Consider the following 55,345-nt stretch of genomic DNA (forward strand, 5'->3'; position numbering starts at 1 on the left):
TGCGGGAGCGTTTTTCCTGAATCTGGAGCGGGAAACGAGACTCGAACTCGCGACCTCAACCTTGGCAAGGTTGCGCTCTACCAACTGAGCTATTCCCGCAGATTTCGTTCGACCTGCGTCGAAGGAGCGCTATTGTGTCGATATTGCTGCACGGCGTCAACAGGAATTTTCACGTGGCGTAAGCGGCCTGGCTTGGGCGCCCCGGCCTGCTCCCTTCACGTGCGAAGACCGCGACGGTGGAAGTAGATCTGCTCGGCGAGGCGCCGCGTGGCTGCCGTATGCAGCAGTACGTTGAGGGGCCAATCGGCCTGCAGATGATCCATCGCCCAGCGCAGCAGGCGCTTGCCATGGAACGCCGGCGCCACCTGCCGCGCCACATGCTCCGGCTGTGGGCCGGTGCCGCGCAGATGCCGGCCAATGGCATCGCCCACGGCCCAGCCATGCCGCCACGAGGAGTGGATACCGCCGGCCGAGAGCGGCGAGACGATGCCCGCGGCGTCGCCGGTCAGGATCACGCCAGGGCCGGTGATCGGGCCTTCCGGCCGGCCGCACGGCACCAACCCGGCGCGGGTGGCCGAAGGCCGCGCGGCGGGCGGAATGCCGACCACATCGCGCACGTGCCCAAGGAAGCCATCGATATCCGGCGGCCGCACCTGTGCCGGGTCATGGCGCAGTGCCAGGCCCACCTGCAGGCCCGTCGGATTCTGTGCGACCCAGCCGATATAGCCCGGTGCGAAGCGCTTGCTGACGAAGCAATGCAATGCATCGCCCTGCGGCAATTGCAGGCCAGCGAACTCGCGTTCGACGCCGTAAAGGTTGTCACGCACCCGACCGAGGCCGGTGCGCTGGGCCACGCGCGAACGCGCGCCATCGGCACCGACCAGATAGGCGCAGCGCCCCACTCCTTCCACATCCCAACCTTCGCCACTGCGGCGGGCACCGGCGAAGGACTGTTGCAGGTGCAGGTCCACGCCGTTTGCACGCAGTTCGCTGGCCAGCCAGCGCATCAGGTTCGGCGTATCGGTGGTGAGGAAGTAGTAGCCGGGTGCAGTCAGCAGCACGTTGCGCAGGTTGGGCGCGTACAGGCGCACATCCGCGACGCGTTGCAGCAGGTGCTCCGGCATACGCCCCAGCCACGTCTGTTCCATCGCTTCCTTCACCACGATGCCGGTGGTGTGCAGGCGCTCGCCGGGATCGGCCTTGCGTTCCAGCACGCGCACGCGCAGGCCGTACTGGGCAGCAGCCAGCGCACAGGCGGCACCGGCGAAACCGGCGCCGACGATGACCACGTCCTGGTCGTAAGCGGAGGGAATGTGGGGCATTGCTGCAAGGCCTGCTGGAAATCAGGGATGCAGCTTCAAGCCAGCGCATGGCGGGGCGATGGGGTGACGGTGAAGTGGGGATGAAGCGGTGCTTTGCACGTGCTGCGCCATGAGGAGCACCACGCCCTTCAGGGAGCGGTGCTTGCAGAACGTCCTGGCGCTGTCAGGCAACCACGATGCGAAGCGGGTCGGCCAACGCCAGGATCTCCGCACGCTCACCACTGGGCGGATAGATCCATTCGGTGTTGATGCGGGTCTTCAGCGCCTTGGCCTCCGCACCGAAAAGCACCACCTGGCGGTCCCAGCCCTCGGTGTAGACGGCGCCCCACGGCCCCAGGTCCAGGCAGGTCACGTACTTGGGCTGCGCGTAGGGAATCATCGCCTCCCCGATCAGGTCGGCGGCCGCATTATGGCCGGCCGAGCGTCCCAGGTTCATCGCGTGCTGGCAGGACATCATCGCTACGTTGCCATCGTCGTCCGTGGCGGCGTGCGCGCAGTCGCCAGTGGCGAATACCGCGTCGACACCCGTCGCCTTGAGGGTGCGATCGACGTGCAGGCGACCCACGGCGTCGTGCTGGCCGGGGATCTGTGCGGCCAAGGTGCTGGCACGTGCACCGGCCGTCCAGATGACGGTCGCGGCGTCGATGCGTTCACCGTTCTCGAGGGTCACGCCTTCGGCATCCACGTGGGCCACGCCCGAACCCAGCCGCCACGACACGCCCAGCTCGGTCAGGGCCTGGGTGATGACCGGCCGTGGGCCTTCGCCGAGGTCCGGACCCAAGGCCTCGGCACGCTCGACCATGATGACGTTCACTGCGGCATCGGCACCGAGCACGTCGCGCAGGCGGTCCGGCATCTCGGCTGCGGTTTCGATACCGGTGAAGCCGGCACCCGCGATCACCACCGTGTTGCGTCCTGCGTTTTCGGGGCGATCGGCAAGATGCTCCAGGTGCACCTGCAATCGCGCCGCGTCGGCGATCTGATCGACATTGAAGGCGTGCTGCTGCAGGCCCGGAATCGGCGGGCAGTTCAGGCGGCTGCCGGCGGCCAGCACCAGGCGATCGTAGTGCAGCGTCTGCGATGCGGCATCCGCACCATGGCCCACCACCTGCACCTGCTGGTTGGCAACATCGATGTGCTCGACGCGGCCGGCAAGGTAGTGCACGCCGACGGCATCGAAGATCGGCTGCAGCGGGGCCTTCATGCGCTCCGGCCCCTTTTCGTACAGGCGTGGGCGCACATGCAGCTCAGGGGACGGCGCTACCAGCACGATCTGCACATCATGGCGCGCGGCCTGATCGAGAAGACGGGCGGCGGCCAGCGCGCTCCACATGCCGGCAAAGCCGGCGCCGATGACAACAATGCGTTTGGACACGGAGGTAAGTCCTTCTGGGAAATGAGATTCAGGCACCCATGCGCGTGGATGGCAGGGGCGTGAGTGATGTGGTGCGCCGGCACGCCACATAACGCGGATCATATGAGTCCGCGTTATGTGACGCAAGCAGTCGATGGCGGACCGTTCAGGCCAGCACGCCCCTGCCGTGCGCGTTCCCCCAGCCACAACGCCAATGAAATCAATGCCCTGCATGGGGCACTACTCGCTTGCGGCCAGTAACTCAGGCCCCTATAGTCCGCGTTACATTTTTCTGGACCGGTCCCATGGCCCACATCGGAACGGGCGTCGAGTACGCCCTGCACTGCCTGCTCTGGCTGGTCCCGCCGCTGGAACAGCGGCCCAGCAGCCGCGACCTGGCCGAACTGCAGGGCGTGCCGGCAGCCTTCATGGCGAAGATCTTTCCGAAGCTGGAGAAAGCCGGCATCGTCGAGTCCACCGGCGGCATCCGCGGCGGCTACCAGTTGGCGCGTGCGCCCGAGGACATCAGCGTGCTGGATGTGGTCGACGCCGTTGAGGGACAGAAGGCGCTGTTCGACTGCCAGGAGATCCGCGGGCGCTGCGCGCTGTTCGATGGCAACCCACCGCGCTGGGCCAACCGCGGCGTGTGCGGCATCCACGCGGTGATGATCAATGCGCAGAAGGCCATGCGCGAAGAACTGGCGCGTTCCAGCCTGGCGTCGATTGCCGAGGGCGTGCAGGGCAAGGGACGCCCGCCGAGCTTTGCAGGCGATGTGCAGGACTGGTTTGCCGACCGCCAGATTGCACGCGAAGAAGCGCGCATCACCGGCATGCGCGCACGCACGTCGGCACAGGACGATGATTGATCGCAGTGGCGCGCACGCAAACGAAAAACGCCCCCTTGCGGGAGCGTTCTTCTTGAATCTGGAGCGGGAAACGAGACTCGAACTCGCGACCTCAACCTTGGCAAGGTTGCGCTCTACCAACTGAGCTATTCCCGCTTGGGAGGCGAAATTCTACCTGTTCCAGGAATGGCGTCAAGCGGTTTTTTTGGCGTATGCGAGGCACCTGGCAGTGCGTATCCACGCCTGGCATGGATGCAGCATTTCCAGTAGATCCACGCCATGCGTGGATGTCGCGCCCGATCAACCGTTGCCCAGCTTCTTCTGGCGCGAACGTTCGCGTGCGGCGCGTTCGTCTTCGCGCAGGCTTGGCCAGGCGGCGTGCAGGTACTGCAGGCCCGACCACAGCGTCAGCACCGCCGCAATCGCCAGGGTCCAGTCGCCGATGTGGAACACCGGCCAGCCCATCCAGATGTCTTCCACTGGCACGTTCGGTGCCACCGAATAGAGCAGGCACAGCAGCGCGACCATCTGCGCGGTGGTCTTGACCTTGCCGATCATCGCCACGCGCACCTTGGCACGCTGGCCCAGCTCCGCCATCCACTCGCGCAGCGCCGACACCGCGATCTCACGGCCGACGATCACCGCCGCCCAGAACGCCATCCACGGCGTCGGGTGGCCCTGCACGATCAGGAACAGCGCCACCGCCACCATCAGCTTGTCCGCGACCGGGTCGAGGAAGGCGCCGAACGCCGATTCCAGCTGGTAACGGCGGGCAATCCAGCCATCGAGCCAGTCGGTGATCGCGGCCAGGCCGAAGATCGCCGCCGAAGCGAAGTTGGTCCAGGTGTAGGGCAGGTAGAACACCAGCACCAGCACCGGGATCATCACGATCCGCAACAACGTCAGCCAGGTGGGGAGGGTCAACTTCATGGCGTGCGTGCTTCTCTCTCTACTCGGCCGCATCGGGCGTGGCCAACCCGTGCAGGTTAGCGTAGATACGCGCCGCGAGGGCGTCATTGATGCCTTCCACCTTGGCGATTTCCGCTTCGCCGGCGGCTTTCAGGCCCACAAGGCCACCGAAATGCTTGAGCAGGCTGGCACGGCGACGCGGCCCGATGCCGGGGATGTCCTCCAGCTTGCTGGTCATCCGCGCCTTCTGCCGGCGACCGCGATGGCCGGTGATGGCGAAGCGGTGCGCCTCGTCGCGCACCTGCTGGATGAACTGCAGCGCCGGATTGGCCGCACCCGGCCGCAGTTCGCGCCCATCTGGCATCACCAGCGCTTCGTGGCCGGCGCGGCGTTCCACGCCCTTGGCCACACCTACCAGCAGCACCCCTTCCACGCCGAGGTCGGCCAGCGCGGCCTGGGCCTGCGCCAACTGGCCGGCGCCACCGTCGATCAGCAGTACGTCCGGCAGCACGCCCTGCTCTTCCACGGCACGGCGGAAGCGGCGGTCGATGGCCTGGCGCATGGCGGCGTAGTCATCGCCCGGCTCGATACCGCTGATGTTGAAGCGGCGATACTGCGCGCGCACCGGCCCAGCAGCATCGAACACCACGCAGGAGGCCACGGTGGCTTCGCCGAGGGTATGACTGATGTCGAAGCACTCGACCCGCTTGACCGGCTCGGCCAGGCCCAGCATGTCGCGCAACGCGTCGCTGCGCGCGTGCTGCGCGTTGCGGCTGTTGAGTTCGGTGGCCAGGGTCAGCTGCGCGTTGCGGCTGGCCAGTTCCACGTAGCCGGCACGCTCGCCACGCACGTTCCACTTCAGCTGCACCTTGCGTTCGGCCGAGGCCGACAGCGCGGCGACCAGCAGGTCGGCATCGGGAATCTCGCGATCCAGCAGGATCTCGCGCGGCGGCTCGAATTCGATGTAGTACTGCGAGACGAACGCGGCCAGCACTTCCTCGGGGCTTTCCTCGCCATTGGTGCGCGGGAAGAACGGACGGGTGCCCAGGTTGCGCCCATCACGGAACGCCAGCAGCAGCACACAGGCCTGCGAGCCCTGCATGGCCACCGCCAGCACGTCCAGGTCGGCGGCGCGGCCATCCACGTACTGACGGGTCTGCATGCTGCGCAGTGAGGAAATCAGGTCGCGCAGGCGTGCGGCCTGTTCGAATTCCAACGCCTCGCTGGCCACCTGCATCTGCTCGCCCAGCTCGCGGGTCAACTCATCGCTCTTGCCTTCCAGGAACAGCGCGGCACGACGCACCGACTCGGCATATTCGATGGGCGCCACCAGCTCCACGCAGGGCGCGCTGCAGCGACCGATCTGGTACTGCAGGCACGGTCGCGAACGATTGCGGAACACGCTGTCTTCGCAGCTGCGCAGCTTGAACAGCTTGTGCATCAGGTTGAGCGTCTCGCGTACCGCAGTGACACCCGGGTACGGCCCGAAATAGCGGCCGGGAATGGCACGCGGGCCGCGATGCAGCGCGATGCGCGGCCAGTCCTCGCGGGTCAGCAGCACATGCGGGTAGGTCTTGTCGTCGCGCAAGGAAACGTTGTAGCGCGGCGACAACGACTTGATCAGCTGGTTTTCCAGCAGGAGCGCCTCGGCTTCCGAGCGCGTGACAGTGACGTCCATGCGCGCGATCTGCGAGATCATCGACATGATCCGCGCGTTCTTCGGGCTGCCATTGAAATAGCTGCCGACGCGGTTGCGCAGTGCACGCGCCTTGCCCACGTACAGCAAGGTGTCGTCGGCCGCGTACATGCGGTACACGCCGGGTGCGGTGCTGAGATGGGCCGCGAAGGCCTTGCCATCAAAGGCCGGGGCGGGAACGTCGGTCATTCGCTGATCGGTACTTCGCTGAGCACGCCACTTTCAGGGTCCAGGCGCAGCACGGCGTGGGCATCGGTCTCGGCGATCCAGACCGCGCCGGCGCCCACCGCCAGCCCGGCCGGGCCCTGCAGGCGACGCGGCAGCGGCTGGGTGGTGAGTTCGCCGCCGCCCAGGCGAAGCGTGCGCAGGCGGCCATTGCCGGAGTCGGCGATCCACAGCAGCGGAGCGTCCGGACTCAAGGCAATCGCCTGCGGGAACTGCAGGCGGGCCTGCGCGCGCGGGCCATCCTCATTGCCGAAGCGCCAGGGCCCCTGCCCGACCAGCGTCTGCACCAGGTCGCCGCGCAACTGCAGCGCACGGATCGAGGACCCCAGCGCGTCGGCCACGTACAGCACCTGCTGCACCACCGCCAGCGCGCTGGGCTGGGCGAAGGCGGCCAGGTGGCCACTGCCGTCGCGCTCGTCGATGGCACCACTGCCGGCGCGCCACTGCAGGCTGCGCTGGCCCAGGTGATAGCTCCAGATGCGGTTGTCGCCGGCCATGGCGATATGCAGCTGGTTGTCGGCGATGGCCAGGCCGATCGGATGGTCCAGCGATACCTGCCGCGCCTGCGCAACCGGGCCCTCCACCGGCGCGCCGGGGCGGCCGTTGCCGCACAGCGTGTCGACGATGCCGGTGAGCAGGTTGATGCGTCGCACCGCATGGTTGCCGGTATCAGCCACGTACAGCGCGTCGCGTTCCAGGACCAGCGCCTGCGGTCGATGGAACGCCGCCTCGGCAAGGTTGCCATCCATGAAATCGGCGGTACCCAGCCCGAACTGGCGCAGGATGCGGCCACCATGGCTGCATTCGAGGATGCGGTGATGGCCGCTGTCGGCGATGTACAGGCGCTCGGTGCTGACGGCCAGCCCCAACGGAAAACGCAAGGCCTGGCGCGGCTCCGGATGCAGTTCGCTGCCTCCCCGCGGCGGCGCCGAAGGGGCGCCCTGGCACAGCGCGTTCAAGGCACGCTCAAGCTCACCGGGCGCGCCCTGCCCGACCAGCCGTTGCTGCTCGCGGCCCTGCGCGTCCAGCAGCACCATCGTTGGCCAGGCGTTGATGCCAAAGCGACGCCAGCCATCCCAGTCGGTATCCAGCAGCACCGGCATCGTCAGGCCCTGCCGGCGCAGCAGCTTCAATGCAGCCCCCGGGTCGCGCTCGAAATCAAAGCGCGGCACCTGCAGCACCAGCGGCTGCAGCTTGCCCGGGTGGCGTGACAGCCACTGGCCGAATTCGGCCAGCCGCTGCGCGCTCCAGGCGGAGGCGGCGTTGACGAACAACAGCGCCACCGGCCGACCGCGCAGCTCGGTCAGGGTGCAGGGGGTGGCATTGAGCCAGGTGGCGAACTCGGGCAGGTCCGGGACGGGCTGGACGTTCATGGCCCGATTATGCCGGAGTCGGCGTCATGCAACAGTCGTGCCACGGCACGTTCTGCCGCATTGTCGACCAGCGTCCAGACCTGTTCGAAGTGATCGTTGCCACCGGTGTAAGGGTCGGGGATCGCGACCCGACCCTGCCCGCCCGACCACGGCAGGTACAGCGCCAGCTGCTCGCGCTGGGCGGGTGCAGCCAGGCGACCGGCATCGCGCAGATTGGCTTCGTCGGCGCACAGGATCCAGTCGAAACGGTCGAAATCCACGGCCTGCAGCTGGCGTGCACGCAGGCCGCCAATGTCCACACCGTGCCCGGCCGCGCAGGCGATCGCGCGCCGGTCCGGTGGCTCACCGACGTGCCAGTCACCGGTACCGGCCGAATCGACCTGCACCCGCCCGGCCAGCGGCGAGGCGTCCAGGCGTGCGCGCAGCGCACCTTCGGCCATCGGCGAACGGCAGATGTTGCCGAGGCAGACGACCAGCAGTTTCATCACGCGCCCATCGCCTGCAGCAGCGCTTCGGCGCGCTCGAGGTCCTCGGGAGTATCGATGCCCGGCGGGAACGGTTCCGGCGAGATCGCCACGCTGATCGCATAGCCGGCCTCCAGCACCCGCAGCTGTTCCAGCGATTCGACCTGCTCCAGCTGGCCCGGCGGCATCGCCGCGAACTGCTGCAGGAAGCCGGCGCGATAGCCATAGATGCCGATATGGCGCAGCCAGGCATGGCCTTCCGGCAGGGTGTCGCGGCTGCGGGCGAAGCCATCGCGGTGCCAGGCGATCGGCGCACGGCTGAAGTACATCGCCTCGTTGCGCACGTTGCGCACCAGCTTGACCACGTTCGGGTCGAACAGGGTGTGCGCGTCCTCGACGGTGGTGGCCAGGGTCGACATCGGCGCATTGCCGCCGACCAGCGCGTCGGCCACTGCGCGGATACCGGCCGCAGGCGCGAACGGTTCATCGCCCTGCAGGTTCACCACCACGGTGTCATCGGCCCAGCCGGCAATGCGCGCGCACTCGGCCAGACGGTCGGTGCCGGACGCGTGCGACGTTGCGGTCATCGCCACCTTCACTTCAGCCAGCCCGGACAGCGTGTCGGCGATGCGCTGGTCGTCGGTGGCGACCCAGACCTCGCCAGCGCCCGCCTGCAGCGCGCGGCGCGCCACGTGCAGGACCAGCGGCTCACCGCCCAGCAGGCGCAGCGGCTTGCCCGGCAGCCGCGATGCGGCATAGCGGGCCGGGATGGCGACGACGAATTCGGTCATGCGGGCGGTACTCGGCAGGCTCGTTGCAACAGGAATGCGGCCGGCGGCAGCTGAATGCAAGCGCCGCCGCGCCACTCAGTTCGGTCTCAGCTTGTCCAGGCGATCGGTCAGCGCCACCCAGAACGCAGCTGGCAGCTCGGCGCGCAGCGGGACGGCATAATGCCAGTCGTTGCCGAACTGACGGCACTTCACCGCGTCCTTCTCGGTCATCAGCACCGGCAGCTGGCTGCCGAAGGACAGGTCCTGCGGCTGATACGCCTGATGGTCGGCAAAGGCATGCGGCACCACGCCGATGCCACGCGCCCGCAGCATGTCGAAGAAGCGCTGCGGATGGGCGATGCCGGCCACCGCGTGCACACGCTGGCCCTTGAAATACGACAGCGGGCGCGCACGGCCACCGGCCAGCGGCTGCGCACTGTCGATGTGCAGGGCCATCGGCCACTGGCCGAATCCACAGGCCTGGGCTGCGGCATCCTCATCGGCCTGGCCGAGGTTGACCACCCGGAAGTCGCACTCGGTAGCGCGGCTGACCGGCTCACGCAGCGGTCCGGCCGGAATCATCCGGCCATTGCCGTAGCGGCGCTGGGCATCGACCACTTCAATTTCGATGTCGCGTGCCAACCGGTAGTGCTGCAGGCCATCGTCGCAGACGATCACATCGCAGCCGGCCTCGATCAGCGCCTTGCCAGCGGCAACGCGGTCACGATCCACGCGCACCGGCACGCCGGTCTTCCACGCGATCAGCACCGGCTCGTCGCCGCCCTTGGCGGTCGGTGTGTCGGCCTGTACCCACAGCGGCTTGTCCGCATCCTCGCGGCCATAGCCACGACTGGCCACACCCGGCTTCCAGCCGGCGGCACGCAGGCGCTCGACCAGGGCGATGGTCAACGGCGTCTTGCCGGTGCCGCCTGCGGTGATGTTGCCGACCACGATGACCGGCACCGGCAACGTGTAGTGCTTGCGCCAGCCGCGCCGATAGGCACGCCGGCGCAGCGCGGTGACACCGGCGTACAGCGGCGCCAGCAGGCGCATCGCCCAGGGAACCGGGCTGCCGTCATACCAGTACGGCGGGGTCTGGGTACCCTTGCCAGTCATCAGTCCTGCCTTTCGCGGAACTGCATGCTGTGCAGATGCTGGTACAGGCCACCCATGCTCAGCAGCTCCTTGTGGGTGCCGCGTTCAACGATGCGACCGTGGTCCATCACCAGCACCTGGTCGGCATGCTCGATGGTTGACAGGCGGTGTGCGATGACCAGCGTAGTGCGCTCGGGCATCAGGCGCTGCAGTGCATCCTGTACCAGCCGCTCGGATTCGTTGTCGAGCGCGGCGGTGGCTTCATCGAGGATCAGGATCGGGGCATCACGCAGGATCGCGCGCGCGATCGCCAGGCGCTGGCGCTGGCCGCCGGACAGCAGCGCGCCGTTCTCGCCGACCGGGGTCTGCAGCTGCTGCGGCATGCGTGCGATGAATTCCCACGCATTGGCCGCTTCGGCGGCCGCGCGGATCTGATCATCGGTCGCGTCCATGCCATAGGCGATGTTGGCACCGATGGTGTCGTCGAACAGCATGACCTTCTGCCCGACCATCGCCACCTGGCGGCGCAGATCGGCCAGCGGATAGTCGTCCAGGGCCACGCCGTCGAGGGTGATGCGCCCACCACTGGGTTCGTAGAAGCGCGGTACCAGCCGGATCAGGCTGGTCTTGCCGCTGCCGGATCGGCCAACGATGGCGGTCACCGTGCCCGGCTTGGCAACGAAGCTGATGTCATCCAGCGCGATGCCACTGTCGGCGCGGTAGCGCAGCATGACGTGCTCGAAGGCCAGTTCACCCTGCACGCGCTGCACCGTGTTGCGGCCTTCGTCGCGCTCGACCGGCATGTCGAGGATGCCGAAAAGGCGTTCGGCAGCGGACACGCCACGCGAGATCGAGGACTGCACGCTGGTCAGGCGGCGCAGCGAGGGAATGATCGCGGTCATCGAGATCATCAGGCCCATGAACTGGCCGGCGTTCAGACGGCCGGCGAGCGCTTCGCGGGTCGACACCCAGACGATCACCGCCAGCGCCAGCGCGGCCAGGAACTGGACCACGCTGGACGCGCCGGCACGGGTGATTTCCACCTTCATGTTCAGTGCCAGCATGCGGTTGGCCAGGCGCGAGTAACGCGACATCTCATGCTGCTGGGTGCCGTGCACCTTCACTTCCTGCTGCGCGGCCAGCGACTGCTCGGCGGTCTGCGCCATCGTGCCCATGCCGTCCTGGATGCCGCGGCTGATACGCCGGTAGCGCTTGCCGACGTAGGACACGATCACGCCGATCATCGGCACCACCACCAGCATCGCCACGGTGACCTTGACGCTCATCTGCAGCATCACCGCCAGCATCGCGATGATGGTCAGGGTATCGGCGACCACGGTCTTGAGCGCATCGGCGCTGGCCTGGGTGACCTGCTCGGTGTCGAAATTCAGGCGGCTGACCATCACCGGGGTCGATTCGGTATCGAAGTGCGAGGACGGCAGGTGCAGGTACTTGGCCAGTACCTGCTCACGCAGGTCGCGCACCACGCTGCGGCCGGTCTTGGCCAGTGCGTAGTCGCTGACCCAGGTGGCGGCACTGCGCATCAGGAACAGGCCGAGGATGGTCAACGGCAGGATCACCGCCATCCTTGGCTCGGGATTGACGAAGCCGCGGTTGACCAGCGGCTCCATCAGCTTGGTGAAGAAGTACCCGGCCACCGACTCCACCGCCATGGCGATGACAGCGGCGACCATCAGGACCCAGTAGGCACGGGTATATCCCAGCAGACGCTTGTAGATCGGCCACACCGGCGCGTGTTTGGAACTCATGGACGCACCTCGGGTGCTGTTGCAATGGCAATACGGCGGAAGCCGAGCTGGCCCAGCGCATCCTGCGCGGTCACCACGGCCTGGTAGGGAGTGCGTGCATCGGCGCGCAGCAGCACGGTCTGCTCGCGATCACTGCCCGCCACGGCGGCAATGGTCTGCTTGACCGACTCGACGTCGCTGCGCAGCACTTCCTGGTCATTGATGAAATAGCGGCCCTCGGCGTTGATCAGCACGCTGAGCGAGCGCGGCGGCTCGTTGGTCTGCTGCTGGCTGGCGGTCGGCAGCTGCACCTGCAGCGTCGAACGCGCATCGAACGTGGTGGTGACCACAAAGAAGATGATCAGCACCAGGATGACGTCGATCAGTGGCACCAGGTCGATATGCGGCTCATCCTGGGACCGGTCGTTGCCGATACGCATCGATCAGGCCTTCGCCGTGGCAGCGTTGGACGAACGCACCGCCGCGGCCGGGTTCATCACTCCGGGGCGACCGTCGAGCGTATCCAGCAATGCGCTGGCTTCCTGCTCCATCTCCACCACGTAGCCGTGGATGCGGCCCTTGAAGTAGCGATGGAACATCAGCGCCGGGATCGCCACGATCATGCCGGTGGCGGTGCAGACCAGGGCCTTGCCGATGCCACCGGCCAGCTGGTTCACGTCACCCACGCCGTGGTCGAGGATGCCCAGGAACATCTGGATCATGCCGATCACCGTGCCGAGCAGGCCCAGCAACGGGCCCGCCGAGGCGATGGTGCCCAGTGCGTTGAGGAAACGTTCCATGCGGTGCACCAGGTGGCGGCCGGTGTCCTCGATGCGCTCGCGGATCTGGTCACGCGGGCGATTGCGCGCTTCCAGCGCGGCGGCCAGCAGCGCGCCCAGCGGCGAGTTGGCACGCAGGGTCTGCAGATGGGCCGGATCAAGCTTGCCGCGCGCGGCCCAGTTGCGCACTTCCTGGCCGAGGCCGGGCGGCAGCACTTCCGTCCGCCGCAGGGACCAGAAACGCTCCAGGATGATCGCCAAAGCCAGTACGCCCAACAGCAGCAGCGGCACCATCGGCCAGCCACCGGCCTTGACCAGTTCCCACACGTTTCAACCCTCCGGCCCAACGGCCGCTTGTTCAATCGACGATAGGATAGCAGCCGACCGCGCCCGCCCAGCGGCATCCCACCAACGGGATGCGTGGACACGCTGTTCACGCAGCTGCAGCCCTTGTGCGCCAAGCCATACGCGGATCGCCCCGGCGTCGGCGGTCGCCAGCACTTCGGCCCCCCGCGCCTGCCAGCGCTGGACCACCTCCTGGCGCGGGTGTCCGAAGCGGTTCTGGTGCCCGGCCGAAACCAGCGCCAGCCGCGGTGCCACCGCCGCCACCCATCCCGCGCTGGAGCTGCCGCCGCTGCCATGGTGCGGCACCAGCACCACGTCGGCCTTCAACGCGGTCGGCCATGCCTGCAGCAGCGCCCGCTCCGCCGAACGGCCGATGTCACCGGGCAGCAGAACAACGCCGTGGCGGCTGGCGATGCGCAGCACGCAGCTGTCTTCGTTGCCGCCCTGCCGGCTGCCCGGCGCCGGGTGCAATACCTGGAAGTCGACACCGTCCCACTGCCAGCGCATTCCCTGCCGGCAGGGCCTGGCCCCGGCAATCGCGCTGCCGGGCGGTGCCAGCGCATGCAGCCCGGGCAGCTGACGCCGCAGGCTGGGCAGGCTGCCGATGTGGTCCAGATGGTCATGGCTGAGCATCACCTGCTCGGGCGGCCCCTGGCCCAGCGCGCGCAGGGCCGGGATCAGGATCCGTTCATTGCCGTCGGCGCCGGTCGGCGGCCCGACGTCATACCAGAGCGCGTGCCGCGCCGTGCGCACCAGCACCGCCGTGCCCTGGCCGACATCGTGCACCAGCAGTTCCAGCTCACCCTGCGCGGGTGCCCCGCGCGCCGGCCACAGCAGTGGCAGGCAGAGCAACAGCCCCGCCAGGCCACCGCCGGCCCCGCGCGGCAGCAGCCACCAGAACACCCCCAGCAACGCCGCCGGCACCGCCCAGCCCGGCGCCTCGGCCAGCCACCACATCGCCCGCGGGTGCAGCGCCAGCGGCTGCAGGGCCTGCCAGCTGACCTCGAACAACCCGGCGGCGGCACGCCATGCCCATCCTCCGGCGCCGTCGTGCAGGACGTGAAGAGCGGTCCCCAACAGCGACATCGGCACCACCAGCAACGTCCACCACGGGATGATCGGCAGATTGACCAGCGGCCCCAACCGCGCGGTGCCACCGAACAAGGCCACGCACAGGGGCAGCAGGCCCACGCTCGCCACTCCCTGCGCCGCCAGGAAACCGCGCAGGCCACTGCCAACGCCCTCCGGCGCGGTGCGCGGCAGGCACCACAACAGCCACAGCACCCCGCCAAAGCTCAACCAGAACCCTGCTGACAGGACCGACATCGGCGCCGGCAGCACCATCACCATCGCAGCCAGCGCCAGCCCCTGCCCTGCGGCAACCGGGCGGCGTCCGGCCCGGGCCAGCGCAACCAGGCCGATCATCAGCGCCGCGCGCACGGTCGGCAGCGCGCCACCGGCCGCAACGGCATAGGCGGCCGCAGCCAGTGCGGCGCCCCACGCGGCGGCCTGCGGCCGTGGCCGGACCCGCCCCAGCGCTGGCCACAACCACCACGACACGCGGCACAACAGCGCACCGAATCCAGCCACCACGCCCACGTGGAATCCGGAAATGGCGACCAGATGGGTCAGGCCCAGCGCGCGCAGGTGCTCCCAGTCGGCGTCGGACACCGCACGGGTGTCACCCAGTGCCAGCGCCTGCACGAACCGTGCAGCCGGATGCGCCACCTGCGTGGCAATCGCGGCGCTGCTGCGTTCACGCCAGGCCTGCAGGCCCCCTGCGGGCAGCCGCTCACGTGCGCTTGCCGGATCACGGACCGTGCCATTGCCGGAAATGCCCCGCTGCAAGGCATGCCGCTCGGCATCGAAGCCGCCCGGATTGATCCGTGAACGCGGCGCCCTCAGGCGCAGTGACAGGTCCCAGTGCGCCCCGGCGCGAACCGCATGGCGCCCGCCCCCGCTGCCAGCGCTTGCAGGCCCGCGCCACGGATCGCTCCAGGTCACCTGCAGGCGCGTACCACGCAGCGACGGCAGCGCCCCGGCCTCGTCCACACGCAGTACGAAACGCGTGTAACCGGGCCCGCTGTGTGGAAGCTCGACCACGCGTCCCTGCACCCGCACATCCTGCGCCGGCGCAGCGGGAGGCATCTGCCGGTGCAGCGCCCAATGCCCGTGCAGCGTCGCCCATGCCAGCCCGAACACGGCCATCGCCCAGCCCCGGCCACGCCAGCGCGCCAGCCAGCAGGCGCCAGCGGCGACCGCCAACGGCGCGCACAGCCACAGCGGCAGCAGCACCGGCAGCTGCATGCAGGCCAGCGCGCCCAGCACCAGCCCTGTGGCACTGCCCCCACCGAACAGGGGTGGAGCGGATCGTTCGGAAACCATCCGTGCAGCCTGCAATCGGTCACGACGGCTTGCCTATCGGGCAACGCCCCGCGCGGCTGTCAGCGCCGAACGGTGCCGCGATGGAAATTGACCCGGAAGCTGGCGCCGCCGCCGGTCGCTTCGCCGACACTGACCGAGCCGCCGTGGTGCTGCACGATCTCCTTCACCAGATGCAGGCCCAGCCCACTGCCACTGCCAGCCGCGCGCAGCCGGTGGAACGGCTCGAAGATCGCCTCGCGATCATTGACCGGAATGCCGGCACCCTGATCGCTGACCTCCAGCAGGCCGCGCTCATCCAGGCGCACGCAGATGGTGCCGCGCCCGCCACCGTGGACGATGGCGTTGTGCACCAGGTTGGCGATCACCCGCCCCAGCGCCAGGCTGTCGCCGTGGATCCACACCGGCGCGTCCGGCGCATCCACCTCGAAGCCATAGCCCGCCCCTACCACCAGCGGCGCCAGCTCGGCAGCGGCTTCGCGCACCAGCAGCGCCAGGTCCAGCCGTTGCAGCGCACCGACATTGCGGTCAAGCCGCTGCAGGTCGAGCAGATGCTCGGCCACGTTGCCAAGGCGGGCAACGTCGGTGAGCAGCTGCGACTTGAGTTCGCCCTGCGGCAGCTGTGACAGGCGCGCCTGCACCACCGCGATCGGCACGCGCAGCTCGTGTGCGGCATCGGCGAGGAACTTGTCGCGCGCCGCGTAGCCCTGCTGCACCTTGTCGATCGCATCGTTGAACGCTTCCACCAGCGGCGCAACCTCGGTCGACACCAGCTGCGCATCCAGCCGCGCGCCCGGCTGGCCGATATCCAGCTCCTTGGCCTGCTGCGCGGAACGCCGCACACCGCGCATCGCGCGGTGGATCACCGTCGGCATCACCAGCAGCGTGACCACGATCAGCGGCAGGAAGAACCACAAGCCAATCAGGCGCAACACCATCAGTGCGCCATCCAGCAGCCCGCCCTTCGGTGCGCCCCCCACCATCACCGTGATGCGTCGGCCATCCTCGTTGCGGATCATGACCCTGGCCACATCCAGGTAGGGCGGCACCAGCGAACCGAGTTCGGTGGCACCCAGCGTCGGCAACCGCGCCAGCAACGGCGCGTGGATGGCCGGAATCGTGCCGCGTTCCAGCCAGATGCCCTTGTCATCGACCGCCGCGAACCAGAGATTGCCTCCCGCATCCGCGTCCAGCCTGCGCCAGCGCGCTTCATCCAGCACCAACCGGCCGCCCTCACTGTGCACGGCCTTGGCCACCGCCTCGGCCATGAACATGTCCATGCCCCAGGAGTCCTTGTCACCCCAGGTCAGGATCAACGCAACCACCGCGAACAGCACGGTGAATGCCTGCGCGAGGAACAGGCGCCAGGCCAGGCCGAGCGTGATGGAACGGATCGGACGCGCCATCTCAGGCCTCCGCCAGCAGGTAGCCGACGCCCCGGATCACGTGGATCTCCACGCCCGCCCCGGCCTGCTGAAGCGCCTTGCGCAGCTTGGAAATGTGCGCATCGAGCGCATTGGACTGGATCTCATCGTCAAAGCCGTATACCGCCGCTTCCAGCGCACTGCGGGTGACCGTGCGCCCCTGCCGCATTGCCAGCGCCTGCAGCACCAGCACCTGCCGGCGCGGCAGCGGCAGCGGCTGGCCTTCCACCTGAGCCTGCAGCGACTCGAAGTCGAATTCGAGGTGTCCCAGCCGCAGGCTCGGCGTCACCATCGCAGACGGCCGCCGCGACACCGCACGGATGCGCGCCATGAGTTCCTCGATCGCCACCGGCTTGACCAGGTAGTCATCGGCACCGACGTCCAGCCCTTCGACCTTGTCCGACAACGTGCCCTTGGCCGTCAGCATGATCACCGCCAGGTTCGGGCGCAGTGCACGCGCGGTAGCGACAAAACCGGCGCCGTCACCATCGGGAAGCTGGCGGTCGAGCAGCATCAACTGGTGCACCGGATCGCGCAGCGCGATGGCCGCCTCGGCCAGGCTGCCGACCACGTCGGCCACCACGCCCTGCCGCTCCAGGCCCGATTGCAGGGCACGGGACAGGTCAGGATCGTCTTCGACCAGAAGGATGCGCATCAGGGACTCGGCTGCCGGAAACGGTGCCGATCATAGTGCCTGGCGCCTGCCTTGGGCGTCATTGCGTGCCGATTGCCCAGGCGCAATGTTCTGACAATGTTGGGCCCGCACCATGCACAGTCATCCCCCGCAAAGTGGCTGATCGATGCCGTCGCTGTCCCCGACCCTGCTGCGCCCCCTGCTGTTCTCCGCTGCCATCGGCCTGCCGTTGATCACGCAGGCCGCCGACCGCAGCCCCGGCGTGCAGGCCGGCATCACCGCAGGTGCGACGTCCGGCGCGTATGCGCACTACGACGTCAAGCCGCTGGTCGTACCGGCGATTTCCTGGCAGGGCCAGCGCTTCTTCGCCAGCCCCGGCTCGCTGGGCATGTACCTGTACAAGGGCCAGGGCCTGCGGCTGTCGGCGGCACTAACGCCGTACACGCTGCGCTTCAAGACCGACGACGTGAATGATCCGCAGCTGCGCCGCCTGCACAGCCGGCAGATGTCGGCCATGGCAGGAATCAACGGTGAATACAGCGCCGACTGGGGCATTGTCGAGGCCGGTGTGATGCGTGAGATCACCGGGCATGGCGGTGGCTTCGAATCGCGCCTGCATTACAGCTATCCGATCCAGGCCGGCCGCTTCACCTGGGTGCCACGGGTGGGCGTGGTGCACTCCAGCGCACGCCTGCTGGACTACTACTACGGCATCAGCGACGAGGAAGCACTGCGCTCGGGCCTGGCGGCCTACCGCCCGCGCAGCACGACATCGCCGAGCCTGCAGATCGCGGTCAGCACGCCGCTGGGCACCAAGTGGCGTGCAACAGGCGTGGTCGCCAACCAGTGGTTCGGCGATGCGGTGAAGGACAGCCCGATGGCACGACGTGGTACACAGACGTCGGCCTTCGTTTCCCTGATGCGCTCGTTCTGATCGAGCGCCTGCTACGGACAAGGACCCCCCATGGCCTCCGTCTCCCCTGCTGCTGAAGCGCACGCGATCCTGCGTGCTCCCGATCTGGAAAGCGCCGAGCGCGCCTACCTGGGCCTGATGCCCGACCTGGAACACGTCAACGCGTTGGCGCGGCGCGCCCTGGGACTTTCGCGCGTAGCCGATGCAGCGCGCGGCTACGCGCTGTCGATGACCCTGGTCGGGCTGCGCCTGCAGGAGCTGGAGATGGGTGAGGCCATCGCGAAGGAACAGCGCCAGGCGACCCTGCGCAGCCTGCGCCAGGCCTTCGACGCCTGAGCGCAGGGTAGCAACGGCGCATGCAGCCGGTGCTGCAGCGCCGCGCAAGGACTCAGCGGAAGGTGGTCCAGGCCAGGACCGCAGCCAGCAGGGCCACCCAGACCACCGCCTTGAACGTGCCCTCCAGCATGTTGCCGCCGAACAGCAGTTCAAGCACTGGATTGGGCCGGGACACCGGGACATGATCGCTCATCGGGAAATCCTTCTGGTAATGAGGGGAAGGCAGGCGCGCATGCCTGCGCGGGTGCCACTCTAGTACAGGCGCGGCTCCCGTGCGCGCGTGGCGAACATCGACTTAACATCCCGTGCGCCAGTTCCGGTATGTTCGGGCCAACGCTGCGTTCAAGGATGATCGATGATCAAGCGCGTCCTGTTCCCCGTTGTGGCCCTGTTGCTGTCTGCGCTGATCGTCGCGCTGGGATGGCAGAACCGCCAGCTGCGGCAGATCAATCAACAGATGGCCTCGCAGCTGCAGGACATGCGGCTTGAAGCGCACGGCCTGGCACTTGGCAGCCTCGCCGCCCCGCTTGCACTGACGACCACGCAGCAGGCCCGCGTGCAGATTGGTGGCCCACGCGCCAGCCCGCAGATCCTCTATTTCTTCTCCACGGCCTGCCGCTACTGCCTGGCCTCGATGCCACATGTGCGGAAGATTGCCGCTGCACGGGGCGCCAGTGAACTGATCGGCGTGGGCCTTCCTCCCTACGATGAACTGGCCAGCTACGCCGGCAGGCACGATCTGCGCTTCCCGATCGCCATCGACAGCGGAGGCGATGCATCGAAGCGCTATCGCGCAACGGTCACGCCGATGCTGATCGTGCTGGGTAACGACGGCAGTGTGGCCTACAAGCATGTCGGCCAGCTTGATGAGCAGGTCGTACATGCCGCCATGACGTCGTTGGCGCCGGACCTCGCCCTGCCCTGACCAGACTGACTCCGATACCTCGTCATTACTCCCGCGCCACCACTGGCACTCACGTGCCTTCGGCAACTGCAACACCACAACGCCAACCAAGGAGATATACATGATCGGAAAGAAAGTCCTTTCGTCCGTCGCCGGTATCGTCGTTGTCGCGGCCATGGCCTTCGGCGCCGCCCAGGCCTTCGCCGTCGCGCCCAAGACCGGCTACGCGCCGGGCTGCGAACCGCACCCGAGCTGTCCGTTCGGCAATTCCGGCAAGCCCGGCCAGGTGCTGTGCTGTGATCCGTTGTAATCCCATCCGTTCCGAAGCCCGGGTTTACTGACCCGTTGCCACCGCCGCGACGCTGTTCCGGCTCCGCGGCGGTGGCAGGGCCACGGGGTACTGGCCACCCCACCCCGGATTCATCCTCCCCGGACCCGCTTGACGCACGCTTTACCGGCTTTCGTCGCATACCGGTTTCACCGCACAGGAGGCAGTGCCACGCTGGACTCCCTTCTCCGGAGCACCGTGCCATGCCGATGCTTGCCCTGCTGCTGTTGTGCGCTGGCTTGTTCGGCCGCGATGCCGATGCCGGGGATGTCTCCCTGCGCCGCCAGATCCTGCAGGCCGATGCCGGGCACGCGGGCGCTCCGGCGGCACGGGATCCGGCCACCCTGCAGCTGTACCGGCTGCGCCAGGACCGCGTACTGCGTGTTGGCTACCAGCCTCTGGCCGCAGACGGCCAGCAGCAACGGTCCAGGCCGGCGCGCTACGCGCAGGTCTGGGAACGCGTCGAGGGCCACTGGAAGCTGCAGCGCATGATCAGCATCGACGAATGGGTCGCGCAGCGCTGATGCGCGGCGAGGCTGCCAGCACAAACGAAAAAAGCCGGCCCAAGGCCGGCTTTCATCGTGATCCACCGCTGCACCGGTCATACCAGGAGCCAGGTGGTGGGCGGTACAGGGTTCGAACCTGTGACCCCTACCATGTCAAGGTAGTGCTCTACCGCTGAGCTAACCGCCCATCTTGTTCTTGCCGCCCGAAAGCTGGCCTTGCTACGTAAAAACCCGGCGCCAGGGCCGGGCTTTGCAGTTCACGACAGCCCCCTTTGCAGGGACTTCGTGGTGGGCGGTACAGGGTTCGAACCTGTGACCCCTACCATGTCAAGGTAGTGCTCTACCGCTGAGCTAACCGCCCGTTTTGCTTCTGCATTTCCGCGATTGCGTCGGTGCAGGCCGCGTATATTACGGATGCCAGCCGTGAAGCGCAACACTTTTGTGAAGATGCGGCTGCCCTGCCACGTTCAGCCCAGGCTGGCTTCCTTCAGCTGCCGGATCTGGTCGCGCACGCGTGCCGCATCCTCGAACTCCAGGTCCTTGGCATGCTGGTACATCTGCTGTTCCAGCGCCTTGAGCCGGGTGGCCAGCTGGGCCGGGCTGAGCGACCGGTAGTCGGCCCCTTCCTCTGCCACGCCTGCCCGGCTCTTGCCCTTGCCCTTCTTGGCTTCCTTTTCGGCCGCATCGGACCGGGCGCCTTCAAGCACGTCGACGATCGGCCGTGCCACCGAGCGCGGCACGATGCCGTGTTCCTCGTTGTACTCGACCTGCTTGGCGCGGCGGCGATCGGTCTCATCGATCGCCGCCTGCATCGACCGGGTGATCTTGTCGGCATAGAGGATCGCCTTGCCGCGCACGTTGCGCGCCGCACGGCCGATGGTCTGGATCAGCGAGCCGGTGGAGCGCAGGAAGCCCTCCTTGTCGGCATCCAGGATCGCCACCAGCGACACCTCGGGCATGTCCAGGCCTTCGCGCAGCAGGTTGATGCCGACCAGCACGTCGAACTTGCCCAGGCGCAGGTCGCGGATGATCTCCACGCGCTCGACCGTGTCCACGTCCGAATGCAGGTAGCGCACGCGGATGCCATGCTCGGTGAGGTACTCGGTGAGGTTCTCCGCCATGCGCTTGGTCAGCGTGGTGACCAGCACGCGGTCGCCGGCCTTGATGCGCTCGTTGGCCTCGCTCATCAGGTCATCGACCTGGGTACCGACCGGACGGATTTCCACCACCGGATCGATCAGGCCGGTCGGGCGCACCACCAGTTCGGTGATCTCGTCTCCCGCTTCACGATATTCATAGGGGCCGGGCGTAGCCGACACGTAGATCGCACGTGGGCAGCGCTCCTCCCACTCCTCGAAGCGCAGCGGACGATTGTCCAGCGCCGATGGCAGGCGGAAGCCGAATTCGACCAGGGTCTCCTTGCGCGAGCGATCGCCCTTGAACATCGCGCCGATCTGCGGAATGGTCACGTGCGATTCGTCGATCACCAGCAGCGCGTCGGGCGGCAGGTAGTCGAACAGGGTCGGCGGCGGCTCGCCGGCATTCTTGCCGGTGAGGTGGCGCGAGTAGTTCTCGATGCCGTTGCAGAAGCCGACCTCGGCCATCATTTCGATGTCGAACTGGGTGCGCTGGGCCAGGCGCTGCGCCTCGACCAGCTTGTTCTCCGCGTACAGCTGCTCCAACCGCTCCTTCAGCTCGACCTTGATGGTGTCCACCGCCGCCAGCACACGCTCGCGGGTGGTCGCGTAGTGGGTCTTCGGGTACACGGTGAAGCGCTGCATGTTGCGCAGCGTCTCGCCGGTGAGCGGGTCGAACAGGGTGATCTTCTCGACCTCGCCATCGAACAGCTCCAGGCGCAGCGCCTCGCTGTCCGACTCGGCCGGGAACACATCGATCACTTCGCCGCGCACGCGGAACGTACCGCGCTGCAGTTCGTACTCGTTGCGCGTGTACTGCAGCTGGGTCAGGTGATTGATCAGGTCGCGCTGGTCGATGCGCTCGCCCTTGGACAGGATCAGGCGCAGCGACAGGTAATCCTCGGGCGCACCCAGGCCATAGATCGCCGATACGGTCGCCACCACGATCGCATCCGGGCGCGACAGCAGGGTCTTGGTCGCGGCCAGGCGCATCTGCTCGATGTGCTCGTTGATCGAACTGTCCTTCTCGATGAAGGTGTCCGACGACGGCACATAGGCTTCCGGCTGGTAGTAATCGTAGTAGCTGACGAAGTACTCCACCGCGTTGTGCGGGAAGAACGCCTTGAACTCGCCATACAGCTGCGCCGCCAGCGTCTTGTTCGGCGCCATGATCAGCGTCGGCTTCTGCACGTTCTGGATGACGTTGGCGATGGTGTAGGTCTTGCCCGAGCCGGTGACGCCCAGCAGGGTCTGCTTGGCGATGCCCGCTTCGAAGTTGCTGGTCAGCTTCGCGATGGCATCGGGCTGGTCGCCCGCCGGCGAGTACGGCGAGACGAGTTCAAAACGGTCGCTCATGGTGTTGCCAGTTCCCGGGAAGGGTGAGTATACGGGGCCAGGAGTGACGGCCGGCTGAGGGGTTTCCGGGCAGCCGAGCGCGGCGCTACCTGATGGCGCAGCCCCTGCGAGGCAGCGAGGCTGGATCCATGCGCCCCCCTCCTGCTTCCAGCCCCGACACACAGCACGGCATGCATCTGCTCGAACTACTGGTGGTGGTGGCGGTCCTTGCCGTCCTGCTGGCAGCCGGCTGGCCCGCCCTGCAGGAACTGATGCTGCATCAACGTGCGGAATCCACCCGCCTCGGCCTGCAGTCCGGCCTGGCCACCGCGCGCTACCAGGCCATCATGCGCAGTGCGCTGATCGGCCTGTGCGCAAGCCCCGATGGGCACCACTGCGGCGACGATTGGAGCCAGGGCTGGATCGTGTACAGGACCGACGGGCGACGACAGCCCCCCTCCTCCGTCGACTCCATCCTGCTGCACCAGTCCGGCCTGTCCAGCGTCAGGATCAGCGCCGCCAGCAGCAGCGGCCGGCCACAGATCTACTTCCAGCCGGATGGCCGCAGTCCCGGAGCGAACCTGACGCTGCGCATCTGCGCGGACGACCGGGAGCATGCCCGCGTCATCGTCAGCAACAGCGGCAGAATCCGCTCGACCCGCAGCCAGGACGGCCCGCCCTGCTGACAACAAAAAAGGCCTGCGGATAACCGCAAGCCTTTGATGCGTAATGCTTGGCGCCCGAAGTTGGACTCGAACCAACGACCCCCTGATTAACAGTCAAGTGCTCTAACCGGCTGAGCTATTCGGGCGGGGAGGCGCATTGTAATCACCTCGAACAGAGAGTGCAACACTCTTTCACGCAGCCCTGCAGGCAGCTTCCCGCTCGCGTCACCAGCAGTCGGACAGTGTTGCCTGCGACGTCTTCACATTGGCCTGATTGAGCGTCAGGTCGCCACATTTGTCCTTGGTCTGCGCATTGGCCGCTGCTGCCGTGAACGTGAACGTCGACTGCCCGGTCTCCATGGACAGGGTGTAGGCCGCGGTGCCGCCCTCGCGTGGCGAGTTGATGGAATCAGCTCCGCCGGGGAAGGTGAAGCCCACATAGGTGTTGTTGATGGTGTGGTAGCGCTCGGCCAGCTGCGCGTACTCCACCAGATCGGCCTTGGCCTGCGCGCGCCGCGACTTGAGAACATGCGCGCTGTAGTTCGGATAGGCGATCGCAGCAAGGATCGCCACGACCGCCACCACGATCATCAGTTCGATCAGGCTGAAACCGCGGGCCACGCGGCCCGCCATCCACGGTGTACGCATTGCGGTGGCTCCTGGTGCCTGCAAAGAAGGAACGTCGATCACTGGATCTGCCTCCACGACTGGCGACCGCAGGGGTACGGCAGGTACATCGGCTCCGCGCCAGCCACCGAAATCTGCATCATGCAGGCATCGCCCGGGGGCTTCGGCGGCGGACTGCCAGGCTTGCCCGCATCCGGCGGCGCCAGCCGCGGCACCACGGAGGTGGTGACATCCCTCACCGGCGCGTTGCCGCCGGTGTTCAGCGCAACACCCGCCGTCCCTGCGCCCTGCGATTTTCCGTCCGGCGCGCCAAAGCGCACCTGCGACATCGATGCCTCGCCACTGCTGGCCTGGAGGCCGAACAACCAGTTCGAGCCATCCACCGAACAGCCCTGGGCTTCGGAAGGAATGTAGGTCGGGAAGAACACCACGCCGGAGACGATACGCGGATTGCCGACGGCCCGCTCCTTGTTCGCGAGTGTCACTGTCCAGCCACGACTGACCGTGGGAATGCTGCCTGCAGTCAGCGTGCGCAGATTGTCACTGATGCCGGCGGCATACGAACGCAGGTTGGCCGAAGTCAGTGTCGCGGTCGACAGGCCGGCCTCGGTGTCGTTGATGCCGTACAGCGCCTGCAGCGCCGAATCGTTCTCGTCGCCGTAGTAGGAGAAACTGCCGGTGCCGAAGATCAGCATCACACCGCCGGACGGCCCCGTGGTCACGGTCATGCCACCGGTGATCGGCTGACGATAGGTCAGGCGATCACTCGCATCGACATGCGTATCGGTGGTGAACAACGGCACCGTCGGCGCAGCATCGTTGCGCAGGTCGAACTTCCAGACCGCGCCGCGCTTGTCGGCCGCATAGACAGTATCTGCCAGGCCATCGCGCACCTGTTCGTTCTGCCCCGCTCCACCCCAGCGATCGACCACGACGATGTTGCCCAGCCCATTGCTGCCGGCCGGCAGGTTGGTGCCGGACTCGACGGCTTCGATCATGCGGATGGTCGGGGTGCTGCCGGCCACCATATCAACCACGAACAGGACCGCCTTGCCGCTGCTGCTTTCATAACCATTGCCGAAGATCGCGCGGAAACTCACCGAACCGTCTGCGTTCTTCATCGGCACGATCACCGGCTTGCCCAGTACATGGCCGATGTTGGCCCGTACTTCGCTGTCCAGCGCCGAGTTCAGATCGCTGATCTCCCACAGCAGCGAACCGGTTCCCCCGAAGCTGCCCGGATCGGACACATCCAGTGCGAACACGCTGCGCCCGCCCGCGCCGGCAGTACCCACCAGCGAGGTGGTCCAGCCATTGCTGCCATAGGTGTCGCTGACCGTTATCGGGCCATCGACGTAGTAGCGATGCTGGAAGCGCTGGGTGTTCTCATTGGTCGGATCGTAGGGCAGCAGCAGATTGCCCATATGGCCCAGCGCGGTGGACGGAATGTAGGCGAACAGCTCCTTGCCGCCGTCACTGTCCATTTCCCCATCCGCGCCCATGCCGCCATCGAAGGCATGCAGCATGCCGTCATTGGCACCGGCATAGACCATGTAACGACGATCATCCCGCTTGGTGGTCATGTACTCGGCGTAGCTGCTGCCGATCGCACCCGGCAGACGGCGGAAACCATAGTCGTCCAGGGGCGAGCTCAGCACCGGCGTGGAGGTGATGATGTCGCCCAGCACGGTGGTGCGGTCACGCAGCTTGCCGCCATTGCGCTTCTCGTTGCCGGTGGCACCCCGCAGATAGGCCACCGCCGTAGCCGAGTCGGTGGCCAGCGTGGTGATCTCGGATTCAGAGCAGATCCTCATGCCCGGATACAGCGAGCCCGACTTGTCGCACAGATTGGCCAGGCTGACGTTGCCACCGGAGAAATCCACCAGCGCGCCGTTGCGCCAGAAACGGATGCGGCGTGAATCGGCCGCCGGCATCTGCGCGGAGGCTTCCCAGGCCTCCTCCGAAATGACCTTGCGGGTGGATTCTTCCACCTTCAGGTTGAAGGCGTGCAGTTTGCCGTACCAGTCGGTGCCGTTGTTGGTCGCTTCGTAGAACGGCTCCACCGACAACGAGCCTACGCCGATGCGCGCGCCGGTCAGCGAACGCGAGCCGGACGGCGTGGCGCCCTGGGCGACATTGCTGATGATGCGGCGCATCGCAGCGGTGATATCGCCCGGACGCGTGGCATTGACCATTTCGCCGCGGGTGTCATACACCGCGTTCCACAACTCATCGACCGCTTCCGGCTTGAGATCCTGCGTCGACGTGGGGAAGTTCGGCTTGTTCACATAGGGATTGGGGCTGAGGACCCACGGCCGTTTCGGCTCCGGCAGGTACTTGACGCCGAACTCCTTGCCCAGCGTACCCAGGGTCACGCCGTAGAAATTCATGTGCAGGTGCGTCTGGCAGTCCAGCGCCGGGTCTGGATTGGCGCCCTTGCACTCGGAAGGCACTGGAACGGAATTGGTCTCCTTGGTATCCACCAGGGACTTTTCGTAGTACGGCGCCACCAGGTCCTTCATCAATGTCCTGTTTTCGGTCTCATTGATGTAGCCGTCGGTGAACAGCATGCCGGCGTTCTTCTGGCATGACAGCAGCACCGGCGCTTTCGCGTCGGTACGCTTGAACTGCTGCCCCAGGTAATCGGCGGCCGATCGATTGGGCGTACTGCTACTGGCCCGCATGTCCTTCATGATGTCATCGAGAAGCGTCGACTTCTCATCATCATTGGTCATGTTGTACATCGTGACGTTACGCCGGTTGTTGATGCGGAACCAGCCGACTCGCAGGTTGGTCTGGTCATGCAGCGCAGTGGTGGCTGCGCCGATCAGCGATTCGCGACGCGTCCGATACAGGCTGAACCATCGGGCGAAGTTGCCCATGGCCTGGTTGTACTTGGCCGTATTGTTGCCGAAATTGGCGAGCTTGATTTCGTACTTGTACAGGGTGCCCGGGCGACCACCGACAGGATTGGTCACCGCGACCGGTGACGCGGTATAGCCATAGTCTTCAGGCAACGTAGCCCGATCCACCAGATAGAACGTGGCCGGGAAGAACACCATGGCCGCACTGCAGTTCCCGGTGAGGGTCACGGCCTTGGAGCCGACCACGCTGAAACCGCCGTCGGTCGAGCTGTTGTTGCGGTTCAGATCACCACAGCGGTCGCGTTCGATACGCGTGCCGGACGGCAGCACCATGCCGCTGTAGAACTGGAATCGCCAGGCCACGTTGCTGCCATTGACCACGATGGCATTACTCGTCGAATCGGCGGTCAGGTTCAGCGTACCCGTCTTCAGAGAGAAGGCGCCGCTCGGCCGAGGATCCAGCGGCGCACTCTTGGGATCGATGCCCTGTTTCGGGAAGTCGGCATTGGGTTCCGGAAGGCCCGTCTTCCAGTAAGAGTATGTTTCGCGTGGATCGAAGTAGGAGGCATTGACGTCCGGAGAGCGTGCGAAACCGTAAGCATCCAACGGCGGAAGTGCCAGATTGGAGTCCCGACCGTAGCTTGGAAACACATAGTGGTACAACAGCCCGCGATCAACGTAGCCGTTGGCCTCGCTGCCCGTGTAGAAGCTCTTGCCGCCCCAGCGGTAAACGCCGTCGCGGGTATTGTTCAGCACTTCCCAAAGCATCGAACCGGAATCGTCCAGCGCCATCAGGAACGCTGGCGGCGTCTGCACCTGGATGTTCAGCGGCGCCTGCGCCAGCGTGCCCTGGGCCTGGGCGGCCATCAGGCTGTAGATGAAATAGCCTCCCCCCAGCGCCAGTGCGGCGCCGCCTGCGGCCATGAAGCGGAATTTGCGCGAAGCCATGGCCTGCGTCCTCAGAGTTTGAATACGGTGTCGATCACCACCGACGACGAGCTCGCATCGGCATCGTCGGTAGCGAACCCGGTGATCTGGTAGATCGGTGTGGTGTCATCCAGCGGCCGGCCCATGTCCAGCGACGATTCGCCAACCACGCAGCTGTCGATCTGCCGCACGTTGACGGCCGGCGCCGTCTCGTCGCGCCGGTCCTCCGCCCAGCCGGCGGGATCGAAGCCGTCATCGCAGACACGCGATACATCCCCCGCCTGCAGCAGGCTGCCCTCGCTCACGCTTTCGCGATTGGTGATCTGTTCCACCGAACGCTCGGCCGCCCGCACCACGCCTTCCGAATTCTGGAAAGCGCGGTTGGCCGCCCGGTAGTTGGCCGCCATCTTTTCCTGCATGCCGGCCACCTGCATGCCGGCAATTCCGAGCAGCGCCAGCAGGATGAGCATCACCAGGGCCACATACAGCACCGCACCCCGCTGCTGGGCAGGAGCGACGACAGGCCGGAAGGAGCGCGGGAAAGGAGTCATGGTCAGTTTCCGAACAGGCGATTGCGCAGCGCAATCGACACTTCATAGCTGGAGCGGTAATGACCGTCGGACTTGTCGCCGTTGGCAAAGCCCACGCCGAGCACGGACAGCGCATTGGCCGAGCGGGTCGAGGACGACGGCGACGGACTGCGTGCCAGCAGCCCCACCTGCACCTGCCCCACGCGCAGCCATTGCGCGGCACCCGCGGCATCGGCATCAGTGCTGACGCCATCGGCCGCAGCGAACTGCGTGATGTTGCCGGCCGGCGGCGTGTCCAGGCTGATGTTGGCGGTGTTGTCCAGGCCGTACATCAACTGCAGGCTTTCGATGCCTTCCACCAGTTCTTCGTTGATCGAGTAGGCGCCATCACTGTCGGCACGCGCGCGGCGCAGGCCCGGCTGCTTCGTCTCCGGATTGATGCCCACGTAATAGACCATCGACTCGGCGCGATACAGCATCGTCTGCCCGGTGGGCTGCGCGGCATAGCGCGACAGGTCGAGCGAGGCGGCGGTGACCCGTGCGGCGCTCAACGTGCCCGCGAACACATCCGCGTGGCCGCAGTCGGCGATGCCGAACAGGGTCGGATCGCCCACGCCACCGCCAGTCAGGCGGGCGACGCGGGTGCTGTCCATGTCCAGCAGCGCGTTGCCGCCGTCCGTGGAAATGGCCGTGACCGGCACGCCTTCCGGCGCGAAGAAGCGCAGGACGAGCACGTCGCTGCCGCCGGCGGGTGCCGGGATGAGCCCTTCGATCGCGGTAGGCAGGCCGGTCGGAGCCGACCAGTCCGCGCCCAGCGTCAGGCTCCCGCCCGGCGTCGTCTCGGGCGCATCGAAGCCCTGGATGGACACGCTGAAATCCAGCGGACTGCCGTCGCCCGAGGTTGCCCCCAGGTGTGACACCGGGTCGCCCTGGTTCTTCACCACATGGGCCTGGTCGTTGACGCAGCCCATGTGTCCGGCCATGCGGATGTCGCGCTCCAGGAAATCCAGCGCGAAACGCGCGTTCTCCTGCACGCGGGAGGCGCCCTCGGACAGGCGGGAGGCCGTCTGCGAGGCGATGAACACCTGGACCACGCCCAGCATCAGCACGAGGCTGATCACCAGCGCGACCATCAGCTCAACCAGCGACAGGCCGGCCATCGCGGCACGACGGTTCATGACCATGCTCACAGCTCCGTATCCAGGGCGAAGGTGGTGGCCTTGTCCGGATCGTCCGGATCCCAGCGCTGGTCGCCCCAGCTGACGGCCACCCTCACGTTGCCGCCGTTGTAGGTGACTTCCGCGCCGGCGTCATCACCCAGCGCCTTCACCACCTGGCACTGCCAGCGCGCGACCTTGGCGGAAATGGCGACGTCGCCGGTATCGGCACTGCACGCCTTCTCGGCGGTCTTGCTGCCTGCGGCAAACGACGCGGTGGTATACCACGCCGCCTGATAGCGGTTGCTGCGCATCTGCTCGGTCAGGTCATAGGCAAGATTGGTGGCCTGGGTACGGTAGTTGGCGCTCTGCACGAAGCGGACGTTCATGGTCTGCAGCAGCGCGAAACCCAGCAGGCCGAATGCCAGCACGATGATGGCGATCAGCACTTCCAGCAGGGTGAAGCCCCCTGCCTGCCGCGCGCGGACGGAACGGGATTTCATGGGCAGGCTTCCTTGGTGCTGCGGATCTGCCCGGAGGCGTTCACCGTCAATGTGCGCTTGTGCAGCGCGTCCTTGCTGCAGACATCCGGCTCCAGCAGGATCTGCTGATCGGCGCTGGCCCTGCGGCGCCCACGGCCATCGAAGGCGATCACCTCCGACGGCCCGCTGACCGTCAGCTTCGGGCTTGCATTGACGAAGCGCAGGACGGTCTCACCCGACGACATCTCGCCATCACCGTTGGTATCGGCGAAGGCCAGCATGCCGCCAGACCAGCTGCCGTCGCAGCTGGCGCCATCGCTGCTGCCGCACACGCCGCCGCCGCGGTTGCTGCGGATCGCCTCGCTGCGGGCCAGGCTGAGCAGGCCCAGGATTTCATTGTTGCCCGAGGTCACCCGGCTGGAACGCAGGGTGCCCTGGAAGCTCGGAAACGCGATCGCGGCCAGGATCGCCACCACGGCGATGGTGACCATCAGCTCGATCAACGTGAAGCCGCTTTCCCGGCGCAAAGACATTGGACGCTCCCCAGCGTGTTGATGGCCACGATGGGCCATCGCCCTGCCACCGGCAAGCGGCGGCAGGATGAACGGTCAATCCGGGACGACGGGCGTCAAAGGCTTGACGATCCGCCCTCTCCTGTCCGGCCCGGCGCGAGCCCCATCGCGCCGGCGCAGGCTCAGGCCAGCACCTGGTAGCAGGGCTGGTATTCGCCGGAGATCTTCATCCGGCGCTGTTCGACGAAGGCGCGCAGCAGCGCGTCCAGGGCCTGCATCATGTCGGTGTCGCCGTGGATCTGGAACGGCCCGAACTGCTCGATGCGGCGCATGCCGTCTTCCTTCACGTTGCCGGCCACGATGCCCGAGAACGCCCGGCGCAGGTCGGCCGCCAGCGCGTGCGGCGCACGCCCGTGGTGCAGGTCCAGCGCGGCCATCGCCTCGTGGGTCGGCACGAACGGCTGCTGGTACTCCCACGGAATCTCGATCGACCAGTTGAAGAAGAACGAATCCTTCTGCGCCAGGCGGTGTTCGCGCACGCGCTTGATGCCGTTGGCCATCTTCTTCGCCACCGCCACCGGGTCACCGATGATGATCTCGTAGCGCTCGGCGGCTTCATCGCCCAGGGTCAGGCGGATGAAGCGGTCGATCTGCTCGAAGTACGGCGCGGCCACGGTCGGCCCGGTCAGGATCAGCGGGAACGGCAGGTCCTTGTTTTCCTCGCGCAGCAGGATGCCGAGCAGGTACAGGATCTCCTCGGCGGTACCGACGCCACCGGCGAACACGATGATGCCGTGGCCGATGCGGACGAAGGCCTCAAGGCGCTTCTCGATGTCCGGCATGATCACCAGGTGGTTGACGATCGGATTCGGCGACTCGGCGGCGATGATGCCCGGCTCGGTCAGGCCGATGTAACGCGTCACGGTACGGCGCTGCTTGGCGTGGGCGATGGTGGCGCCCTTCATCGGGCCCTTCATCGCGCCCGGGCCGCAGCCGGTGCAGATGTCCAGGCCGCGCAGGCCCAGCTCGTAGCCCACCTGCTTGGTGTACAGGTATTCGTCGCGCGAGATCGAGTGGCCGCCCCAGCACACCACCAGGTTCGGATCACCCGGGTTGAGGATGCGGGCGTTGCGCAGCAGCCCGAACACCGCGTTGGTGATGCCTTCGGACGACTCCAGCTCGGCCGCATAGGCCGGGCCCATTTCGATGGCCATGTAGGCCAGGTCACGCACCACCGCGAACAGCAGTTCGGCGACGCCGCGGATGATCTCGCCATCGACGAAGGCCATCGCCGGCGCGTTGACCAGGTCGATGCGCACGCCGCGATCCTGCTGCGCCACCTGGATGTCGAAATCGGGATACAGATCGCGCGCCGCGCGCGGATCGTCAGAGGCACTGCCGCTGGTCAGCACGGCCAGCGCGCAGCGGCGCAGCAGCTCGTGCATGCCGCCGGCGGAGGCATCGCGCAGGCGCGCCACTTCGGCCCGCGACAGCACATCCAGCCCACCGCGCGGGTAGATCCGTGCGTCCTGCACCGGCAGCGCGCGGGCTGCTTTTTCGTTCGTGGTCATGTCCAATTTTTCGCTTCCTTCAAGGTTTCCGACTGTACTGCCGCCCCCTTAAAAAGCAAAACGGCCGGGAAACCCGACCGTTGGATATGTGCTGCCCGTGATCACCTGCCTGGGACCGCTTCGGCGGCATTGGCGCCGCGCACATTTCTGGATGCTACGCCCATGCAGAGCCGCCTGCAAGGACTTTCGCCTGAACGGAAAACGGCCGGGTTTCCCCGGCCGTTTCCATTTACATCATCAGGCTCTGAATGATCAGAACTTGTACTTCAGGGTCAGCTGCATCGACCAACGCGACACGCCGATGTTGCCCCTTTTCTTCTTTTGGCACACAAAGCCTTAAGGGCGGTTATCGAGCAGCCAGCACTGATCTCCCGTGGAGGTCGGTGTTGGCGCAATCGGAACCGCGGCATAGGGATCGACAATCTCCCAAAGCTCGTATCCCTGATTGTAGCCATAAGGATAGTGATACGTAACCGACAACGCAGAAGGTGAACCAGCGGGCATATCCTCCGTTCCGATCTGATACCACCACAGTCGCTCGCCAATCGGAAGCGAGGTAAACCACTCAAGCACCTTTCCGTAGCGCTCCTGAACCGGCAGCCGGCAATCCACGAGAACAAACGCGAACTTATCCTGCTCCGGATTTGATCCGGTCGTGGATCCACTACCTCCCCCGTGCCCAGGGCAATATGACGGATTACACCACGGGTCCGTATCAATTTGGGTCACGCCATTGGATGCCGAAGCTGCGTGCACACCGAGTGACATTCCGAAAACGATGGTGCCGATGATTACTCCTAACTTCACTTTCAACCTCCTCCAGTGAGTACCGCGGGTCAATCAAAATCCATATGGCGCGCAACAAGCTTCTCATCCTCAAGGGCTCTCACCCACTCGTGCACGGCACCGCTCCCATTGCATATCAGGTTCAAATAGAACTCGCGTGATTTTTCAAGCAACTCAAGCATCGGACCCAGCTGAGTATCGGCCAGGAGATTTACTGCCACAACCATGTCTTGCTGAGCAGTCTTCAGATAAAGCGCGAAGAAGGACAGGAAGTGACCTCCAGTACCTGCGGCCATAGCCAGCATCAATGCTCGCATTGTTCTTCCATTTCCATCCTCGAATGGATGAAGCATCGTCATCATGAAAACAAGAAGTATTATTCTCCCCTGCAAATGCAGGCGATCATGTAGCTTCTTGAGCTCTTTGATGTGAGCTTCGACATCAATTCGAGAGGCAATGATGGCGTGCGGATCTCCCGGCCTCCCCACCCAAACTCGATCAGTTCGAAAATTGCCAGATCTGACAGCGTCCGGCGCAGCCGCAGAATGCAATACTCTCAGTTGCGGAGAACCAAACCCCCTCTTTGCCGACTTCTGGCAGGCCTTCGCGAATGCGGCACCTCGGCGGCACTTGAGAAAACCAGCAGGATCAGAGCGACATTCTGGGCAATAGCGAAATCTGCAATTCGCCACGCGAGAGCACAACACATTGAAAGATGCGGAGTCCCCAGTGGCCGGCACATCAACCGAAAAGTTTGCGCTTGAAAGCAACGCAAGCGATTCCGACGGCAATCCGTACATAGCCTTCAATGGCCGCTCCGCTTTATGTCCATCCCCTCTTATATCAGCGAACACTGCCCATTTCTGCGATGAATCTCACGAAGTAGAGCCAACAAAAGAAAACGGCCGGGTTTCCCCGGCCGTTTCCACTTACATCATCAGGCTCTGAAAGATCAGAACTTGTACTTCAGGGTCAGCTGCATCGACCAACGCGAAACGCCGGTATTGCCCTTGTCGTTGTTGTTTTCCTGGATGGTCGGGGTATCGGTGCTGCCGGTGAAGTTGTAGATGTACTTGCCGGTCGCCGGGTCGATACCTGCGTAGCTGGCCACGCGGGCGGTCGAGTTGAAGCCGTAATCTTCGATGCGGCCCCACTTCTTGTTGAGCAGGTTGCCGACATTCATGATGTCCAGCGCCAGCTCACCCTTGTGCTCCTTCACGAAGCCCGGGAATTCCTGGGCAATGTGCAGGTCGAAGCTGTTGACCCACTTGGTGCGGAAGGCGTTGGCCGGGGCGATCTGGCCCTGGTACTTCGCCAGCTGCGGGTTGGCGGCCAGCCAGTCGAAGAAGGCCTTCTCCATCGTCGCGCCGCCAGTGAACTTGACGTCGCCCGGGCCGTTCGGCACGTAGAACAGGTCGTTGAAGTAGCCGGCGCCGGTGGTGGCAGCGGCGTCGCCGTTCATGTCGTTGTAGTAGATGTAGCTGAACGGACGACCCGAGCGGCCTTCATAGAACAGGCCCACGGTGGTGTTGTAGTTGCCGAAGAACGCCTTCTTCCAGTTGATCGAACCGGTCACGCGGTCCTTGATCGCGTAGCGCGAATCATAGGCCACGTTCTCGTTGGCGGTACCGATCAGGGTGCTGCCCCAGTTGGAGGTGTTCTGCGAGCTGGTCAGCGGGCTGACTTCCTTCGCGGCAGTGTAGGTGTAGGCCAGCGACCAGCCCCAGTTCTCGGTCAGCGGCTTGTTCAGGCCAGCGGTGAACTGGCGGCTGCTGCCCTTGTCCGTGTTGCGCATCAGCAGCACGTCGCCCATGTCATTCGGACGGTTCTTCTTGCCACCCACGGTGCCGCCACCCACGGCGGTCGCGCCTTCGCGGATCGAGCAGTTGGTGCCGGCGCACGGCACATAGCCTGCATCATTCCAGTACAGCTCGCGACCGTCCTGGCCGATGCGGGTGTAGGACGGGCCACCGGCGTTCTTGTACAGGTCCAGGCGCTCGAAGTAGATGCCGCTCTTGACCTTGGTGTACAGGAACTCAGCCGACGCGACGATGCCGTACCACGGCAGTTCGTGGTCGAAGGCAAGGTTCGACTTCCACACCGACGGCAGTTTCAGGTCCGGCGCGGCGATGTCGACGTTCTGGCGAGCACCGGCACCTGCAGCCGGGATGTACGGCGGATTGGTGTTCGGGGTGAAAATGCCGGTCTGGTTACGAACGGTGTACTCGGTGTAGTTCAGGCCGGTGTTCTGGTAGGCACCTGCCAGCCACACGTTCGGGGCAGCGCCACCGAACAGGCCCACGCCGCCACGCAGCTGGGTCGGACGATCGCTGTCGAAGGTGTAGTTAAAGCCGAAGCGCGGCTGCACCAGCTTCTTGTCGGGCAGCTTGGTGTTGTCGTAGCCGTACAGCTCCATGATGCGCGGGTTGTACAGGCGCTGGTTGCTGAAGTCCGGCATGTCGACGCGGACGCCGCCCTGCACGGTCAGGTTGCTGTTGACCGCCCAGCTGTCCTGGATGAACAGACCGGTGTTCTTCAGGGTGTAATTGGCCGGGATGTCGTCGTAGCTGCCACCCGCGCGCGGGGCACGCACCACGTACTGGTTGACGCGGCCCGCTGCGAAATCAGCCAGGTTGTTGAACACATACGCGCCGTTGACGTTGCGGCCGTAGTAGTTCATCAGGTCGTTCTTGGAGTAGTCGAAACCGAACTTGACGGTGTGGTCGCCGATGTACCAGTTGGCGGCACCGAAGGCGCTCAGCTCCTTGCTCTCGACCGCATTGACATGCGAGTTCTGCTCGGTACCGAAGTACAGCGAGTCATTGCCGCTGGCACCGAAACCACGGACCTGGATCTGCGGCAGGCTGGACGGAGTGGTACGGACCGAGGTGTATTCCTTGTGCGAGATCTTGAACTCGGTCGAGAAGTTCTCGGACCAGTCGCTGAACAGTTCGCCCATCCAGGATTCGTAGGTCTTCGGCTGCTGGTACCAGAAGGTGCTCAGCGAGATCGCGCTGTTGCTGATCTGCGGGAAGCGGACGACGTTCTGCTCGAGCTTGTTGTAACGCACCGCGGCGCGGTGGTTCTCGTTGATGTTCCAGTCGATCTTCAGCGCGTACTCTTCCACCTCGGTCTTGTTGGCCGGGGGATTGAGCGAGCCTGCGTCGAAGCCGTAGCCGGTGGCGATCTGCTGCGCACGGGCGATGTCGGCATCGGTGATGGTGCCCTTGCCGTACGGCGAATCGGTCAGGCTGACGCCCGGAGCCGAGCGCTCCATCTTCTCGTAGTTGGCGAAGAAGAACAGCTTGTCCTTGACGATCGGGCCGCCGAAGGTCATGCCGTAGGTCTTCTCGTCATCGAAGCCGTTGAAGCGGACGCCGTCCAGCTCCTTGCGGACCATGTCCTTGTCGCGGTACGCGTAGTACACGGTGCCGCCGAAGTTGTTGGTACCCGACTTGGTCACCGCATTGATCACCGCACCGGTACCGCCGGCGATGGTGGTGTCATAGTTGGCGATGTCGATGTTGATTTCCTGGATCGCATCCATCGACACCGGCTGACGCTCGGTCGGCAGGTTGTTGGATTCCAGGCCGAACGGGTCGCCGGCGCCGATGCCGTCGATGCGGATGGCGTTGTAACGGGTGTTCTGGCCACCGACCGAGATCGCGCCGTCAGCCTTGCTGACCTGCGAGATGCGCGGATCCAGGCGGATGTAGTCCTGGATGTTGCGGTTCACCGACGGCAGCGACTCAAGCGTCTCGCGGTTGACGTTGGTGCCGGTGCCCATCTTGTAGGCGCTGAACAGATCGCTGCCCACGGCAGCGGCAACAACATTGACCGCGTCCAGGTTGGTGGCAGCCAGGTCACCGCCCAGGTTGGCGTTGACGGTGTTGACCTGGTTCAGGTTCAGGTAGACACCTTCTTCGGTCTTGGTGCCAGCACCCGGCTTGGTGATGGTGATGGTGTACGGACCACCCACGCGCAGGCCGCGCGCATTGTATCGACCCGACGCATCGGTGGTGGCACGCGAAACGGTGCCCGACTCGGTGTGGGTGATGGTGACTTCAGCACCGGCGACAGGCTGGCCTGCGGCGGACATCACCTGGCCGCCGACACCGGCGGAGGTGCTCTGGGCGAAGGCGGGAGCGGCGGCGAGTGCAGCCACGAGACCAAGGGTAAGCTTGGACATCCGGAGTGGGTGGGTCATTTTTCGGTAGCCTCGATGCGAGTTGGCGATGGCGGAAAAAAAGCGCATCCAAACAGCCCTGCGGGTGGCTGGTCGGAGAGTTATCTGGGGTTCCCTACCGCTTGGCTGAAGGCAGCCATAACGGTTAACACTAGATTAACACGCTACGCCATCAATGTGACGGTTGTGCGACAAACGGCACCAGATCGCAACGCAATCGTGACGGGTTCTTCACTCCGTCTTTCCCCGGGACTCACTCGCCGGGAAACGCTCCGCTGGCATCGAGAATCCGCCCCCGCCAGGCATGGCCGGCGCGGGACAACAGGGTTACCGCCGCGGCAGCCGCGGCTTCCGGGCCCTGCGCGGCCGGATCCTGGTCAACCGAGTAGGCCCGGGCACGCAGCGCCGTACGCAGCGGCCCCGGGTACAGGCCACTGACCCGAACCGGGCTGCGGCCGAGTTCGTCGTGCAGGCTGGTGATCAGGCCACGCAGGCCATGCTGGGCCACGCCATAGCCGCCCCAGTAGGCCTGCCCGACCCGCTCCGGGGCGTCGACGGCAAACACCAGGGCGGCATCCTCACGTTGCCGCAGCAGCGGCAGGCAGGCCTGGGCCAGCCACGCCGGGGCGGTCAGGGTGACGTGCACCGCGCGGGCGAAACTGGCCGGATCGGCCAATTCGAACGGGGTCAATCCGGGAAAGTGTGCCGCACAGACCAGCAGGCCATCCAGCCGCCCCAGTTCGCGCTGAAGCGCCTGGGCCAGTTCGGCATAGTCGTCCGGGCCTGCTCCTTCCATGTCCAACGGGTACAGCAGCGGTTCCGCGCCAACGGCCTGGACCTGGGCGTAGACCCGATCCAGCCGGCGCGGCTTGCGTCCCAGCAGCACCACCGTGGCGCCGGCGGCTGCAGCAGCCACCGCCGCGGCACTGCCCAGGCCACCGCCCGCACCGGCAACCAGCACCACGCGATCCTGTAACGGGCGGCCATCGAGCGCCCCGTCGGTCGGTGACGTCGATGGCCAGGCACTCATCCCTGGGTCGCCTCTTCGACGATGCGCTTGAGCTCGCCGGACTCGAACAGCTCCAGGACGATGTCGCAGCCGCCGATCAGCTCACCATTGATGAACAGCTGCGGGAAGGTCGGCAGATTGGAGAAGCGTGGAAGGTTGGCGCGGATCTCGGGCTCTTCCAGCACGTTGACGGTGCGCAGGGCGACGGCGCCGGCCGCCATCAATGCCTGTACGGCGCGGCTGGAGAAGCCGCACATCGGGTACTGCGGGGTGCCCTTCATGAACAGCACGAGCGGGTAACGATCGACCTCGGCCTGGATTTGCTGCATCACCGCCACAACCACACTCCTTGCTTCGTCGGACAAACCGACCGCGGTGGTCGGCTAGACTGCCCACGGTAGCCGCCATTGTAAGCGGATGGAACCGGCTGCCGCCGCCCCTCTGGCCACGAACCTGTCCATGCCCGTCGAATTGCCTGCCCTGCCCTACCTTTCCGGCTCCCTGCAGCCACACCTGTCCGCACAGACCCTGGAACTGCACCACGGCCGCCACCACCGCGCCTATGTCGATGCGGTCAACGCCGGCATCCTGGGCACCGAGTGGGAAGAGGCGTCACTGGAAGAGATCGTCCGCCACGCCCAGGGCAAACTGTTCGATGCCGCCGCCCAGGCCTGGAACCACGGCTTCTACTGGCAGTGCCTGCGCCCTCGCGGCGGTGGTGAACCGCAGGGCCGGCTGGCCGAACTGGTCAAGCGCCAGTTCGGCGACGCGCAGCGCCTGCGCGAGGAATTCAACCGCACCGCGCTGGGCCTGTTCGGCTCGGGCTGGGTGTGGCTGGTGCAGCACCCGGGCGGGCAGCTGGGCATCCAGGCCACCCGCAATGCCGGCACCCCGCTGACCGGCGACAGCACCCCGCTGCTGTGCTGCGACGTCTGGGAACACGCGTACTACACCGACTACCAGAACGACCGTGCGCGTTACCTGGATGCGTTCTGGCAGATGGTCAACTGGGAATTCGCCGAGAGCCAGCTGCGCTGAGACGGCGACTCGACCGCAGGTAGTGCCGGCCGCTGGCCGGCAATTCCACAGGCGCTCATGAGGTGCCGAATCTGCCGGCCAGCGGCCGGCACTACCGGGAAGATGAGCGTGGCATCACGCACTCTCGTGTGCGGCCACCGCGTCCATCACCCGCGCCGAATAGACCAGCGCGGCGCCGGCATTGAGCGACACGGCCACGCCCAACGCTTCGGCAATCTCCTCGCGGCTGGCGCCGTGCTTCAACGCGGCATCCACGTGCACGGTGATGCAACCATCGCAGCGGGTCGTGACCGCCACCGCCAGCGCAATCAGCTCACGGGTCTTCGCATCAAGGTGGTTGGTCTGCGCGCCGGCGTTGGACAGGGTGGCGTACCCCTTCACTGTATCCGGCGAGAGCTTGCCGATCTCGCCGATGCGGCCCTTCAGTTCCTTGCGGTAGGCATTCCAGTCAAGCATGGTCGTGACTCCTGGGAAAGGAGCCCCACGCTACCACCGGGAACGTTGCGCCGATGCCTGCACCGGCGCGCCACATCGTTGCAGGAATACCGGGGAATGCCGGCCGCTGGCCGGCATTCCTCCTGCTCAGCGATTGCGCAGGGCGTGCGCGGCCGGCGCCACCTGGGACGGGCGGCCCAGCTCCAGGCCGACCTGGTCCAGTGCATCGGCCAGCGCCGCGGCATCGTCATCGCGCAGCGTGGCATGACCGACCTTGCGGCCCTCGCGTGGCTCCTTGCCGTAGTCGTGCCAATGGCCGCTGGCCTGGGCCAGCACTGGCGCAGGATCGGGCATCGCGCCCAGCCAGTTCAGCATGCAGGCATGGCCGAGCATGCGGGTGCTGCCCAGCGGCAGGCCAAGCACGGCGCGCAGATGGTTCTCGAACTGCGAGGTCTCGCTGCCTTCGATGGTCCAGTGCCCGGAGTTGTGCACGCGCGGCGCCATCTCGTTGGCCAGCAGTTCGCCATCGCGGCAGAACAGCTCCAGCGCGAACACGCCCACGTACTGCAGGTGCTCGGCAACGCGACGGGCATAGCCGATCGCAGCCTGCCGCTCGGCGTCGGACAGCACGGCCGGCGCCACGCTGGCCGACAACACGCCGTCGACATGCCAGTTGCCGGTAACCGGCCAGGCCTCGAAGCTGCCATCGCGGCCACGCACGGCGACCACGCTGACCTCGCGCTGGAAGGCCACGAAGCCCTCCAGGATCAGGCCCGTGCGCTCGACCTGCGCACCCAACGCATCCCAAGCGGCGTCGATGTCGGCCTCGCTGCGCAGGCGGAACTGGCCCTTTCCGTCATAGCCGAGGCGGCGGGTCTTGAGAATGCACGGCAGGCCGAACGCGGCCGCCTTCTCAGCCAGCTCGTCGCGGCTGCGGATGTCGGCGAAGGCCGGCAGCGGGATGCCCAGCTGCTGGAACAGGGTCTTTTCGCTCAGCCGGTCCTGGGCCACGGCCAGCGCGGCCGGCGGCGGGTAGACCGGCACGCGGTCGGCCAGGAACTGCGCGCTGTCGGCGGGTACGTTCTCGAAATCGAAGGTGACCACATCCACCTTCGCCGCGAAGTCCGCCAGCGCCTGGCGGTCATCGAAGGCGCCGACCGTCAGGGGCGCCAGCGGGCCACTGCAGGCGTCGGCCGCCGGATCGTACAGTTCGAAGCGCAGTCCCAGCGGCGCACCGGCCAGGACCATCATGCGGGCGAGCTGGCCGCCGCCCAGGATGCCGACGGTCAGGCTCATTGGCGCGGGTCGTCGTGGGCCATCACGTCTTCGGTCTGGCGCGCACGGAAGGCGTCGAGCGCCTGGCCGATCGCCGGCTGGTCGCTGGCCAGCATCGCTGCAGCGAACAGCGCGGCATTGGAGGCGCCGGCATTGCCGATGGCAAAGGTGGCGACCGGGATGCCGGCCGGCATCTGCACGATCGACAGCAGCGAATCCATGCCGTTGAGGGCCTTGGACTGCACCGGCACGCCCAGCACCGGCACGGCGGTCTTGGCGGCGATCATGCCCGGCAGGTGCGCGGCCCCGCCGGCACCGGCGATGATCGCGCGCAGGCCACGCGGGCCCGCCTGCTCGGCGTAACTGAACAACACATCCGGCGTCCGATGCGCGGACACCACCTTCACTTCGAACGGAACACCCAGGGCTTCAAGCTTCTGGGCGGCGTGCTGCATGGTTTCCCAGTCGGAACGGGAACCCATGACGATGCCGACAAGCGGCGCGATCGGGTTGGGGGTCATTGGCCGTCACCTGCCTTAAAGACGTATTCTAGCCATCTTCCACGCAAGACGAAGAACCATGGATCGCAAGCTGCTCGACCTGCTGGTGTCGCCGGACACCCGCCAGCCCCTGTCCCTGCTGGATGGCAAGGGCCTGGAAGCCCTCAACAAGGCCATTTCCGCCGGCGCGGTGAACAAGGCCGATGGCAACCCGCTGGCGCAGCCGCTGCGCGAAGCGCTGGTCACCCGCGACCGCAAGCAGGTGTTCCGCGTCGACGACGGCATTCCGGTGCTGCTGGCCGAGGAAGCCATCCCGACCGCCCAGATCGCCGACTTCCCGGCCGCATGAGCACGCTGCCGACGCCGGATGCGGCCGTTGTCGCCGCCGATGTCGCGCGTGCGCTGGCCGAGGACCTGGGCAGTGGTGACGTCACCGCCGCCCTGCTGCCCGACCAGGCCGACAGCGCCTACCTGCTGTGCAAGCAGGATGGGGTGATTGCCGGCCGCCCCTGGTTCGACGCCACCCACCGTGCGCTCGACCCGGACGTGCGCATCGAATGGCAGCTTTCCGAAGGCGACGCGGTCACCGCAGGCACCGTGCTGGCCCTGCTGTACGGGCGCAGCCGCAGCCTGGTCAGCGCCGAACGCACCTCGCTGAATTTCCTGCAGACGCTGTCCGGCACCGCCACCACCACTGCCCGCTATGTGGCCGCCGTGGCCGGTACCGGCACGCGCATCCTCGACACCCGCAAGACCCTGCCCGGCCTGCGCCTGGCGCAGAAGTACGCCGTGCGCTGCGGCGGCGGCGACAACCACCGCTTCGGCCTGTACGACACGGTGATGCTGAAGGAAAACCACATCCGCGCCGCCGGTTCGCTGGCCGCCGCCGTGGCAGGCGCACGCCGGCAGTGGCCCGCGCTGCCACTGGTGGTCGAGGTGGAGGATCTGGCGCAGCTGCGCCAGGCCCTGGAGGCAGGATGCGAACGCATCCTGCTGGATGACTTCAGCCCCGACCTGCGCCGCGAGGCCGTGCGCATCACCGCCGGCCGTATCCCTCTGGAAGTCTCCGGCAGCGTCGGCCTGGGTGGCCTGCGCTCGATCGCCGAGGATGGCGTGGACTGCATTTCCATCGGCGGCCTGACCAAGCACGTGCAGGCCATCGATCTGTCGTTGAAGCTGGGCCCGCCGCCGGGTTGAGGTGACGGTCGCATGGTGCCGGCCAGCGGCCGGCACTACCGTTCTCACACCCTGCGTTCACGACGGCACTGCGACGCTGCGGCCATCCCCCACAGGAGCCGCGCATGCGCCGGATGCTCTTGCCTGCCTGCCTTCTGCTCGCGACCGTCCCCTTTTCCGCAGCGGCTGCGGAGGCCTGTGACGTACCGCCCCGCTACGGCCTGAGCCCGTTGGCAGTGGCCATCCGCAACACCGCCTGCAACGAACACCGGCTGTGGTTCCGGCCATTCATCGATCGCGATGGTCGCGCTGCAAGCCTCAGCGTCACCGAGGCCGAGAGCGAGCATCTTGCCGACAACGGCCTGATCGCCTGGCAGCGCGTGGCCGGCTATTGGCGTGACAGCGGCACGCTCAACGCGATGGGCAGCATCGCCGGCGCCAGCAGCTGCCTGGCGCCGCTGGGCACGCGCTACACCGACAGCGACTGCCGCGCGTTCCTGGTCGACAACCCGTGGTCGGCCGCCTTCATTTCCTGGGTGATGGTGCGTGCCGGCGTGCCCGGCTTCAACACATCGCCGCGCCACATCGACTACATCCGTGCTGCCTACCAGGGCGGCCCTTCCGGTGTGCCCTATCGGCTGGTTGATCCCGCGACCGCAAAGCCCGCGCCGGGCGATCTGCTGTGCTTCCTGCGCGACCGCAGCACCACGCTGAGCTACAGCGGGCTGGTACAGGCGCTCGGCAATGGTTCGGTCGGCCACTGGAAATCACATTGCGAAGTGGTGGTGGCGGCCAACCTCGGCGGCGACCAGACCCTGTACCTGGTGGGGGGCAATGTGATGAATACCGTGGCAATGCGGCTGCTGCCGCTGGACCGCACCGGGCTGATCCAGCTGCCGCCGGCACGCGAACGCAGCAGCACCGGCATCGACCCCAGCTGCACACCGGGCCGCGAAGACGAATGCAGCTTCAACCGCCAGGACTGGGCAGCACTGCTGCAGCTGACCGCCACATCACCCCTGGTGATGCCCTCGCCCACTGCGACGCCGATGCAGACCGCGCCGGCGCCGCAACCGGCCATCGTGCCCGCGCAGCCAGTGTCCAGCGAGCCGCAGCCGCGGCGGTGACTGCAGCGCTTGATCCAGCGCGTGTTCGCCGCCATCTTTGCCGGATCGACCTCTGACCGCTGACGCCATGCCCACCCTGCTGCTGTTGCTGATTGCCGGCGGAATCATCTATTTCTTCTGGAACGCCGCCCGTTCGGCCGCCGAGCGCGCGGTCGAGCTGGGCCGCAATGCCTGCCGCGCCGCCGATGTGCAATGGCTGGACCAGGCAGTGCACGCCACCGGCCTGCGCCTGTCGCGCGGCGAGGATGGCCGGCTCGGATTCGAGCGCACCTTCAAGTTCGAGTATTCCTATGACGGCATCGATCGCCACGTGGGCCGCATGGTGCTGCGCGGCGACCAGCTGATCTCGTTTACCGGGCCCGGCGCGGCACGGATCAGCCAGATCCGGCCGGATGTGGACGATGCCGAGGATGTGTAAGGTTTAAAGGCGTGCCGACCAACGGTCGGCACCCACCTCTGAACCGGCAAATGAAAAACGCCGCCCATCGGGGCGGCGTCGGAATCGTTACTTGACCACGCGCAGGTTCGGGCGACCCTTGGGCGGCGGGCTGGCAGGCGGCGTATCGTCCGGCGGCGCACCTTCGTCATGCAGCAGTTCATCGCTGGTCGGCGCGGTCTCGTTGCCAGGGATGTCGTCCGGCAGCGCCATGCCCTGCCCGGTCTCGCGGGCGTAGACGGCCAGCACGGCGCTGATCGGCACCTGTACCGGATAGCTGGTGCCGGAGAAGCGCGCCGAGAAGCTCACCATCTCGTTGTCGATCATCAACCGCACGACGGCACGTTCGGCGATGTTGAGCACCACCCGGCCATCCTTGACCGCCGAAGGCGGGACCTGCACGCCGGGGACGCCGGCGTCGACCAGGATGTGCGGGGTCAGCTGGTTGTCGTTGATCCATTCCACCAGCGCCCGCAGCAGGTACGGGCGGTGGCTGGTCATGTGGAAGAAGTCTTCGGTCATGCGTGAAGTGTACGCGCCCGGCGCCCCGCCGGGGCGGATCGCCTGCACACCGGTCGGCGTGCAGACGGGTAAGGCATGGCCGGATCAGACCGGCAGATCGCGCAGCTTCTTTTCCTGCTCGGTCAGGCTGCGGACGAAACCCGGGTGGCGGAAGATGCGGTTGCCGTAGTCCTCGATCGCCTTGCCATCCTTGGGCAGCGGCACGTCCAGTGACTGCAGGCGCCAGATGATCGGTGCCATCGCGCAGTCGGCCAGGCTCATTTCCGGATTGAGGAAGAACTTGCTGGCCTTGAACAGCGGCAACGACGCAGTCAGCAGTTCCTTCAGGCGCTTGCGACCGGCCTCGGCCTGGGTCTTGTTGCCCAGCTGGATGGCCTGCACCTGCGGCACCCAGTCGTGCTCGATGCGCAGCATGGCCAGGCGGATGCGCGCGCGCGAGAGCGGATCGACCGGCATCAGCGGCGGATGCGGGTAGCGCTCGTCCAGGTATTCGCTGACCACCGACGCGGCATACAGCACCAGTTCGCGCTCGACCAGGGTTGGCACCGAGTGGTACGGATTGAGGTCGATCAGGTCTTCAGGCGGGTTCTGCGGATCGACCGGAACGAAGTCGAAGGTGACCCCCTTGGCCGCCAGGACCAGGCGTACACGGTGGCACAGCACATCGTCGTTCGAGGAAAACAGCGTCAGTGTATTGCGCATGCGTACGCTCGCCGCCATCAAAGGCTCTCCTACGACAGGAGACCGCCTGCCGCATCGGCGCCGCCAGCACCGTGCCAGCGGTCGACTCCTCCCCGAGTGTGCAACCGACCATCACAAAAGCCAATAGGCCCGTGCGATGGCCGGCCGCAGAATCAGTGAACGTCCTTCCAGTATTCCTTCTTCAGCAGGTACAACAGGAAGGTCAGCAGGGCCAGGAACAGGATCACCCACACGCCCAGCTGCTGCCGCTTCAGCGCGGCCGGCTCGCCGGCGTATTCGAGGAAGTTGGTGATGTCGCGCACGGCCTGGTCGTACTGGCCGGCATCGACCGAACCCGGTGTTTCAATCTTGAGCCCGGTCACCGGCGGGTCCATGCCCGGCGCCTCGGGCTTGCCGTGCACGGCATGCTGCAGGCCCTGCATCTCCCACAGCGGGTTGGGCATGGACGCGTTGGCAAACAGCGCGTTGTTCCAGCCCAGTGGCCGGCTGCTGTCCAGGTAGAACGACTTGAGGTAGGTGTAGACCCAGTCACTGCCCCGCACCCGCGAGATCAGGCTGAGGTCCGGCGGCATCTTGCCGAACCATTTCTCGGCATTCTCCTTGGGCATCGCCACCGGAATCGGGTCGCCGATGGCCGAGCCGGTGAAGTTGAGGTTGTTCATCACCTCTTCCTCGGTCAGGCCCAGGTCCTGCGCCATCCGCGAATAGCGCAGGTACTTCAGCGCGTGGCAGCCGGAGCAGTAGTTCATGTACAGCTGCGCGCCGCGCTGCAGCGATGCGCGGTCACCGAGGTCGTTGCCGGCCTGCAGCAGCTTGGTGCCGCCCTCGGCGGCGGAGGCCAGGAAACTGCCCAGCATCAGGGTGGCCGCCAGGGCCAGCCGGACCATCCAGCGCTCAGTCATGCGTGGTCACCCTCTCCGGTACCGGCTTGGTCTTGTCCAACCTTGTCCATAGCGGCATGGTGATGAAGAACGCGAAGTACAGGAAGGTCAGCACCCGCCCGATGTAGGTCTCGTGCACGTCGGTGCCGGGGCCGGAACCGATCACGCCCAGCCACACGAAGCACACTGCCAGCACGCCCAGCATCACCTTCGAGATCCAGCCGCGGTAGCGCACCGACTTCACCCGCGCCTTGTCCAGCCACGGCACCAGGAACAGGATCGCGATGGCCGAGAACATCACCAGCACGCCGCCCAGCTTGTTCGGCACCACGCGCAACATCGCGTAGTACGGCGTGTAGTACCAGACCGGCTTGATGTGTTCCGGGGTGACCAGGCGGTTGGCCTCGGTGAAGTTGTCGTGTTCCAGGAACAGGCCGCCGAAACCGGGCGCGAAGAAGATGATGAAGGCCGCGATGATCAGCAGGAAGCCGGCGCCGACGCCATCCTTGAGCGTGTAGTACGGGTGGAACGGAATGCCATCGGCCGGCGCATTCGGCGACCAGCGGTTGCCCTTCGGGCCCTTCTTGATCTCCACGCCATCCGGGTTGTTCGAGCCCACTTCGTGCAGCGCGCCTAGGTGCAGCACCACCAGCAGCAGCAGCACCAGCGGCAGTGCGATGACGTGCAGCGCGAAGAAGCGGTTGAGCGTGGCGTCGCTGGGCAGGTAGTCGCCCATGATCCATTCGGTCAGGCCGTTGCCGATCACCGGTATCGCGCCGAACAGCGAGATGATCACCTTGGCGCCCCAGAACGACATCTGCCCCCACGGCAGCACGTAGCCCATGAAGGCTTCGGCCATCAGCACCAGGTAGATCAGCATGCCGAGGATCCACACCAGCTCGCGCGGCTTCTGGTAGCTGCCGTACAGCAGGCCGCGGAACATGTGCAGGTAGACCACGATGAAGAACAGCGAGGCCCCGGTGGAGTGCATGTAGCGGATCAGCCAGCCCCACTCCACGTCACGCATGATGTATTCGATGGAACCGAACGCCTCGGCGGCGTTGGTCTTGTAGTGCATCGTCAGGAAGATGCCGGTGACGATCTGGTTGACCAGCACCAGCAGCGCCAGCGAACCGAAGTAGTACCAGATGTTGAAGTTCTTCGGCGCGTAGTACTCGCTGACATGCTTGCGGTACACCGGCATCAGGCCCGGCGCGCGGGCATTGACCCAGTCGGCGACGCCGCTGGCGGTACGGCTGAGGATATTGGCCATCAGGCTGCCCCCTGCGGATCGACACCGATGATGATGGTGTTGTCGTCCTGGTAGTGGTGCGCGGGCACCTTCAGGTTGATGGGCGCCGGCACGTCCTTGAAGACGCGGCCGGACATGTCGAAGCGCGACTTGTGGCAGGGGCAGAAATACCCCCCCTTCCACTGCGGGTCGTAGGGCTCGGGCCGGATCTCGGCGACCATTTCAGGCGAGCAGCCCAGGTGCGTGCACAGGCCGACCAGCACGGAGATGTCCGGCTTGATCGAGCGCAGCTCGGGGTTCTGCTTCAGCACGTAGTCCGGCTGCTGGTCCTTCTCGTCGGACTCGGGGTCCTTGAGGCGGCCATCCAGTCCGTGCAGCGCATCGAGGATCGCCTTGGACCGCTTGACGATCCAGATCGGCTGGCCGCGCCATTCCACGATCAGGCGTTGGCCTTCCTGCAGGGCGCTGATGTCGGCCACCACCGGTGCGCCGGCAAGCTTGGCGCGGGCACTGGGGTTCCAGGACTTGATGAAAGGAACTGCGGTGAATCCGACGCCGACGGCGCCCACCACGGCTGTGGTGGCAGAAAGAAAACGCCGACGTCCGGTGTTGACTGGATCGTGTACCCCATCGTTGGCCATCCGGCACTCCGATATTGATTAGGTAGCTTTAAGGCTGCCAGCGGATCCGGTGGGGGCCAGAGCCGCATTGAATCTTGGACGAGTGTAGCGGAACCGTCGCGCGCCACACAACGCACTGCAACAATCTTTTGAAGGCGTGCCGACTGACAGTCGGCACCTACCGTTTAGAGCGTGCCGACCAACGGTCGGCACCTACTGGTGGCTCAAGGCACTGCGGTAGCGGTCGGCCAGTTGGCCGACCCGGCGCACGTAGTACTGGGTTTCACTGTAGGGTGGCACGCCGCCGTGGCGGTCGACCGCGCCCTCGCCCGCGTTGTAGCCGGCTGCCGCGAGGGTCAGGTTGCCATTGAAGCGTTTCAGCAACCATGCCAGATACTGCACGCCGCCGCGGATGTTCTGCCCGGCGTCGTAGGAATCACTGACGCCGAAGCGGGCGGCAGTCGGTGGCATCAGCTGCATCAGGCCCTGCGCACCGGCACGGCTGAGCGCGGTCGGGTTGTAGGCGGATTCGGCGTGGATGATCGCGCGCACTACGGCCTCCTCAACACCGAACTCGCGCGCGGCCGAGGTGATCTCGCTCTGGAACGCCGTGGTGTTCAGGCGCACCGTGCCGAAGTCCACGCGCGGATTGACCCCGCAGGCGTAGCAGCGCTCCATGAAGCTGTAGCGGATGGTCCGCACCGGGCCCAGGTTGGCCACCTGGGTCGGCCGCGCACTGGTGTAGTGGCGCACGCCATCCTTCATGAAGGAATAGACCTGGCCGCTGACCATCCGCCCACCGCGCGAGGCGGTTGCGGCCGTGGGCACGGAAGCGGGTGCAGGTGCAGGTGCGGGTGCAGCCACTGCGGGCGTCGCAGCACTGGCCGCGACGGCAACCGGATTGCGCTCGATGCTGGCCACGGTGGTGGCTGGCGCGGGTTTCGGCGCGGTCACCACAGGGCGCGGCGCCGGGCGGGTATCGCGGCTGTAGCTGATGCTGCTGCAGACGGCGCCGGCCACGCGCTTGCTCACATAACTGGTGACGCCGTCGGCGCCCTGGCACTTGTACAGGGTTCCGGCGCTGGCCGGCGCAGCGGTCAGCGCAGCGGTCAGCGCAGCGGTCAGCGCAGCGATGATGATCGCCGTTGTCCCCAGTATCCCCTTCATGGCGGCGAGTGTCCCAGCTTCGCCGGGGCTTGCCAAGCGATGCGGCTCAGGCTGTGACCGACGGCACAGCCAGCAGCTGGCCCAGGCCCGCCAGGCGCTGCGCCAGTTCGTCGCGCAGCTCCGGGGGCGTGGTCCACAGCGCCACGGGCACGCGGTCCAGGCTGAGGATCTGCGCCAGCATCATGCCGCGGCTCTCGGCCCCCATCCGCAGCAGGCAATGGTCGGTGCCATCGGCCTCCAGTACCCCGCACCACGGCGGAATCCGGCCTTCCAGCTCGGAATGGCTGCCTGCCAGGCGCAGGATGGCCTGCAGCGCGAACGGCGCCTGGCTGACGGCCTGCCGCACCATCACATCCGGCGGCGCCGGGGTGCGCCGATGCAGGCCCGGCTCGGTGCACTCGCGCACCGCGCCCATCCGGTCCACGCGCAGGGTGCGCCAGTCCTGGCGGCCCAGATCCCAGGCCAGCAGGTACCAGCGGCGGCCATAGTTGACCAGATGCTGGGCTTCGACCTCACGCTGGGTGACCGCGTCCTGCGCACTGCGGTACTCGAAGGCCAATCGCGACGCCTGCCGGCAGTGCTGGGCCAGCCGTCCGAGCAGGCGTGCATCGGTGGCGGGCAGGTCCGACAGGGTGGCGGTGGCGGCATGCACCTCGCCGGCCTGCTGGCGGCGACGGGTTGGCACCAGCGGATCGAGCTTGGACAACAGGCCGCGTGCGGTGTCGTCAATGCCGGCGACAGTGGCCGAGGCCGCGCGCAGGGCGATGGCCAGGGTGGTTGCTTCCTCTTCGTCCAGCAGCATCGGCAGTACCGGCGCACCGGCCCCCAGCTGGTAGCCACCGCCGACCCCGGCCGAGGCCTGCACCGGGTAGCCCAGTTCGCGCAGGCGCTCGATGTCGCGGCGGATGCTGCGCCGGTCCACGCCCATGCGTTCGGCCAATTCGGCCCCCGACCACTGGCGGCGGGCCTGCAGCAGGGCGATCAGGCGCAGCAGTCGATGGGCGGTATGGCGCATGAAGGAACGAGGACAGAAGTCGTCCGCAATAGTGCCCCAGGATGGCCTCCAGTTCACCACCCACCGCAAGGAGCAATGCCATGACCTCACGCCAGATCACCCTGTACCACGCCGCCCGTTCACGCTCGAGCGGCGCCGTGGCCCTGCTCGAAGCGCTGGGTGCCGACTACCGCATGCAGGTGCTGGACCTGAAGGCCGGCGCCAACCTGGCCCCGGCCTACCTGGCCATCAACCCGATGGGCAAGGTGCCGGCCATCGTCCACAACGGTGCGCTGGTGACCGAACAGGTGGCGATCTACCTGTACCTGGCCGACCTGTACCCGGAAGCGGGGCTGGCACCGCCGATCGGTGACGCCCTGCGCGGGCCCTACCTGCGCTGGATGGCCTTCTACGGTGCCTGCTTCGAGCCGGCGATGATCGACAAGGCGATGCACCGCGAGCCGCCGCCGCGCCTGATGTCGCCGTACAACGACGCCGAGACCGTGCTGCAGGTGATCGAGGCCCAGCTGGCGCAGGGACCGTACCTGCTGGGCGAGACGATGAGCGCCGCCGACGTGCTGTGGGGCAATGCGCTGGCCTGGACCAGTGCCTTCGGCCTGGTGCAGCCGGCACCGGCAACGGCCGCCTACATCGAACGGATCAGCGCGATGACGGCGTTCGACCGCTCGCGGCAGATCGACGCGGAGCTGGCGGCGGCGTAATCGCGTCGCGCCCCCGCCGGGGCCGACCAGCCACCGGCGGACGGCGGGAGGGCCGGGATGCGGGTAGAATTGCCCGCTTTCCCGCCACCCGAATGGATTAAGCGCCATGACCGGGACGCCAGACGTCTTTCCGCCCGCCCCCGGCGGTACCCCGCTCGTTGCCCTGCCCGCCGGTCCGCGCAAGCCCGACCAGGTGAAAGGCAAGCTGTACATCAAGACCCACGGTTGCCAGATGAACGAGTACGACTCGGCCAAGATGGCCGACGTGCTTGCCGCCAGCGATGGCCTGGAACTGACCGACAGTCCCGATGACGCCGACGTCATCCTGGTCAACACCTGTTCCATCCGCGAGAAGGCGCAGGAAAAGGTGTTCAGCCAGCTGGGCGTGTGGAAGGGCCTGAAGAACAAGGGCCGTGAAGTGATCATCGGCGTGGGCGGCTGCGTCGCCTCGCAGGAAGGCGAGGCGATCATCAAGCGCGCGCCGTTCGTGGACCTGGTGTTCGGCCCGCAGACCCTGCACCGCCTGCCGGAACTGATCCGTGCCCGCCGCGAGCAGAAGCGCCCGCAGGTGGACATCAGCTTCCCCGAGATCGAGAAGTTCGACCGCCTGCCGGAACCGCGCGCCGAGGGCGCCTCGGCCTTCGTGTCGATCATGGAAGGTTGTTCCAAGTACTGCTCGTTCTGCGTGGTGCCCTACACCCGCGGCACCGAAGTCAGCCGTCCATTCGAGGACGTGGTGGTTGAAGTGGCCCAGCTGGCCGCGCAGGGCGTGCGCGAGATCAACCTGCTCGGGCAGAACGTCAACGCGTACCGCGGCCCGTATGGCGATGGCGAATTCGCCGACCTCGGCCTGCTGATCCGCACCATCGCCGAGATCGACGGCGTCGGCCGCATCCGCTTCACCACCTCGCACCCGCTGGAGTTCAGCGATTCGCTGATCGACGCGTTCCGCGACGTGCCGCAGCTGGCCAACTTCCTGCACCTGCCGGTGCAGGCCGGCAGTGACCGCGTGCTGTCAGCGATGAAGCGCGGCTACACCGCTTTGGAATTCAAGTCGAAGATCCGCAAGCTGCGCGCGGTGCGCCCGGATATCTCGATCAGTTCGGACTTCATCGTCGGCTTCCCCGGCGAGACCGATGCCGATTTCGAGAAGACCATGAAGCTGATCGAGGACATCGGCTTCGATCACAGCTTCTCCTTCATCTATTCGCGCCGACCGGGAACGCCGGCCGCGGACCTGGAGGACACGATCAGCGACGCGGAGAAGCACGCGCGCCTGTCGCGCCTGCAGGAGCGGATCAATGCGCACGCCGCCGGCATCTCCGAGAAGATGGTTGGCACCGTGCAGACCGTGCTGGTGGAAGGCCCGTCGCGCAAGAACCCGAACGAGTTGACCGGCAAGACCGAGAACATGCGTTCGGTGAACTTCCCGGCACCGGCGCGCCTGATCGGCCAGTTCGTGGACGTGGTGATCACCGAAGCGCTGACCAATTCGCTGCGCGCGCGGGTGGTGGCGGAGTAAGGCGTGCCGACCAACGGTCGGCACCTACCGGCATTGATGCCGGCCAGCGGCCGGCACTACCGGATGGCATGCTTCAATCCAGGCGCTTGCGGAAGCGCAGGATCGCCAGCGTCATCATCACCACGATGAAGGCCAGCAGCGCCAGTGCGTCGTGCCACAGCTCCCACAGCGAGGCGCCGCGCAGCATGATGCCGCGCACCAGTCGCAGGAAGTGGGTCAGCGGCAGCACTTCGGCCAGCCACTGCACCGGCCGTGGCATGCCGGCGAACGGGAACATGAAGCCGGACAGCAGGATCGACGGCAGGAACAGGAACAGCGTCATCTGCATCGCCTGGAACTGCGAGCGCGCGCGCGTGGAGATCAACAGGCCCAGCGCCAGGTTGGCCAGCACCAGCAGCACCGCGGCCAGGTAGATGTCCAGCAGGCTGCCGCGGATCGGCACCTGGAACAGCCAGGTGCCCAGCACCAGCACCAGCGTGGTCTGCAGCAGGCCGATGGCCGCATAGGGCAGCACCTTGCCCACCATCAGTTCGCTGCGCGATACCGGCGTGGCGATCAGCAGCTCCATGTTGCCGCGCTCGCGTTCGCGCACCACCGCCACTGCCGTGAACATCACCAGGGTCATGGTCAGGATCACCCCGATCAAGCCGGGGACGATATTCACCGCAGAGCGCCGCTGCGGGTTGTAGAAGCTGGTCACGCTGACCTGGCCGCTGGCAATGCTGCCTTCGCGCAGCGGCCGCGTGTTGCTGGTCGGGCGCGTATCCAACGGCACCTGCGCCAGCTGGATCGCCGCACTCTGCACCACGGTGTCGCTGCCATCGACCAGCACCTGCACCGCTTCGCGCCCATCGAAACGACGGCGCTCGAAATCGGCCGGCACCACGATGCCGACGCTGATCTCGCCGCGGCGCAGCGCCTGCATCAGCTGATCCGGGCTGTAGGCTTCGCTGCGCGGGGTGATCACACCGGTGGCGACCATGTCCTGCACCAGCGCGCGCGAGGCCGCGCTGTTCGCCTGGTCGGCAACACCCGCATCAAGATGGCGCAGGTTGAGGTTGATCGCATAGCCGAACAGCAGCAACTGCATCACCGGAATGCCGACGATCATCGCCAGCGTGATGCGGTCGCGGCGCAGCTGGCGCAGCTCCTTGAGCATGATCGCCCACAGCCGGCGCAGGTTCATGCCGCCGGCTCCCGGCCACGACCGCGGGTGGCGGCGACGAACACGTCTTCCAGGTTCGGCGCCACTGCCTCGATATGCGCCTGTGGATCGGCACCGGCCAAGGCGCGCTGCAGCGCCGACATATCGGCCGCGTCTTCACTGCACAGTACGCGCAGCTGCGTGCCGATCTGCGCCACGCTCAGAACGCCGGGCAGTTCGGCCAGCGCGCGGCCGGCCTGGCGTGGCTGCGAAGAGGTGACCTGCAGCGTGCGCCCCTGCAACCGCGCACAGAGTTCGGCCGGCGTGCCATCAGCCACCAGCGCGCCGCGATCCAGGATCGCCAGCCGGTGGCAGCGTTCGGCCTCATCCATGTAGTGGGTCGACACCAGCACGGTGGTACCGGCGTCGGCCAGTTCGAACAAGGCCTCCCAGAAATCGCGGCGCGATTCCGGGTCGACCGCGCTGGTCGGCTCGTCCAGGAACAGCAGTTCGGGCGAATGCACCACGGCGCCGGCCAGGGCCAGGCGCTGCTTCTGGCCGCCGCTGAGCGTGCCGGCCAACTGCGGCTGCCGGTCCTGCAGCCGATACTGCTGCAACAGTGCATCGACGCGCTGCCGCGCCTGCGCGCGCGGCAGGTCCTGGATGGCGGCAAGGAACTCCAGGTTCTCACGCACCGACAGGTCTTCGTACAGCGAAAAGCGCTGGGTCATGTAGCCGATGCGGCGGCGCAGCGCCTCGGCCTGTTCCGGCACCGACAGGCCCAGCACCTCGATCTGCCCCGCGCTCGGCTCCAGCAGGCCGCACAGCATGCGGATGGTGGTCGACTTGCCCGAGCCGTTCGGGCCGAGGAAGCCGTAGACCTGGCCGCGAGGCACGGTCAGGTCGACATTGTCCACGGCCAGCAGATCGCCGAAGCGCCGGGTCAGGCCCTGCGCATGCACGGCAATGTCGTCGCCGGTGTTCAGAAGCTCACCCGCACCGGCAACCCGGCCGGCAGTTTCTGCATGTCGGTCGCCTCGTCCACTTCGATCTCGGCCAGGTAGCTCAGCCGCGCCACGTCGTCGCCGGTCAACGCGTAGTACGGCGTAAATGAAGGCTCGCTGCGGATCGAGCGCACATGCCCTTTCAACGCAGCGGCGTGCCCTTCCAGATGCACCTGCGCGGCCTGCCCGACCTTGACCTGCAACCGTAGTGGCTGTGGCAGGTAGACGCGCGCATAGGGGCGCTCGCCGACCAGCATCACCGCCAGTGGTGCGCCGATCGGCGCCTGGTCGCCCTGCCGATAGGGCAAGGCGTCGACCACGCCATCGCGGGGGGCGCGCAGCTGAAGCTTCTGCAGATTGACGCCCTGCACCACCTGCTGGGCCTGTGCGGCATCGGCGGCCGCCTGGCCCTGGGCGATATCCTGCGCGCGGCTGCCGTGCACCAGCTCCAGCCAGGCCTGCTCGGCGGCACGCACGCTGGCTTCAGCGTTGCCGGCGGCGGCCCGTGCGCGGTCCAGCTCGGCCGCGGCGATCAGGCGCTGGCGTGCCAGCGGCTGCACCCGCCGGTAGTAGGCACTGGCTTCCACCGACTCCGCGCGTAGCGCGGCCAGCTGTGCCTGGGCCTGCGCGATCTGCTCCTGCCGTGGGCCGATCTTCAGTTCTTCCAGCTGCGCCTGCGCGCGCGCGGT

Annotated in this window: 55 protein-coding genes and 5 tRNA genes (1 of these 60 running past the window's edge); 14 read left to right on the forward strand and 46 right to left on the reverse strand. The window is 66.5% G+C overall.

The features are described from left to right. Positions 1–23 precede the first annotated feature (23 nt). The 3 genes from N5C18_RS00335 to N5C18_RS00345 form a co-directional block, all read right to left on the reverse strand. Positions 24–99 (reverse strand) — tRNA-Gly (locus N5C18_RS00335). 116 nt (positions 100–215) lie between these two features. Next, complete coding sequence (locus N5C18_RS00340; RefSeq protein WP_279943539.1) at positions 216–1,322, reverse strand: FAD-dependent oxidoreductase; 1,107 nt, start codon at positions 1,320–1,322, stop codon at positions 216–218. A 163-nt stretch (positions 1,323–1,485) separates the two neighbouring features. Continuing rightward, positions 1,486–2,697, reverse strand: coding sequence for an NAD(P)/FAD-dependent oxidoreductase (locus tag N5C18_RS00345; protein WP_053512157.1), 1,212 nt, complete (start codon positions 2,695–2,697; stop codon positions 1,486–1,488). Positions 2,698–2,981: 284 nt separating this feature from the next. Here N5C18_RS00345 and N5C18_RS00350 point away from each other — a divergent pair, with 284 nt between their 5' ends. Next, on the forward strand, positions 2,982–3,542 hold the full coding sequence (locus N5C18_RS00350) for an Rrf2 family transcriptional regulator (RefSeq protein WP_279943540.1): 561 nt from the start codon (positions 2,982–2,984) through the stop codon (positions 3,540–3,542). Between the two features lie 59 nt (positions 3,543–3,601). Here N5C18_RS00350 and N5C18_RS00355 read toward each other — a convergent pair. From N5C18_RS00355 to N5C18_RS00415, 13 genes are all read right to left on the reverse strand, one after another. Then, positions 3,602–3,677 (reverse strand) — tRNA-Gly (locus N5C18_RS00355). Positions 3,678–3,821: 144 nt separating this feature from the next. After that, positions 3,822–4,451 (reverse strand): CDP-diacylglycerol--glycerol-3-phosphate 3-phosphatidyltransferase, encoded by a 630-nt coding sequence (gene pgsA / locus N5C18_RS00360; RefSeq protein WP_053449308.1) that lies wholly within the window; start codon positions 4,449–4,451, stop codon positions 3,822–3,824. 19 nt (positions 4,452–4,470) lie between these two features. Further along, positions 4,471–6,315, reverse strand: a complete 1,845-nt coding sequence (gene uvrC / locus N5C18_RS00365) for an excinuclease ABC subunit UvrC (protein ID WP_279943541.1) — start codon at positions 6,313–6,315, stop codon at positions 4,471–4,473. Then, positions 6,312–7,724 carry a hypothetical protein gene (locus N5C18_RS00370; RefSeq protein ID WP_053511558.1) on the reverse strand — a complete coding sequence of 471 codons (1,413 nt, stop codon included), beginning with the start codon at positions 7,722–7,724 and terminating at the stop codon, positions 6,312–6,314. Before N5C18_RS00370 ends, uvrC begins: the two co-directional genes overlap by 4 nt. Beyond that, positions 7,721–8,209: a low molecular weight protein-tyrosine-phosphatase gene (locus tag N5C18_RS00375; RefSeq protein ID WP_053511559.1), complete on the reverse strand. Its 489-nt coding sequence runs from the start codon at positions 8,207–8,209 to the stop codon at positions 7,721–7,723. The genes N5C18_RS00370 and N5C18_RS00375 overlap by 4 nt, the downstream gene beginning before the upstream one ends. Beyond that, positions 8,209–8,979 (reverse strand): 3-deoxy-manno-octulosonate cytidylyltransferase, encoded by a 771-nt coding sequence (kdsB, locus tag N5C18_RS00380; RefSeq protein WP_279943542.1) that lies wholly within the window; start codon positions 8,977–8,979, stop codon positions 8,209–8,211. Before kdsB ends, N5C18_RS00375 begins: the two co-directional genes overlap by 1 nt. 75 nt (positions 8,980–9,054) lie before the next feature. Continuing rightward, positions 9,055–10,074, reverse strand: coding sequence for a tetraacyldisaccharide 4'-kinase (gene lpxK, locus N5C18_RS00385; RefSeq protein WP_279943543.1), 1,020 nt, complete (start codon positions 10,072–10,074; stop codon positions 9,055–9,057). Then, positions 10,074–11,822 carry a lipid A export permease/ATP-binding protein MsbA gene (gene msbA, locus N5C18_RS00390; RefSeq protein ID WP_053449302.1) on the reverse strand — a complete coding sequence of 583 codons (1,749 nt, stop codon included), beginning with the start codon at positions 11,820–11,822 and terminating at the stop codon, positions 10,074–10,076. Before msbA ends, lpxK begins: the two co-directional genes overlap by 1 nt. Continuing rightward, positions 11,819–12,241, reverse strand: a complete 423-nt coding sequence (locus N5C18_RS00395; protein ID WP_004152323.1) for a biopolymer transporter ExbD — start codon at positions 12,239–12,241, stop codon at positions 11,819–11,821. Before N5C18_RS00395 ends, msbA begins: the two co-directional genes overlap by 4 nt. A gap of 3 nt (positions 12,242–12,244) precedes the next feature. After that, positions 12,245–12,907 (reverse strand): MotA/TolQ/ExbB proton channel family protein, encoded by a 663-nt coding sequence (locus N5C18_RS00400; protein ID WP_006429918.1) that lies wholly within the window; start codon positions 12,905–12,907, stop codon positions 12,245–12,247. Between the two features lie 3 nt (positions 12,908–12,910). After that, a complete protein-coding gene (locus N5C18_RS00405) occupies positions 12,911–15,310 on the reverse strand; it encodes a DNA internalization-related competence protein ComEC/Rec2 (RefSeq protein ID WP_279943544.1) in 2,400 nt (799 codons plus the stop codon). A gap of 59 nt (positions 15,311–15,369) precedes the next feature. After that, positions 15,370–16,713, reverse strand: coding sequence for a HAMP domain-containing sensor histidine kinase (locus N5C18_RS00410; RefSeq protein WP_053511563.1), 1,344 nt, complete (start codon positions 16,711–16,713; stop codon positions 15,370–15,372). 1 nt (position 16,714) lies between these two features. Then, positions 16,715–17,386, reverse strand: coding sequence for a response regulator transcription factor (locus N5C18_RS00415; RefSeq protein WP_279943545.1), 672 nt, complete (start codon positions 17,384–17,386; stop codon positions 16,715–16,717). A 145-nt stretch (positions 17,387–17,531) separates the two neighbouring features. Here N5C18_RS00415 and N5C18_RS00420 point away from each other — a divergent pair, with 145 nt between their 5' ends. Then, entirely contained in the window at positions 17,532–18,299 is a 768-nt protein-coding gene (locus N5C18_RS00420) for a MipA/OmpV family protein (RefSeq protein WP_279943547.1), read from the forward strand. 30 nt (positions 18,300–18,329) lie between these two features. Then, positions 18,330–18,614, forward strand: a complete 285-nt coding sequence (locus tag N5C18_RS00425) for a hypothetical protein (protein ID WP_053449297.1) — start codon at positions 18,330–18,332, stop codon at positions 18,612–18,614. 52 nt (positions 18,615–18,666) lie between these two features. On the opposite strand, the gene N5C18_RS00430 is transcribed toward N5C18_RS00425, so the two are convergent. Then, the gene (locus tag N5C18_RS00430; protein ID WP_008268513.1) at positions 18,667–18,807 is read right to left on the reverse strand and encodes a hypothetical protein; all 141 of its coding nucleotides are present in this window, start codon (positions 18,805–18,807) and stop codon (positions 18,667–18,669) included. Between the two features lie 162 nt (positions 18,808–18,969). On the opposite strand from N5C18_RS00430, the gene N5C18_RS00435 reads away from it, so the two are divergent. From N5C18_RS00435 to N5C18_RS00445, 3 genes are all read left to right on the forward strand, one after another. After that, positions 18,970–19,539, forward strand: coding sequence for a TlpA disulfide reductase family protein (locus tag N5C18_RS00435; protein ID WP_164241067.1), 570 nt, complete (start codon positions 18,970–18,972; stop codon positions 19,537–19,539). A gap of 100 nt (positions 19,540–19,639) precedes the next feature. Further along, entirely contained in the window at positions 19,640–19,828 is a 189-nt protein-coding gene (locus N5C18_RS00440) for a hypothetical protein (protein ID WP_008268658.1), read from the forward strand. Between the two features lie 221 nt (positions 19,829–20,049). After that, complete coding sequence (locus N5C18_RS00445) at positions 20,050–20,370, forward strand: hypothetical protein (protein ID WP_053511567.1); 321 nt, start codon at positions 20,050–20,052, stop codon at positions 20,368–20,370. Between the two features lie 94 nt (positions 20,371–20,464). On the opposite strand, the gene N5C18_RS00450 is transcribed toward N5C18_RS00445, so the two are convergent. From N5C18_RS00450 to uvrB, 3 genes are all read right to left on the reverse strand, one after another. Then, positions 20,465–20,539 (reverse strand) — tRNA-Val (locus tag N5C18_RS00450). A 99-nt stretch (positions 20,540–20,638) separates the two neighbouring features. Next, a tRNA-Val gene (locus tag N5C18_RS00455) sits at positions 20,639–20,713 on the reverse strand. A 106-nt stretch (positions 20,714–20,819) separates the two neighbouring features. Then, positions 20,820–22,844 carry an excinuclease ABC subunit UvrB gene (gene uvrB / locus N5C18_RS00460; protein ID WP_006429643.1) on the reverse strand — a complete coding sequence of 675 codons (2,025 nt, stop codon included), beginning with the start codon at positions 22,842–22,844 and terminating at the stop codon, positions 20,820–20,822. 128 nt (positions 22,845–22,972) lie between these two features. Here uvrB and N5C18_RS00465 point away from each other — a divergent pair, with 128 nt between their 5' ends. Then, positions 22,973–23,509, forward strand: a complete 537-nt coding sequence (locus tag N5C18_RS00465; RefSeq protein WP_279943548.1) for a GspH/FimT family protein — start codon at positions 22,973–22,975, stop codon at positions 23,507–23,509. 48 nt (positions 23,510–23,557) lie between these two features. Here N5C18_RS00465 and N5C18_RS00470 read toward each other — a convergent pair. From N5C18_RS00470 to grxD, 13 genes are all read right to left on the reverse strand, one after another. Further along, a tRNA-Asn gene (locus N5C18_RS00470) sits at positions 23,558–23,634 on the reverse strand. A 79-nt stretch (positions 23,635–23,713) separates the two neighbouring features. After that, the gene (locus N5C18_RS00475) at positions 23,714–24,136 is read right to left on the reverse strand and encodes a type IV pilin protein (protein ID WP_053449293.1); all 423 of its coding nucleotides are present in this window, start codon (positions 24,134–24,136) and stop codon (positions 23,714–23,716) included. Positions 24,137–24,174: 38 nt separating this feature from the next. Continuing rightward, entirely contained in the window at positions 24,175–27,927 is a 3,753-nt protein-coding gene (locus N5C18_RS00480; RefSeq protein WP_279943551.1) for a PilC/PilY family type IV pilus protein, read from the reverse strand. 11 nt (positions 27,928–27,938) lie between these two features. Continuing rightward, positions 27,939–28,457, reverse strand: a complete 519-nt coding sequence (locus N5C18_RS00485; protein WP_053511400.1) for a PilX N-terminal domain-containing pilus assembly protein — start codon at positions 28,455–28,457, stop codon at positions 27,939–27,941. 2 nt (positions 28,458–28,459) lie between these two features. After that, positions 28,460–29,620, reverse strand: coding sequence for a PilW family protein (locus N5C18_RS00490; protein ID WP_279943552.1), 1,161 nt, complete (start codon positions 29,618–29,620; stop codon positions 28,460–28,462). Positions 29,621–29,622: 2 nt separating this feature from the next. Next, positions 29,623–30,096 carry a type IV pilus modification protein PilV gene (gene pilV / locus N5C18_RS00495; protein ID WP_053449291.1) on the reverse strand — a complete coding sequence of 158 codons (474 nt, stop codon included), beginning with the start codon at positions 30,094–30,096 and terminating at the stop codon, positions 29,623–29,625. Continuing rightward, on the reverse strand, positions 30,093–30,608 hold the full coding sequence (locus N5C18_RS00500) for a GspH/FimT family pseudopilin (protein ID WP_279943554.1): 516 nt from the start codon (positions 30,606–30,608) through the stop codon (positions 30,093–30,095). The genes pilV and N5C18_RS00500 overlap by 4 nt, the downstream gene beginning before the upstream one ends. A gap of 161 nt (positions 30,609–30,769) precedes the next feature. Continuing rightward, the gene (gene ppnN, locus N5C18_RS00505) at positions 30,770–32,158 is read right to left on the reverse strand and encodes a nucleotide 5'-monophosphate nucleosidase PpnN (protein WP_006429576.1); all 1,389 of its coding nucleotides are present in this window, start codon (positions 32,156–32,158) and stop codon (positions 30,770–30,772) included. 336 nt (positions 32,159–32,494) lie between these two features. Beyond that, positions 32,495–32,965 carry a hypothetical protein gene (locus N5C18_RS00510; protein WP_279943555.1) on the reverse strand — a complete coding sequence of 157 codons (471 nt, stop codon included), beginning with the start codon at positions 32,963–32,965 and terminating at the stop codon, positions 32,495–32,497. A gap of 29 nt (positions 32,966–32,994) precedes the next feature. Then, positions 32,995–33,798 (reverse strand): Fic family protein, encoded by an 804-nt coding sequence (locus N5C18_RS00515; RefSeq protein ID WP_279943556.1) that lies wholly within the window; start codon positions 33,796–33,798, stop codon positions 32,995–32,997. A 98-nt stretch (positions 33,799–33,896) separates the two neighbouring features. Beyond that, positions 33,897–37,151: a TonB-dependent receptor gene (locus tag N5C18_RS00520; protein ID WP_279943557.1), complete on the reverse strand. Its 3,255-nt coding sequence runs from the start codon at positions 37,149–37,151 to the stop codon at positions 33,897–33,899. 232 nt (positions 37,152–37,383) lie between these two features. Further along, positions 37,384–38,160 (reverse strand): SDR family NAD(P)-dependent oxidoreductase, encoded by a 777-nt coding sequence (locus N5C18_RS00525; protein WP_279943558.1) that lies wholly within the window; start codon positions 38,158–38,160, stop codon positions 37,384–37,386. Further along, a complete protein-coding gene (gene grxD / locus N5C18_RS00530) occupies positions 38,157–38,477 on the reverse strand; it encodes a Grx4 family monothiol glutaredoxin (protein WP_053449287.1) in 321 nt (106 codons plus the stop codon). Before grxD ends, N5C18_RS00525 begins: the two co-directional genes overlap by 4 nt. A gap of 121 nt (positions 38,478–38,598) precedes the next feature. Between grxD and N5C18_RS00535 the strand changes: the two genes are divergently transcribed. Continuing rightward, positions 38,599–39,177: a superoxide dismutase gene (locus N5C18_RS00535; RefSeq protein WP_279943560.1), complete on the forward strand. Its 579-nt coding sequence runs from the start codon at positions 38,599–38,601 to the stop codon at positions 39,175–39,177. Positions 39,178–39,291: 114 nt separating this feature from the next. On the opposite strand, the gene N5C18_RS00540 is transcribed toward N5C18_RS00535, so the two are convergent. From N5C18_RS00540 to purE, 3 genes are all read right to left on the reverse strand, one after another. After that, positions 39,292–39,633: a carboxymuconolactone decarboxylase family protein gene (locus N5C18_RS00540; RefSeq protein ID WP_008268125.1), complete on the reverse strand. Its 342-nt coding sequence runs from the start codon at positions 39,631–39,633 to the stop codon at positions 39,292–39,294. A gap of 126 nt (positions 39,634–39,759) precedes the next feature. Next, a complete protein-coding gene (locus tag N5C18_RS00545) occupies positions 39,760–40,908 on the reverse strand; it encodes a 5-(carboxyamino)imidazole ribonucleotide synthase (protein ID WP_053449286.1) in 1,149 nt (382 codons plus the stop codon). Beyond that, positions 40,905–41,408, reverse strand: a complete 504-nt coding sequence (gene purE / locus N5C18_RS00550; protein ID WP_005412808.1) for a 5-(carboxyamino)imidazole ribonucleotide mutase — start codon at positions 41,406–41,408, stop codon at positions 40,905–40,907. Before purE ends, N5C18_RS00545 begins: the two co-directional genes overlap by 4 nt. A 58-nt stretch (positions 41,409–41,466) precedes the next feature. Here purE and N5C18_RS00555 point away from each other — a divergent pair, with 58 nt between their 5' ends. From N5C18_RS00555 to N5C18_RS00570, 4 genes are all read left to right on the forward strand, one after another. Continuing rightward, entirely contained in the window at positions 41,467–41,736 is a 270-nt protein-coding gene (locus N5C18_RS00555; protein ID WP_005408847.1) for a Trm112 family protein, read from the forward strand. Continuing rightward, positions 41,733–42,584 carry a carboxylating nicotinate-nucleotide diphosphorylase gene (gene nadC, locus N5C18_RS00560; protein WP_279943561.1) on the forward strand — a complete coding sequence of 284 codons (852 nt, stop codon included), beginning with the start codon at positions 41,733–41,735 and terminating at the stop codon, positions 42,582–42,584. The genes N5C18_RS00555 and nadC overlap by 4 nt, the downstream gene beginning before the upstream one ends. Positions 42,585–42,688: 104 nt before the next feature. Then, entirely contained in the window at positions 42,689–43,690 is a 1,002-nt protein-coding gene (locus N5C18_RS00565; RefSeq protein WP_053449284.1) for a DUF2272 domain-containing protein, read from the forward strand. A gap of 67 nt (positions 43,691–43,757) precedes the next feature. Beyond that, the gene (locus tag N5C18_RS00570; protein ID WP_049436544.1) at positions 43,758–44,108 is read left to right on the forward strand and encodes a DUF3301 domain-containing protein; all 351 of its coding nucleotides are present in this window, start codon (positions 43,758–43,760) and stop codon (positions 44,106–44,108) included. 87 nt (positions 44,109–44,195) lie between these two features. Here N5C18_RS00570 and N5C18_RS00575 read toward each other — a convergent pair whose 3' ends face one another. The 7 genes from N5C18_RS00575 to N5C18_RS00605 form a co-directional block, all read right to left on the reverse strand. After that, positions 44,196–44,648 (reverse strand): ClpXP protease specificity-enhancing factor, encoded by a 453-nt coding sequence (locus tag N5C18_RS00575; RefSeq protein ID WP_053511667.1) that lies wholly within the window; start codon positions 44,646–44,648, stop codon positions 44,196–44,198. A gap of 84 nt (positions 44,649–44,732) precedes the next feature. Continuing rightward, on the reverse strand, positions 44,733–45,368 hold the full coding sequence (locus N5C18_RS00580; protein ID WP_005415948.1) for a glutathione S-transferase N-terminal domain-containing protein: 636 nt from the start codon (positions 45,366–45,368) through the stop codon (positions 44,733–44,735). Between the two features lie 134 nt (positions 45,369–45,502). Next, positions 45,503–46,252 (reverse strand): cytochrome c1, encoded by a 750-nt coding sequence (locus tag N5C18_RS00585; RefSeq protein ID WP_053449283.1) that lies wholly within the window; start codon positions 46,250–46,252, stop codon positions 45,503–45,505. After that, positions 46,245–47,504: a cytochrome bc complex cytochrome b subunit gene (locus N5C18_RS00590; protein ID WP_006429450.1), complete on the reverse strand. Its 1,260-nt coding sequence runs from the start codon at positions 47,502–47,504 to the stop codon at positions 46,245–46,247. The genes N5C18_RS00585 and N5C18_RS00590 overlap by 8 nt, the downstream gene beginning before the upstream one ends. Next, positions 47,504–48,124, reverse strand: a complete 621-nt coding sequence (petA, locus tag N5C18_RS00595; protein ID WP_053511666.1) for a ubiquinol-cytochrome c reductase iron-sulfur subunit — start codon at positions 48,122–48,124, stop codon at positions 47,504–47,506. Before petA ends, N5C18_RS00590 begins: the two co-directional genes overlap by 1 nt. Before the next feature lie 192 nt (positions 48,125–48,316). Continuing rightward, positions 48,317–49,270 carry a lytic transglycosylase domain-containing protein gene (locus N5C18_RS00600; RefSeq protein ID WP_279943562.1) on the reverse strand — a complete coding sequence of 318 codons (954 nt, stop codon included), beginning with the start codon at positions 49,268–49,270 and terminating at the stop codon, positions 48,317–48,319. A 46-nt stretch (positions 49,271–49,316) separates the two neighbouring features. Beyond that, positions 49,317–50,285 (reverse strand): YafY family protein, encoded by a 969-nt coding sequence (locus N5C18_RS00605; protein ID WP_053449281.1) that lies wholly within the window; start codon positions 50,283–50,285, stop codon positions 49,317–49,319. Between the two features lie 80 nt (positions 50,286–50,365). Between N5C18_RS00605 and N5C18_RS00610 the strand changes: the two genes are divergently transcribed. Both N5C18_RS00610 and miaB read left to right on the forward strand, forming a co-directional pair. Then, entirely contained in the window at positions 50,366–50,986 is a 621-nt protein-coding gene (locus tag N5C18_RS00610) for a glutathione S-transferase family protein (protein WP_008264796.1), read from the forward strand. Between the two features lie 106 nt (positions 50,987–51,092). Then, complete coding sequence (miaB, locus tag N5C18_RS00615; RefSeq protein ID WP_040008215.1) at positions 51,093–52,508, forward strand: tRNA (N6-isopentenyl adenosine(37)-C2)-methylthiotransferase MiaB; 1,416 nt, start codon at positions 51,093–51,095, stop codon at positions 52,506–52,508. 73 nt (positions 52,509–52,581) lie between these two features. Here the strand turns inward: miaB and N5C18_RS00620 are convergent, their stop codons facing one another. The 3 genes in view from N5C18_RS00620 to N5C18_RS00630 are tightly spaced (at most 20 nt apart) and all read right to left on the reverse strand, a layout consistent with a single transcriptional unit that may run on beyond the window. After that, entirely contained in the window at positions 52,582–53,694 is a 1,113-nt protein-coding gene (locus N5C18_RS00620) for an ABC transporter permease (RefSeq protein WP_008265309.1), read from the reverse strand. Continuing rightward, the gene (locus tag N5C18_RS00625) at positions 53,691–54,614 is read right to left on the reverse strand and encodes an ABC transporter ATP-binding protein (RefSeq protein WP_279943564.1); all 924 of its coding nucleotides are present in this window, start codon (positions 54,612–54,614) and stop codon (positions 53,691–53,693) included. Before N5C18_RS00625 ends, N5C18_RS00620 begins: the two co-directional genes overlap by 4 nt. A 20-nt stretch (positions 54,615–54,634) precedes the next feature. Further along, positions 54,635–55,345, reverse strand: partial view of an HlyD family efflux transporter periplasmic adaptor subunit gene (locus N5C18_RS00630; protein WP_279943566.1) — the 3' portion only. It continues 246 nt past the right edge of the window; only the last 711 of its 957 coding nucleotides appear in the window; the start codon falls outside the window, past its right edge — the gene reads right to left on this strand; the stop codon is at positions 54,635–54,637.

Source organism: Stenotrophomonas sp. GD03930, from assembly GCF_029839665.1.
Lineage (GTDB): Bacteria > Pseudomonadota > Gammaproteobacteria > Xanthomonadales > Xanthomonadaceae > Stenotrophomonas > Stenotrophomonas forensis.

What these genes read in the sequence shown, in the direction of transcription:
- N5C18_RS00340 (WP_279943539.1), bottom strand. Translation starts at nt 1,322, where the DNA reads ATGCCCCACATTCCCTCCGCTTACGACCAGGACGTGGTCATCGTCGGC.
- N5C18_RS00350 (WP_279943540.1), top strand. Translation starts at nt 2,982, where the DNA reads ATGGCCCACATCGGAACGGGCGTCGAGTACGCCCTGCACTGCCTGCTC.
- pgsA (WP_053449308.1), bottom strand. Translation starts at nt 4,451, where the DNA reads ATGAAGTTGACCCTCCCCACCTGGCTGACGTTGTTGCGGATCGTGATG.
- uvrC (WP_279943541.1), bottom strand. Translation starts at nt 6,315, where the DNA reads ATGACCGACGTTCCCGCCCCGGCCTTTGATGGCAAGGCCTTCGCGGCC.
- N5C18_RS00370 (WP_053511558.1), bottom strand. Translation starts at nt 7,724, where the DNA reads ATGAACGTCCAGCCCGTCCCGGACCTGCCCGAGTTCGCCACCTGGCTC.
- N5C18_RS00375 (WP_053511559.1), bottom strand. Translation starts at nt 8,209, where the DNA reads ATGAAACTGCTGGTCGTCTGCCTCGGCAACATCTGCCGTTCGCCGATG.
- kdsB (WP_279943542.1), bottom strand. Translation starts at nt 8,979, where the DNA reads ATGACCGAATTCGTCGTCGCCATCCCGGCCCGCTATGCCGCATCGCGG.
- lpxK (WP_279943543.1), bottom strand. Translation starts at nt 10,074, where the DNA reads ATGACTGGCAAGGGTACCCAGACCCCGCCGTACTGGTATGACGGCAGC.
- msbA (WP_053449302.1), bottom strand. Translation starts at nt 11,822, where the DNA reads ATGAGTTCCAAACACGCGCCGGTGTGGCCGATCTACAAGCGTCTGCTG.
- N5C18_RS00395 (WP_004152323.1), bottom strand. Translation starts at nt 12,241, where the DNA reads ATGCGTATCGGCAACGACCGGTCCCAGGATGAGCCGCATATCGACCTG.
- N5C18_RS00405 (WP_279943544.1), bottom strand. Translation starts at nt 15,310, where the DNA reads ATGGTTTCCGAACGATCCGCTCCACCCCTGTTCGGTGGGGGCAGTGCC.
- N5C18_RS00410 (WP_053511563.1), bottom strand. Translation starts at nt 16,713, where the DNA reads ATGGCGCGTCCGATCCGTTCCATCACGCTCGGCCTGGCCTGGCGCCTG.
- N5C18_RS00415 (WP_279943545.1), bottom strand. Translation starts at nt 17,386, where the DNA reads ATGCGCATCCTTCTGGTCGAAGACGATCCTGACCTGTCCCGTGCCCTG.
- N5C18_RS00420 (WP_279943547.1), top strand. Translation starts at nt 17,532, where the DNA reads ATGCCGTCGCTGTCCCCGACCCTGCTGCGCCCCCTGCTGTTCTCCGCT.
- N5C18_RS00425 (WP_053449297.1), top strand. Translation starts at nt 18,330, where the DNA reads ATGGCCTCCGTCTCCCCTGCTGCTGAAGCGCACGCGATCCTGCGTGCT.
- N5C18_RS00430 (WP_008268513.1), bottom strand. Translation starts at nt 18,807, where the DNA reads ATGAGCGATCATGTCCCGGTGTCCCGGCCCAATCCAGTGCTTGAACTG.
- N5C18_RS00435 (WP_164241067.1), top strand. Translation starts at nt 18,970, where the DNA reads ATGATCAAGCGCGTCCTGTTCCCCGTTGTGGCCCTGTTGCTGTCTGCG.
- N5C18_RS00440 (WP_008268658.1), top strand. Translation starts at nt 19,640, where the DNA reads ATGATCGGAAAGAAAGTCCTTTCGTCCGTCGCCGGTATCGTCGTTGTC.
- N5C18_RS00445 (WP_053511567.1), top strand. Translation starts at nt 20,050, where the DNA reads ATGCCGATGCTTGCCCTGCTGCTGTTGTGCGCTGGCTTGTTCGGCCGC.
- uvrB (WP_006429643.1), bottom strand. Translation starts at nt 22,844, where the DNA reads ATGAGCGACCGTTTTGAACTCGTCTCGCCGTACTCGCCGGCGGGCGAC.
- N5C18_RS00465 (WP_279943548.1), top strand. Translation starts at nt 22,973, where the DNA reads ATGCGCCCCCCTCCTGCTTCCAGCCCCGACACACAGCACGGCATGCAT.
- N5C18_RS00475 (WP_053449293.1), bottom strand. Translation starts at nt 24,136, where the DNA reads ATGCGTACACCGTGGATGGCGGGCCGCGTGGCCCGCGGTTTCAGCCTG.
- N5C18_RS00480 (WP_279943551.1), bottom strand. Translation starts at nt 27,927, where the DNA reads ATGGCTTCGCGCAAATTCCGCTTCATGGCCGCAGGCGGCGCCGCACTG.
- N5C18_RS00485 (WP_053511400.1), bottom strand. Translation starts at nt 28,457, where the DNA reads ATGACTCCTTTCCCGCGCTCCTTCCGGCCTGTCGTCGCTCCTGCCCAG.
- N5C18_RS00490 (WP_279943552.1), bottom strand. Translation starts at nt 29,620, where the DNA reads ATGGTCATGAACCGTCGTGCCGCGATGGCCGGCCTGTCGCTGGTTGAG.
- pilV (WP_053449291.1), bottom strand. Translation starts at nt 30,096, where the DNA reads ATGAAATCCCGTTCCGTCCGCGCGCGGCAGGCAGGGGGCTTCACCCTG.
- N5C18_RS00500 (WP_279943554.1), bottom strand. Translation starts at nt 30,608, where the DNA reads ATGTCTTTGCGCCGGGAAAGCGGCTTCACGTTGATCGAGCTGATGGTC.
- ppnN (WP_006429576.1), bottom strand. Translation starts at nt 32,158, where the DNA reads ATGACCACGAACGAAAAAGCAGCCCGCGCGCTGCCGGTGCAGGACGCA.
- N5C18_RS00520 (WP_279943557.1), bottom strand. Translation starts at nt 37,151, where the DNA reads ATGACCCACCCACTCCGGATGTCCAAGCTTACCCTTGGTCTCGTGGCT.
- N5C18_RS00525 (WP_279943558.1), bottom strand. Translation starts at nt 38,160, where the DNA reads ATGAGTGCCTGGCCATCGACGTCACCGACCGACGGGGCGCTCGATGGC.
- N5C18_RS00535 (WP_279943560.1), top strand. Translation starts at nt 38,599, where the DNA reads ATGCCCGTCGAATTGCCTGCCCTGCCCTACCTTTCCGGCTCCCTGCAG.
- N5C18_RS00540 (WP_008268125.1), bottom strand. Translation starts at nt 39,633, where the DNA reads ATGCTTGACTGGAATGCCTACCGCAAGGAACTGAAGGGCCGCATCGGC.
- N5C18_RS00545 (WP_053449286.1), bottom strand. Translation starts at nt 40,908, where the DNA reads ATGAGCCTGACCGTCGGCATCCTGGGCGGCGGCCAGCTCGCCCGCATG.
- purE (WP_005412808.1), bottom strand. Translation starts at nt 41,408, where the DNA reads ATGACCCCCAACCCGATCGCGCCGCTTGTCGGCATCGTCATGGGTTCC.
- N5C18_RS00555 (WP_005408847.1), top strand. Translation starts at nt 41,467, where the DNA reads ATGGATCGCAAGCTGCTCGACCTGCTGGTGTCGCCGGACACCCGCCAG.
- nadC (WP_279943561.1), top strand. Translation starts at nt 41,733, where the DNA reads ATGAGCACGCTGCCGACGCCGGATGCGGCCGTTGTCGCCGCCGATGTC.
- N5C18_RS00565 (WP_053449284.1), top strand. Translation starts at nt 42,689, where the DNA reads ATGCGCCGGATGCTCTTGCCTGCCTGCCTTCTGCTCGCGACCGTCCCC.
- N5C18_RS00570 (WP_049436544.1), top strand. Translation starts at nt 43,758, where the DNA reads ATGCCCACCCTGCTGCTGTTGCTGATTGCCGGCGGAATCATCTATTTC.
- N5C18_RS00575 (WP_053511667.1), bottom strand. Translation starts at nt 44,648, where the DNA reads ATGACCGAAGACTTCTTCCACATGACCAGCCACCGCCCGTACCTGCTG.
- N5C18_RS00580 (WP_005415948.1), bottom strand. Translation starts at nt 45,368, where the DNA reads ATGGCGGCGAGCGTACGCATGCGCAATACACTGACGCTGTTTTCCTCG.
- N5C18_RS00585 (WP_053449283.1), bottom strand. Translation starts at nt 46,252, where the DNA reads ATGACTGAGCGCTGGATGGTCCGGCTGGCCCTGGCGGCCACCCTGATG.
- N5C18_RS00590 (WP_006429450.1), bottom strand. Translation starts at nt 47,504, where the DNA reads ATGGCCAATATCCTCAGCCGTACCGCCAGCGGCGTCGCCGACTGGGTC.
- petA (WP_053511666.1), bottom strand. Translation starts at nt 48,124, where the DNA reads ATGGCCAACGATGGGGTACACGATCCAGTCAACACCGGACGTCGGCGT.
- N5C18_RS00600 (WP_279943562.1), bottom strand. Translation starts at nt 49,270, where the DNA reads ATGAAGGGGATACTGGGGACAACGGCGATCATCATCGCTGCGCTGACC.
- N5C18_RS00605 (WP_053449281.1), bottom strand. Translation starts at nt 50,285, where the DNA reads ATGCGCCATACCGCCCATCGACTGCTGCGCCTGATCGCCCTGCTGCAG.
- N5C18_RS00610 (WP_008264796.1), top strand. Translation starts at nt 50,366, where the DNA reads ATGACCTCACGCCAGATCACCCTGTACCACGCCGCCCGTTCACGCTCG.
- miaB (WP_040008215.1), top strand. Translation starts at nt 51,093, where the DNA reads ATGACCGGGACGCCAGACGTCTTTCCGCCCGCCCCCGGCGGTACCCCG.
- N5C18_RS00620 (WP_008265309.1), bottom strand. Translation starts at nt 53,694, where the DNA reads ATGAACCTGCGCCGGCTGTGGGCGATCATGCTCAAGGAGCTGCGCCAG.